Below are 55,181 nucleotides of genomic sequence, written 5' to 3'. Positions count from 1 at the left end.
CTGACGCCAGGTAGACCTCCCAGGGCACCATCACCACCGCATCGCCCCAGCCGGCGGACCCGTTGGTGAAGCCCATGAACTCCGCCGAGGTGGCCGCGGGCCCGGGGGACGGCGAGATGTTGGTGATGACGCCGTTGTCCCATTGGTCTGCACGGACGTCGCGCAGCCACTTGCGGGAGAAGCCTGTGACGTCGAAAAGGTAGGCGGCAGTGGGGACAAACAGCTGCCAGTCCCCGGTCCAGCCGGCTTTCTCGCGCTGAGGGCAGTCGGTGGGGACCTCGCAGGAGTTGCCCAGGAAGCTCCATTCCACGATGTCATGCAGTGCGTTCAGGCGCGCATCGCTGCAGCTGAAGGTGCCAATACGTTCCAGGTCCGTCCGCACCAGGCAGCCGGTGATGTCTCCCGGCTGGAGGCCCGCGGCGAGGCCCTGGACCGAGACGTACCGGAAGCCGTGGGTGGTGTGCCGGGGTTCGAAGACTTCCCCGGGGGCACCCGAGGCGATGACGGTGTCCACCTGGCCTGCGTCCCGGAAGGCTCCCGGCGCCCGGAAGTCGAGGGGGCGCAGATGGTCCCGGTTGACGTCACCGTCCGCTCCGAGCGCTTCGCCGTATTCCAGGGTGACGGTTTCGCCCGGTGCGCCGAGCCTGGTGAGCCGGACCCAGCCGTGGATGTTCTGGCCGAAGTCCACCACCTGGCTGCCGTTGGCCAGCCGCGTGGTGGACGCCGGAACAAGTTCCTGTGCCACCCGGGTGGGCGGCGCAAGGGGTCCGGCCAGTGCGGTGAAACTGCCGGGACGGACGACGGCGGAACACGGCCGGGGTGCGCGGGCAACCGGGGCGCCGTTGCCCGCCTTAGGTGCGCTGCCGCCGTCGGCCTTCCTGAAATCCACGCCCTGGCCCGCCATAAGGTCGGCGCTGAGGATCTCCGTGGCGGACACCAGCCACGAGCTGTCGGTGCCGATGACCTGCCTGCCGGCCCGTGACTCCAGTTCGAGCTGCGCCAGGAAGGCCGTGTGCGTTCCGTACATGTCGGCGTCGCGCGTGTATCCGAACGTGGCGCGGTACCAGCCGTCGGTGAGGACGGCGCGCACGGTGTTGCTGCCTTCACGGATCAGGGTGGTGACGTCGTGGGCCTGGACCTGGAGCGTGGTGTTGTAGCTGGTGGAGCCTGGGGTGAGTTGCTGGTCGCCCACGCGGTGGCCGTTGATGAAGAGCTCATAGATGCCGTGCGCGGTGGCGTAGGCGCGGGCCTTGTGCGGGGCCGCCGGCAGGAAGAAGGTTTTGGTGAGGGCATAGCCGGGCCGGTCTCCTGGCGCCGGAACTTGGGGCTCATCTGGCCCGATCCACTGCGCCGTCCAGTCCTCGGCATGCATCAGCCCCAGCTCCACCGGCATCGGACGGGACCAGCCGCTCGGTGTTTCGGTGCCTTTTTCGTCCCTGTCCCAGGTGCGGACGCGCCACTCGAACCGGTCCCGCGAGCGCAGCGCCGGCCCGCCGTACGGGATGCCGCTGCAGGCGGCCGACTCGACCTTCCCGGTGTCCCAGCCGTTGCTTGCGGTGATGCGGTATGCCGCCTGGCCTGTGGTTCCGCCGGGAGGCGTCCAGCTGAGGCTGGGCTCCCGGATGGTCAGGCCCATCGCTTCTGACAGGTGCTCGGCCCGAAGCCGGGTGGGGGCGGTCATGCGGCAGGGCTCCTGGGGTGCGGGTGCTGGGAGTTCCAGCTTGGTTGGCGTGCTCCTATCCCCCACACAGCATTTTCATTGGTCGAAATAGTATTGTGGGGCAGCTCACCAATGCATCAGCGCTAGGAACCACCGCCATGACTGACATTCCGGACCCGGACACCCCGCCTGCCCGCGGAAAGCGGCCCAAACAGGGCGAACCCGTCATCGACCGCGCGCTGAGCCTGCTCGCCGTCTTCTCCGACCGGCGGCGGGCACTGACGCTTTCGGAACTCGCCCGGTATGCGGACATGCCCGCGCCCACCGCACTGCGGCTGATCGCCCGGCTGGTGGCATGGGGTGCGCTTGAAAGACTCGACGACGGCCGGTATGTCGTGGGGGTCAGGCTGTGGGAAGTGGCGTCGCTGTCGCCCCGCGGTCACGGGGTGCGGGAAATTGCCCTTCCCTACCTGGAAGACCTGTTCGAAGTCACCCGGCACCACGTGCTGCTGGCGGTGCGGGACAACGAGCAGGCGGTGCTGATCGAGCGGCTGTCCGCGAAGGATGCCACGGAGGTGGCGTACCGCGTGGGTGGCCGGGCGCCCCTGCGGTCCACGGCGATCGGGCTGGTGCTGCTGGCGGGCGCGGACCAGCAGTTCCAGGAGACCATCCTGAAGCGGCCGCCGGAAAACGAGCCCGGAGTGCCGGAGTTGCCGGAGGGCCAGCTGCGCAGGACCCTTTCGGATGTGCGGCGCACCGGGATTGCGATGATCCGCCGTACCGTCCCGTCCCGGACCGTCTCCGTGGCGTCCCCCATCTTCGACGCCCAGGGCTCCGTGGTGGCGTCACTGTCCATCGTGGTCCCGGACGGGTCCACTCCCCCGAACGTACTGGCCCCCGCTGTCCGCGCGGCCGCCCGCGCCGTCTCCAGGAACCTGGGGCACCAGGCTGCCGTCAGCGCCGGCACCCGGACGCACTCGCAGGGGTAGCGGCCCTACGCGGCCGAGGCCGGGGTCGCGGGGCAACGTCACACAGGTGGCTCACAGAATCCGCCTACCGGATGCATAGTGCGGTGGCTTCTGATGGGTTCATGACCACTTCGCACAACCGCAATGAGCTCCCCGAAAACGCGCACCAGCCGCACCCGGATCACGACCGCGGCCTTGATCGACCTGTCGACGCTGATGAGCCGCCGCTCCCTCGGCATGTTCCTCGGTGCCGGCGGCGCCGCCGTCGCACTCGCTGCCTGCAGCCCCAACGGATCAACCACGGCTGCGCCGTCAGCCACGGACGCAACCGCCACGGCGGCTTCCACCGAATCCGCATCGGCTTCGGCTACGGCATCGTCCTCCGCCACGTCGACACCCACCATTACCCGGGCCATTGCCGAGTGCGGCGTGGAGATTCCCCAGGAAACCGCCGGACCGTACCCGGGCGACGGCTCCAACGGACCCAACGTCCTGGAAGCCTCCGGCGTGGTGCGGCAGGACATCACCTCCAGCTTCGGCACCGCGTCCGCTAAAGCGGTGGGCGTCCCGTTGACCTTCACCCTCACCCTGCTGGACAACGCCAACGGCTGCACACCGCTGGCGGGCGCGGCGGTCTACGCCTGGCATTGCGACCGCGACGGCAAGTACTCGATGTACGACTCGAGCCTGAAAAACGAAAACTACCTGCGCGGCGTCCAGGAGGCAGACGCCAACGGCCAGGTCACCTTCACGTCCATCTTCCCGGGTGCCTACGCCGGACGGTGGCCGCACATCCACTTCGAAGTGTTCGAATCCATGAACAACGCCACCGCCGCCGGCCAGGTGCTCACCGTCTCGCAGATTGCCCTGACCAAAGCGGCCTGTGACGACGTCTACGCAACTCCTGGTTACGAAAAGAGCATCACCAACATGACCCGGACCACGCTGCAGTCAGACAACGTGTTCGGCGACGACGGCGGCATCTACCAGCTGGCCACCATGACCGGATCCGCGGCGACGGTCTATGCGGCGGCGTCTAACGTGACCATCTAGGCGTACTCGCCCTTGATCACGAAGTACGAGCCGCGGATGGTGCCCGCCAGCTTCGACTTTTGGCGGGCGAACTTGAAGCTGGACGCCAGCTCTTCCGGAACGTCCATGCCGTCCGAGAGCTTGAATCCGACCGCCCGCTTGCCCCCTTCCTCAATGCCGTACATGACGTTGATGGACAGCCCTGACTCGTAGAACACGTAGGCCATTCGCAGCCCGTCCACTTCGAAGGAGGACACCTCAAGGGGTTTGGAGGCAATCACCAGGTTGCGCTCGGCGGACAGGATGTTGTTCACATAGTCCAGCACTTCCGGCGCTTCCCCGGCAGGGACCACCGTGAAGTCGTGGTCGTATTTATTCTTGTAGTAGCGGGCCTCGTTGGCGCGGAGCCCGGCCAACGCCTCCGCTACCGGTGACGATTCCAGACCGGCGGTGGACACGTTCTTGAAATCCACGGTGTACGGCATGAGTCCTCCCTGGGAATGATCTTTTGCCACATCGTTGCAGATCAGCGCCTCCGCTGCACCTCATCGAAGGACGCGGATGCTGTTCCCGTCGATTTCCACGCCAGTGATCCTGACCCTTTCGTTGGGTGTGTCGTTCGGCCCGTGAAAGACCAGATAGTCACGCCCGCCGGATGTGCGGAGGACCATTCCATGCCCGCCATTGCTGGACCACACAGGGTCCGCCTGCTGGATCCAGGGCCCCTTGATGGTTCCGCTTTTCGACTCGGCGATGCCCATTGCATACCCGGCCTCGCCGTGGCTTGACCACAGCATCAGCAAAGACCCTTCCGGCGAACGGACAACAAACGGTCCATCGGTGAACAGGGGATCTGCGGCAAGGTTCAGGTCCTTTGGGGGTTCCACCCCCTCCGGGAACCGCAGCGGCCGGGTCCAGGCCGCCGCGGATGCCTTGAACAGGAGAGCAGGCTCACCGACTGCCGTGCGCAGGTCCGGCGCCAGGCGGACGGCACGCATCTCGCCGTCAGTGATCCCTGGTGCATCAGCGGTTCCCTCCGTCCCCCGGCTGTAGACGAGCCAGCGGGTGGAATCCTCGTCGATATACAGCGTCCCGTCGAGGCACGGTTCGGCCGCCGGCGTCACGGCTCCGTCACTCCAGGGCTGGTAGGGGCCCGTGGCCAGATCCGAGGCAAGAACCGCGACGCCCCGGGGGCGGTTGCCCGTTGACGTCGCAAAGGTGCCGAACATGAAGAACCGTCCGTCAAGGGCGTACACCTCCGGAGCCCAGAACTGCGCGTCCGCCCAAAAATCCGCTGGCGGCCGGAAGGCCGCAAAGGGGCCTTCCCAGTGTTCAAGGTCATTGCTGGTATAGCAGTCAAAGCCGGTGGCGGGGCCACTCCACACGTTCCTGTCGCTGGTTCCGAACAGGACAAACTCCCCCGGAACCGGTTCCAGGATGAAAGGGTCCCGCATCCGGATTTGATCGAGGCGCAGGAGCCGAACCGTCTCCTGTCTGCCCATCAGCGGCTTGCCTCGTAATCGGGCATGGGGGCAACGCGCCCTTCGAAAGAGTGGGTGCCGCCCTCAACGGTGCGCTGCGCACCGTCGGGAAGGACGACGTCGGCCGCCACCCCGTCAGGGACGGTCGCCTCGAGGCGGAACGCACCGCCGTCGAGCGTCCATTCAACCCGGACCTCACCGTGCGGAGTCTTCAGGGAGGTCCTGGCCCAGTCGATTCCTTGGCCCGGCTGCGGGGCGATGAGGACGCGCGCGTAGCCCGGTTCCAGCGGTCGGATGCCGCCGATGGCTTTGTGCATCCAGTCGGCAACGGCGCCCAGGGCGTAGTGGTTGAAGCTGGTCATTTCGCCGGGGTTGATGGTGCCGTCGGGGAGCATGGAGTCCCAGCGTTCCCAGACCGTGGTGGCTCCCATCGTCACGGGGTACAGCCAGGACGGGCAGCCCTTCTCCAGCAGCAGCCGGTAGGCCTCGTCCATGTGGCCGGTGTCCGTCAGCGCGTGCGTGATGAACGGGGTGCCCGCGAATCCGGTGGACACGCGGTAGCCGTTGTCCCGGACCAGCTCGGCCAGGCGGGTCCCGGCGAACTCCCGCAGCTCCGGGGTGGCCAGGATGTCGAAGGCGATAGCCAGCGCGTAGACCGTGGTGCAGTCGCTGCGGATGGTGCCGTCGGCAGCGACGTAGTTCTCGGCGAAGGCGGTACGCACCCGGGCGGCGAGCGCCTCGAAGTGGGCCTCGTCGTCGTGCCTGCCCAGCAGCCCGGCAGCCTGGGCGGTTAGGCGCGCGGTGCGGTACATGCAGGCGGTGGCCACCACGCCGGTGTCTGCCTTGGCCGCCCATGGCTGGTCCGGCGCGGCGTCGGGGTCCAGCCAGTCGCCGAACTGGAAGCCGGAGTCCCACAGGCCGGTGGGCGAGAGCAGCCCCTCCACCCGGCGGGTGTGCGAGGCCATCGACTCGTACTGGTTCCGCAGCACGCTGAGGTCCCCGTAGGCCTCCCAGAGTGCCCATGGCACCCACACGGAGGCTTCACTCCACAGGGCGGACGATTCCGGAGCCGGGAATTCGGGCGGCTGCGGGCAGAATTTCAGGGCATCGGGCACGGTGATGGGCACCAGACCGTTCGCGGCCTTCTGCTCGGCGGCCAGGTCCAGCAGCCAGTCCTGCAGGAACCCTTTGACGTCGTACAGGTAGGCAGCAGTGGGGGCGAAGACCGCGATGTCGCCGGTCCAGCCCAGCCGCTCGTCGCGCTGCGGGCAGTCGGTGGGCAGGTCCAGGAAGTTCCCGCGGAGGCCCCAGACGATGTTGCGGTGCAGCTGGTTGACGAGTTCGTTGGAACATTCGAAGGTGCCGGTGCGCTCGAGGTCGGAGTGGACCACCACGGCTTCCAAGTCACCATCGGTGAGGTCGCCCGGCCAGCCGGTGATCTCGGCGTAGCGGAAGCCGTGGAAGGTCTTGGTGGGTTCAAAGTCGTCTTTCCCGCCGGAGAGGATGAACGTGTCCGTGGCTTTGGCTGACCGCAGGGGCCGGACGCCGAGTTCGCCGTCTTCCAGGACCTCGGCGTGCCGCACGGTAATGGCCTGCCCGGCCTCGCCCCGCACCGTGAAGCGGAGCCAGCCCACCAGGTTCTGGCCGAAGTCCACCAGCGTCCGGCCGGTGGGTGAGGTGCGGATTTCCACGGGATGCACGACGCCGGCACGCACCACGGGCGGGCCCACCGGCTCAGCCAGCCGGCCGCCGTCGAACGCCAGCCCACGCACACCCGTCCAGTCAGCACCGGGTACAAAGCCGGGCTCCGCCCAGCCCTTTTGCAGGCGGCGGGCGTCGATGGTCTGGCCGTCGTAGAGGTCGTTGAAGGTGGTGGCGGAGGGGCCTGCCTGCCAGGAGGTGTCAGAGGCGACCGACTGGACGTGTCCGTCGTCGAACTCGATGTCCAGCTGGCCGAGGAACCCCAGCTCACTGCCGTACAGGTTGGACATCCCGTGCCAGGCCAGCCGTCCGCGGTACCAGCCGTTGCCCAGTTCCACCCCCAGCACGCTGGTTGGCGCCAGCAGGGAGGTGACGTCGTAGCTGCGGTAGCGCAGCCGCCATTCGTAGGAACTCCAGCCGGGGCCCAGGACGTCTGGCCCCACCGGAGTGCCGTTGATGGATGCCTCGTAGACGCCGAGGGCGGTGGCCCGGAGTGTCCCCTTCACCACGCCGCCGTGGCCCTCGTCGAGCGTAAATTCCTTGCGGAGCAGGGGGGCGCCGTCAAAGTCCTGTTGGGGCGTGATCATGGCGGCGTGCCAGGGCGTGGAGGTCATGGAAGGAGGGTTCCGTTCTGGTGGAAGCTGGTCAAAAGCAGGTGGAAGAAGTGCCGGTCAGGCGTAGTGGCAGGCCACATCCGCCGCACCCACACGCCGCAGGGCCGGCCGTTCGGTGGCGCACAGGTCAGTGGCCAGGGGGCAGCGGAGCCGGAAGGGGCATCCGCCGGGCCCGGGGACCGCGGCCGCCCCGGTGCGGACGCCAAGCGATTCGCGGGCTTCGCGGCGTTCGGCCTGTTCCGCCGGCCGGGGCACCGGGGACGCTGCCACGAGGGCCTGGGTGAAGGGGTGCCTGGGGTTCCCGGTGACGGCCGCGGCAGGTCCGCTTTCCATGACCTGCCCGCGGTAGAGCACCACCACGCGCTGGGCCAGGAACTGGACCACGGCGATGTCATGGGCGATGAACAGGTAGCTCAGGCCCCGCTCGTCGCGGAGGTCGGCCAGGAGGTTGAGCACCTGCGCCTGGGTGGAGAGGTCAAGGGCGCTGACGGCTTCGTCGCAGACCACCAGTTGGGGATCGCAGATGAGGGCACGCGCCACTGAAATGCGCTGGCGCTGGCCGCCGGAGAACTGGCTGGGGTAGCGGTCCACGGCGTCCCGCGGCAGGCCCACGCGTTCGAGCATGTCCCCGGCCTTGGCGCGTGCCTCTGCCGCTGAAACCCCTCGCAGGCGCAGCGGTTCGGCCAGGGACGTGCCGATGGTGTTCCGCGGGTTCAGCGATGAGTTGGGGTCCTGGAAGACGGCACGCAGTTCCCCGCCCAGGGCCCGGCGCTCCTTGGCGCTGGCGGAGGTGATGTCCTTGCCCTGGTAGGTGATGGTGCCGCCGGAGACCTTTTGCAGGCCCAGGATTGCCTTGCCAATGGTGGACTTTCCGGATCCGGACTCCCCCACCAGTCCCACAGTCTCCCCGGGTGCGATGCTGAAGCTGACATGGTCGACGGCGGCCGGTGCGGCGGCTGCCTTCCGGCCCCGTCCAAAGCGGACCACCAGGTCCTTGATCTCAAGCATGGGGGTGGCGGCGGAGGAAGCCGCGGAATCTTGGCGCTCGGTCACTGCGGTGCTCATGCCGGGTCCTTTTCAACGATCGGGTTTTGCTTGGGGGTGACCTCCAAAACGCGGGAGGCGGGCACGTCCGTGGCCAGCCAGTCCATGCCTTCGACGGCCAGCTGGTCCGCTTTGACACACCGCACCAGCCCTTCGCCGGCGCCGGAGCGCAGCAGCTGCACGGGTTCCATGCAGGCTGAGCCGGCGAACTGGCAGCGGGCCGCGAACCGGCAGCCGGTGGGCCAGTCCTTGGGCTGCGGCACCTGTCCGCTGATGGTGGCGAGACGTTCCGGCATGTCGTCTGCGTGGTTGGCGTGCGGGTCTGCGGCCAGGAGCGCCAGGGTGTAAGGGTGGCGGGGGTGGTCCAGGACGGCCTGGGTTGTGCCGTTCTCCACCACCTGGCCGGCGTACATGACGGCCACCTGGTCGCAGATGTCCGCCACCACACCAAGGTCGTGGGTCACCATCACCACGGACATGCCTGTGTCCTTCACCAGGGTCCGGAGCAGGGACAGGATTTCGGCCTGCACCGTGACGTCCAGGGCCGTGGTGGGCTCGTCCGCCACCAGCAGCTTCGGCTGCCCGGCCAGTGCCAGGGCAATCGCCACGCGCTGGGCCATGCCGCCGCTGATCTGGTGCGGATAGGTCTTCAGGATCCGCGCCGCGTCCACGATGCCCACCTTTTCCAGCAGGGTCTGCGCCTCCTGGCGGGCCTCGGTCCTGCCCATGCCGCGGAGCCGGCGGATGGTCGCGGTGAGCTGGTACCCCACGGTGAACATCGGGTCCAGGGCGCGCATGGGTTCCTGGCTGATCAGCGCGATCTCCCGGCCGCGCACTGCTTCCATGTCCCTCTCCGCCACCGCTGCCAGGTTTCTTCCGTTCCAGAGGATCTGGCCGCCGGTGACACTTACGCCCGAGGGCAGCAGGCCCAACAAGGACAGCGCGGTCATGGTCTTGCCACAGCCGGACTCCCCCACCAAACCCAGGACGGTGCCGGGCTGGACGTCGAACGAGACATCGGTGACCAGGCGGACGCCGGTGCCTGTACCTGCACTGTCGACGCCGACGGACAGGTTACGGACGCTGAGCGTCTCCTTATCGGCAGAGGCGCCGTCCAATGCGGCCAAGTCCTCCGATCCGGGCGCCTCCGCCGCGATGGCGGCGACGGCCTTGGCGCGCTGCCGGCGTGCCGCGGCGGAGGGCAGGTGCGGTGCGGCCGCGTTGGGGGCCTTGCCCAGGGCATTGCCGATGGCATTGGCGGAGAGGACGGTGAGCGCCAGCACGGCACCGGTGGGCACCATCATCCAGGGGGCGTCATAGACGTGCTGTGAGGCGCCCTGGATCATGCCGCCCCAGCTGGGCTGCGGGATGGGCGGGCCGAAGCCGATGAACGCGAGGCCGGCCTGGATGAGCATGCCCACAGCGAAGATCAGCGCGGACTGGACCACGATGGTGTTCGCCAGGCCGGGCAGGACGTGCCGGAGGCTGATCCGCAGTGGGTTGACGCCGTCCACCTTGGCCGCATCCACGTAGAGCTGGGACTGCAGGGACTTGGCCTGGCCCAGGATCACGCGGTAGATGCCGGCGGACATCAGGATGCCCAGGATGGCCATAACCACGGGGATGTTGGTTCCCACCGCGCCGATGACGGCCAGGATGATCACGGTTCCCGGCAGGGACATCATGATCTCGGTAACCCTGCTGATCACGGCCTCCACGCGTTCGCCGGTGCCGGCAGCAAGCATGGCCAGGATGGTGCCGAGCCCGACGCCGACAATCACCGTGAGCATGGACGTCCCCAGGGTGCCGGCTGCGGCGGCGAAGATCCGGCTGAGGATGTCGCGGCCCAGTTCGTCCGTTCCCAGCCAGTGGGCGGCGATGGGGCCGGAGAGGACTGAGGTGAAATCCTGGTCCTCTGTCTTGAAGGGCAGCCACAGCGGCGCTGTCAGCGACGCGGTGACAAGCGCCGCAAGCCAGGCCAGGCCGGCCACGGCGCCCGGCGAAGTGAACAGCCCGTGCCGGGATACCTTGGTGATGGCCGCCCTGCCGGCGTTGCGCGCGGGGGCTGCTGCCGGCGTCGTACTTCCTGCCTGGTCCGCGTCCGCGGGGGCCGGGGTAACTGTTGGGATCATGAGGCACGCAACTTCGGGTCGAGGAACTTGGTGGCCAGCTCCAGCACCAGGTTGACGGCAACCACCACCACGGTGGCGATCACCACCACGCCCTGCACGGCGGGGGCATCATGGGTGCTGACGGAGGTCTGGACGGCCTGGCCCAGGCCGGGCATGGCGAACAGCTGCTCGGCGATGACCGAACCGCCGAACAGGCCGATGAACTGCAGGGCGATCCCGGCCACGATGGGCAGGCTCGCGTAGCGCAGGGCGTGGACATAGAGGATCTTCCAGGTGGGGGTGGCCGTGGCGCGCAGCGTGCGGATGTGTTCCTGCTGCAGCGCCTCCAGCATGGAAGCCCTGGTCTGGCGGGCTATGAAGGCCGCGCCGCCCACGGCGAGGGTGATCACCGGCAGCGCCAGGGACAGGGCCCAGTCCTGCGGTGAGGCCTCGAACGGCACGTAGCCGGTGGCCGGGAAGATGGAGGACTGGACGGCGAACAGGTACACGAAGAGGACGCCCACCCAGAACGCCGGCAGGGCGACCAGGAGTCCAACGAAGCCGCCGATCACCTGGTCCAGGAGGCCGCCGCGGACCGCTGCGGTGACGCCCAGGGCGATGCCCAGGACCGCGCTGAGGACGGTGGCGCCGGCGGCAAGCGAGGCTGTGACGGGGAGGCGGCCGGCGAGGTCGGCGCTGACGGAGCGGCCATCGATGAGCGAGACGCCCAGGTCGCCCTGGACGGCGGAACCAAGCCACGTGAAGAACTGTGTGAACAGCGGATCGTTCCAGCCCATCCTCTGGTTGACCTCGTCGATGGCTTCCTGGGAGGCGCCTGCGCCGAGGGAGACGGCTCCCGGGCTGCCGGGCATTGCGTGCACCAGCAGGAATGCCAGCACCGCAACCACCAGCACGGTGGCCAGCGCCATCAGCAGGCGCTTAGTGATGAATAGTGCCATGGTGACCTCCATCGGTCAGGCCCTGCCCGGCCGGGCCCTCCTGTTTGGGGAGGGCCCGGCGGGAAGGTGCGGGTATTAGCTGGCCGGCGTGTAGGACGAGAGGAGCGGGTAGGCGTTGGTGCCGGCGAACTTCACCTGGGCCACCTTCTTGGTGTTGTAGCCCTGGTTGGTCAGCGCCTCATACAGCGGGATCATCCAGCCTGACTCCACCAGGCGGGTGTTCAGCTTGGTGGCGGCTGCCTTGACGGCGGCGTCGTCTTTGGCCGCGGCCAGCTCGCCGGTAGCGGCGCTGAGCTTGTCATCGGTGGCCTTTTGCACGTTGGTGAAGCCGTTCAGGATGGCTCCGTACATCACGCCGACGGGGTTGTCCCAGTTCAGGGGAGCGTAGCCAAGGGGTGTGGTGGCGACGGCGGCGAACGCTTCGTCGGTGGAGGCTGCCATCTTGACTTTCATGGTGATGCCGACGGCGGCGAGGTCCTTCTGGACGGCCTGCAGGTCCGTCTGGGTCTGCGCGCTTGCGATGATGGTGAACTCGAAGCCGTTGGGGTATCCGGCCTCGGCCAGCAGGCTCTTGGCCTTGTCCGGGTTGTACGCGAATGTGGTTTCCAGGTCCTTGGTGAAGCCGGCCGAATCCTTGGGCAGGGCGTTCCATGCAGGGATGTCGCCCTTGTGCAGGGCATCCACCAGGGCCTGGCGGTTGATGGCGTACTGAATGGCCTGGCGGACCTTCTCCTGGGCGAACGCCGGTGCGGTCTTGCCGATCTTGTCGAAGGAGATCATGGTGTTGACGGTGCCGCCGATCTGGGAAACGCCAACGCCCTTGGACTTGGCGAAGTCCACCGTGGAGGACGTCAGCATGGCAACGTCGGCCTGGCCGGAGACCAGGGCGTTGGCGCGGGCCTGCGGGTCCTGGACCACGCTGAAGACCACCTTCTTGTAGGCGTACTTGGAGGCGTCCGCGCTCTTGTCGTTCTTCACCAGGACGTACTTGTTGCCCTTCACGGTGGAGGGGTCAAGGGTGTACGGTCCGGAGCCGTCAGGGGTTGCAGCGAGGCTGGACGTGTCCGTGACGCCGTTCCTGCCCACGATCATGCCGGTGGTGGAGGCCAGGTTCTTCTCGAATCCGGGCTGCGGCTTGGCGAAGGTCAGGGCCACCTGGGTGGGGCTGACCACGTCCACGGAGGTGATTTCCTGGGCTCCGCCCTTCGCGACGGCGGAGTAGGCGCTCAGCGCGGGATCGGAGCGGCGGTCCAGGTTGGCCTTGACCAGGGCGGCATCCAGTTTGGAGCCGTCGGTGAACGTGACGTCGTCCTTGAGGTTCAGCGTCAGGACGGTGTTGTCCGCGTTGTAGCTGAAGTCCTTGGCCAGGCCCGGACCTGCGGAACCATCCGGCTGAAGGGTCATCAGGCTGTCGTAGAGGCCTTCGAAGAACTGGCGCTGGGCTGCGGAGACGCGCAGCGGGTCGAACCCGAAGGAGGCTGAGTCGCTGTCGATGGCCAGGGTGAGGCTGCTGGTATCAGCCTTTGCGGCGGCCTGGCTGGACCCGCCGCCGCAGGCGGCCAGGGAACCCATCAGCAGGGCACCGGCCAGAACGGCGGAGCTCGCACGGGCGGTGGAGTTCGGAAGTTTCATGTAGTGCGCCTTTGCATTCTGATGTGATGACGGAGGAACGGTTGTGGGGGCTGGCTGCTCGCCGGCTCCCTTCAAGAATCAGCCGGGACCACAGGCGCCAAACATGACAATGTCATTGATTGAAAAGGTATTGTGGCGGCGGTCACGCCGGGCGGAAGGATGGATGGAAGGCAACGAAGCCTCGGACGCCTGCACGCGTCCATCACGAAAGGAACCCCATGACCAACCCGTTCCCCCGCGACTTCCTTTGGGGCGTGGCCACCGCCGGCCACCAGGTGGAAGGCAACAACGTCAACAGCGATACCTGGTTCCTGGAGCACCTTCCCGGAACGATCTTCGCGGAGCCGTCCGGGGACGCCGTGGACCACTACCACCGCTACCGCGAGGACATCGCACTGATCGCCGGCCTCGGTTTTAACAGCTACCGGTTCTCCGTTGAATGGGCCCGGATCGAACCGGAGGAAGGCCAGTTCTCGGTGGCTGCGCTGGACCACTACAAGCGGGTGCTGGAAGCCTGCCACGAACATGGACTCACCCCGGTGGTCACGTTCCACCACTTCACGTCACCGCTGTGGCTCCTCCGGATCGGCGGCTGGGAGGGCAGCCGGACGCCCGAACTCTTCGCACGCTACTGCGACCGGGTCATGGCCCACCTGGGTGACCTGATCGGCGTCGCCTGCACCCTGAACGAGCCGAACCTCCCTTGGCTGCTGGAGTCATTCGGCATCGGCGGGGAAGCCCCGGAGAACCGCGGTTCGGTGCCCATCTGGGCGGCCGCCGCCCAGCGCCTGGGCGTGGATGCCAGCACTGTTGCCCCGTTCCAGTTCTGCTCCACGGAGGCGGGGTTCCAGGTCAAGGTGGCGGCGCACCGGGCCGCCACCAAGGCCATCAAAGCCCATCGCCCGGACCTCCAGGTGGGGTGGACCCTCGCAAACTCCGATATCCAGGCGCTGCCCGGTGGCGAAGGGATTGCAGACCGGGTGCGCCGGGACGTCAACGAACGCTTCCTCAAAGCCTCCCGGGGTGACGACTTCGTGGGCATCCAGACTTACGGGCGCACCGTGTACGGCCCCGATGGCCATGCCCCCGCACCGGAGGGCGTGCCCACCAACCAGATGGGCGAGGAAATCTATCCCCAGGCGCTGGAGGCCACCATCCGCGAGGCCCACAGGATCGCCGGCATCCCGGTGATCGTCACCGAGAACGGCCTGGCCACCGAGGATGACACGCAGCGGGTGGCGTACCTGCAGACGGCCGTCGACGGGGTTGCTTCCTGCCTTGCGGACGGCATCGATGTCCGCGGGTACATCGCCTGGACCGCGTTCGACAACTTCGAGTGGATCTTCGGCTACGGGCCCAAGTTTGGCCTGATCGCCGTGGACCGCTCCACGCAGGAGCGGACTCCCAAGGAGAGCGCGCGCTGGCTGGGGAACCTGGCCAGGGAGCACGCCGGGGCCGGGGCACCGCAACCCGCTTAAGCGTGGTTCATAGTGGCCCGGACTTCCCTGTGAAGTCCGGGCCATTCCTCTGCCGCAGGCCTTTTGCCCTTGTCTACGGCCGCCGGGCGTGCAGGTGCAGCTTCGCAAAGAAGTCCGCAACAACCAACCGGCTGTCCACACCCGTATAAATCCGGCGGGACGGCCTCGCGGACGTTTCGGTGAACACCGAGGTGACGTCATCCAGCCCGGTGACCACCAGGGGTGCACTGTCTCCAAGGCACCACACCGGCCCGAATTTCACGAAGTCCGGCACCTCAAGACTGTTGAAGTGCTCCCACAGCCACTCGCCGGCCGGGCCGGCAACCCTGAAGGCATGATCGAGTTCCGCGACGGACGCCACCATCTGCCGGTACGTTTCGGCGGGGAACTGCCAGACTGCGAGCTCCTGGTTCGCCAGCACGAAGTCCGCAGCGGCGGGGTCCGTGAAGTAGTTGTACTCGTCGTCGTTCCGGGCGGCTCCGCCTACCCAGGCAAGCGTCAGCAACCGGGCGATGCCCGGCTCCAGCAGGAGCGCGTCCGCAACATTGGTGAGCGGACCGGCGCACACCAGAATCAAGGGCAGGTCATCCGCCGTCATTGCGGTTTCAATGATCGCGCTCGCCGCAGCGGAGCTCCGTGGCTGTCCGGTAAAAGGGCTGTCCGGTCCGGGATGCACCGCCGCCGGTTCGGGGCGCTCGAGCACCCGGAGCAGTTCCCCGGCCAGGCAGGCGCCCCGCTGGGATCTGCCCTCCGGCACCCCGAACATCGGATTCGTCAGGGAACTTGTGACGGCTGCGATCCTGTTTGCCGGGGACAGGGCATGGTGGGCCAGTCCAAGCAGGCCGTCGGGGTCACCGGCCCAGTCGTTGTCGACAATCACGCGGCACCGGGGTTCAATCCGAATCATGTCCATCCTGCAAGCCTTGCAGCGCAGGCAGCATCACACGACGACACTTTCCATTCACCGAAAGGTGGAAGGTCCGTCCTAATCTGCGGCAGGCTCGCGGATGACCAGTACCGGGCAGTGCGCATGGTGGATGGTCTGGTGGGATACAGAGCCGAGCAGCATGCCGGTAAATCCGCCATGGCCCCGGGAGCCGACGACAACCAGGTCGGCATCGCGGGAGGCGTCAATGAGTGCCGCTGCCGGGTTGCCTTCCACGACCCGTCCTGTGATCGTCACGCCCTGGTCCTTGATGCGCTCAAGCTCCGCCTCCAGGATCGCTTGGGCGTCCTTCTGGAAGATCTCGTAGTCCCAGGCGGTGCCCAGGGCATCGCTGACATAAGGAAAGCTCCAGGCGGTCAACGCCTGGACCTCACCCTTGCGCAGCCTGGACTCCTCGATGGCCCAGTCCATTGCCGACCGGGACTGGTCGGAACCGTCCACGCCCACCACGATCCTGAAGCTTCCGTTACCGGCCACGGCTTCCCTTTTCCTGTTGCGGTAGTGCCGGCGGGACTAGGCCTGACCCGCTGATGCACCGTGTGCCGGAACGGCCACCGTGGAGTGCTCAGGTTTGGCGGACTGGTGGGGATTCCCTGCTTCCTTGGCACAGTGCAGGCAGCAGTAGATGCCTGCTTGGCTTTCCACGGGGTGGCCCAGGATCCGGCAACCGCAGTGCTCACATGCGGGAGCCATCATGTGGATGGCGCATTCGAAGCTGTCGAACGTGCCTGTCTGGTTCCCCATATTGACGGTGAACATGCGGCCCTCGCTGCTGCCGCAGACATCACATGCGCCCATGGTCTCTGCCTCCTGTTGTGCTCGCCGGGTGTACTCGCCTGCTCCGGACACTCCAGTTGACTGCTTCCGGGAGTTGCCTGCCTAGGGGCAAAGGTCCCACGGCCTGCCTGGGTCAATTCCCCTTGTGGATTTTCCTGGATCATTTCCCATCCACGGTGCCGCCGGTTCCGAATCCCAACCGTAGGAGTGCAACTAAAGGCAAGGACGTGACGATGGATGCCGTGGACCAGCAGGCCCTGACCGGCGCTCTGATAAAGGAGTACCGGCTGGATCTGGCACAGTTGTGGCTGGAGTTCGTTGGGCTGGGCGGGGACGCCTCTGAACAGCTCATCCGGGACTACTGCGCAGGCGAAGCCGCCCTTTCAACGAAGGAACGCGACGCACTGGCGCAGGCTGTCAACGAACATTGCGCTTCCGAAGGCCTGCCGCTCCGTGCTCCGCTCAGCGGTTCCGCCCTTTCCACCCTGCAGCCGGAACACCGTGACCCGGAACGGAAGGATCCCTACTCGTCGAAGTAGGTGAAGGTGTCCGCGGCGCCGGCGACTGACGCGACGACGGCGGCCGCAACATCCCGGAGTTTCATGTTCCGCGTGCTGGACGCGTCCCGCAGCAGCTTGAAGGCCGCAGCCTGGCTGCACCGGTTCTGCGCCATGATGGCCCCGGTTGCCAGGTCGATCACGGTACGCGTCTGCATGGCGGCGCTCATGCCGTCCCTGGTCTCTTCCAGCTTCAGCATCCGCAGGGCAAGTGTCAGCCCCTTGGAGGCCTGCCGGACAAACGCTTCCGCGGCACCGATGCCATGGCTGCCAAAGACGAGGGGCTGTGAACAGTGGAACGTAATCACGCCTTGGGAATCGCCTTCCAGCAGCGCGGGGATACTCAATACCGAGCGGAAGCCCTGCTCCTGGACAGCGTGGACATACTCCGGCCAGCGGTCTTCGCGCCGGAGGTCGGAAACCAGCACTGTCTTTCCTGCCCGCATGGCCGTGGCGCCGGGACCATCGCCAAGCGTGGCCTCCAGCTGGCAGAGGAGTTGTGCACTGCGGTGGCTGCTGGCACATGCCGCGGGTTTTTTGGGCCGCAGCACCACGATTTCGCAGGAGCACACGTGCCCCTCCCCGCCAAGCCGGGCCGCCGCGTAGGCTGCAAGATCCTGGAGAAATGCCTCAACTTCAGGGTTCTGCAGGAAGGACTCCTGGAGATGCAGGGCAACGTCTGCAAAATCCTCGTCTTCAGGCACGCCGGCATGGAGCACGCGTCTTACCTCCCGGACATTGGTTAAAAGCCACACCTCTGTGGCCGCCCACTGCCGAACGGTGATGCCAGCCTACCTTCGCCCGTGTCGTAACCTGTCAACCATGACGCCCCTCTCCACTCCGGACGGATCCGTCCTGGGCAATTCACTTGAGACTGACGGGACCACCGTCCACCGGTTCCTTGGCATCCCCTACGCGGAGCCGCCGTCGGGAAGCAACCGATTCCGCCCGCCGGTACCGGTATCGCCATGGAGCGGGGTGCTTGATTGCACCGCACCTGGCCCCGCCGCGCCCCAGAATCCCGAGTCCCATGCCCCTCCCGGCACTACGCCGCGCACCTGGAGCGAAGAGGCTTGCCTCAACCTGAACATCTGGACGCCGGCAACGGAAGGCCCGGCCAGGCCCGTAATGGTATGGATCCATGGCGGCGCCTACCTCATGGGCGCCAACAGTGACGCAATGTACGACGGCGCCCGGCTGGCGGCTGCGGCGGGCGTGGTGCTGGTATCCATCAACTACCGCCTGGGCGCGCTGGGTTTCCTGCACCTGGCGGACCTGCTGGGGCCCGGTTACGGCGATTCGTCCAACCTCGCCCTGCTGGACCAGCTTGAGGCCCTGCGCTGGATCCGCCGCAACATCGGCGCTTTCGGCGGCGACCCGCACAACGTGACCATCTTCGGGGAGTCCGCAGGCGCCGCAGCCATCGGCACCCTGCTGGGCATGCCGGCGTCGGAAGGGCTCTTCCGCCGGGCCATCATGCAAAGCGGCACGGCCGAGCGCTGCCGCCGGCCGGAGGACTCGGCGCGGATCAGCGCCACATTCCTTGAGTTGTGTGGTCTGGATGCCTCCTCCGCCAACCAACTGCTGACCCTCCGTGTGGAGCGGCTGCTGGAAGCGCAGGCCGCCCTGGAACAGCGTGCTGCGGCGGAGTCCTTCGCGGTTCCATTGCCATTCCAGCCCACGGTGGGCACGCCGTCGCTTCCGTTGCCACCGCTGGAAAGTATCGGCAACGGGGTCAACTTCGGGGTGGACCTGCTGATCGGCACCAACCTGAACGAGGGCTCATTCGCCGTCGAGATGCGCCCGGACACGGGGTCGGACCCGGGCTACCCGGACCGTGCAGCCGCCGTGCTGTGCGGAGCGGGGGTGCCGCCGGCGCTTGCCCCCGGCTATACGGAGGCGCTCACCAGGGTGCTGGGCAGGGAACCGTCAGGCAAGGAACTCCTGGAAGCCGCCATCGCGGATTCCCTTTACCGCCAGCCCAGCAACCGGCTGCTGGACGCGAGGCAGGCGGCTGCCGCAGGCCGGTTGGCCCACGGAGCGACCGGTGAAGGAGCCGCCGGGAAGGACTTCGCCTACCTGTTCACATGGCGCAGCCCGGCCATGGGCGGGAAACTGGGTGCCTGCCACGCCCTGGACATCCCATTCGTCTTCCGGCACCTGGACGCGCCGGAGGCCGCCTTCCTCACACGGGGCAAGGCACCGGCGTCCCTCAGCTACGCCATGAGCCGGGCCTGGGCGGCCTTCGCCGGAACCGGGTCACCTGGCACGGAACGCCTTCCGTGGCCGGGAGTTGGAGGGCAGCGGCGCACCATGGTGCTCGACGGCGAGTCCCGGCTTGAAGCCGACCCCCGCCATGAGATCAGGGAGTTTTTCGAAGCCGTCAGGCTGCTGCCAGCGCGTTGAGGGTGTCCCGGATGCCGTTCAGCGCCGGATCCCGCAGCGACATGAAGGCGGGCTTCAGGAGGGGCTGGATGATCTTGGCCGGTCCCTTGATGCTGAACTCGGCCGTGTACTTCACCACCGAACCGGTCCCGTTGGGGGTGACGTCGATGGAATCGAAGGAAGTCACGGTTTTGTTCTCGCCGCGCAGCTTGATGTGGTTGTCGGTCAGCTCGATGACCTCGTAGACCAGGGTCTGGCGCTTCCCCCGGAACTCGGACTCGGCATGGTACTTGTGCCCCACGGCCACCGGCCCCGGGGTGGTTTTGTCCATCACGGGCGTGTTGGGGTCCCACTTGGGAGTGTTCTCGAACTCACTCATGAAGGCAAAGGCCTTCTCCGCGGACAGGTTGGTTTCCACACTTCCGGTGACTGTGATCATCACCCCAGTCTAGGAAGGGGGATCACGTAAGCCCAGCCCCCGCGCGGCGGGGGCTGGGGCAAAACCCCTGGGGCAAATCCGCCGCCGCTAGCCGGCGACGCCCACGGAACAGTGCTGCAGCAGGCCGTTCACCACAGTGGCCAGCACGTGACCCTGCGCCAGCTCATCAGGGGCCGTTGACAGTGGATCAACGTCGAAAACGGTGAAATCAGCGCGCTTGCCCACCGTTACCGAGCCCGATACCGTCCGCTCCCCTGCAGCTTCGGCCGCGTGCGAGGTGTAGCCTTCCAGCGCCTGGCGTGCTGTGAGCGCTTGGCCCGGCACAATCGGCTGTTCATCCGGGTGGCCCGACCGCCGCCGAAGTTGCGCGTCTGCGAGGATCGGAAGGGGCGGAAAGGGGGCGACAGGCCAATCGGAGCCAAGCGCGAGCGTTACGCCTGCGGACCGGAGGTCAGCGGACCGCCATCCACGGTCCGCCCGTTCTTTTCCCAACCGCCTTGACCAGTTGTCCGTCTGGTCCGCGCGCGAATAGTGGGTGCAGTGGCTGGGCTGCATGCTGGCGATCAGGCCGGAACCGGCGAACCTTTGGATGAGTCCGTCCGGGACCGTTTCAAGGTGCTCGATCCGGTGCGGAGCCCGGGGCAGGTCCGCCGGAAGATCCTCGAACGCTGCCAGCACTGCCGCCACGCCGGCGTCACCGATGGCATGGGTTGCGGTGGGAATGCCCTGGCTTGCGAAGAACCTGATGGCCCGGTTGTACTCCTCCGGGCTTGGCCAAAAGGGTGCGACGGACTGGCCGTGGCTGTCGGGCTCAAAAAGCCAGGCCGTGCCGTTGTCCACCGTGCCGTCCACGAACAGCTTGATTCCGGCCACTTCCCACCGGGAGCCCCGAGCAGTCCTGACCTGCTCCACCAGCCGCCGCCAGTCGGCCTCCCCGCTTCCCGGCATGCACCATGGCGAAACCCGCACGCGCACCGGCAGGCCCCTGCCGCATCCGGCCAAATCGTTCTCAAGGGCGGCAAGGAGCTCCAGGGTTCCCTCCCCGCAGTCCATGACATGGATGCCTGTCAGGCCTGCCCGGGAGAACGAATCAAAGAGCTCACCCAGCCGGCGCTTCCGTTCCTGGAAAGTCTCCTGGGGCATATGTTTCAGGACCAGGTCCAAAGCCGCGGCTTCGAGCAGGAGACCGGTGGGGTTCCCCCTGCCGTCGCAGACCACTTCGGCTGCCTGGTCGAAGTGCCGTGGCCCGGTGATGCCGGCGGTCTCCAGCGCCGCCGTGCTCGCCAGGGCGGAATGGGCATCGAACAGCCGGATCACGGCCGGGCGGCCGGCCACGACGTCGTCGATCAGCTCCCGGTGCGGCGGCGCTGACCCGAAGGCATTTGGGTCGAGTCCCCAGCCGCGGACCCATTCGCCCGCCGGCGTTGCCGCCGCCTCTGCCCGCAGCAAGGCGCGCACGGCGGCAAGGTCCGTGATGCCGGAGAGGTCGCAGCCGCGTGTCATGTCCAGGCCCATGACGGGGTGGACGTGGCAGTCGACCAACCCCGGGGTAAGGACGGCGTCACCGAAATCGATGACCTCGGCCGGACCCCAGGACTGCGCGTCGCGCCGCGTTCCAACCGCCTGGATGTGCCCGTCCCGGACCGCTACAGCCTGGGGCGCAGGTCCGTTGGGTGTCCCGTCCATGGTGTGGACTGTGCCGGCAAGGATAATCAGGTCAGGATTCATGTCATTCATGTGCTTCGAAGCTTCCAATGCGGTCAAAGGTGGCAGGACGACGGCGGCGCAGCCACCGGGCGGCCAGCAGGCCCCCGGCGAACACCACAGGCGTAACCAGGATCAGGATGGTGTTGGTCAGGGCGTCGGCCGCGGTAAGGAGTTCGATGTTCAGTGCGATGAGGATGACGACGCCGAAGAGCAGGACCGCTGATACGAGGCTGAGCGGGGCGAGGAGTTTGTTGCGGGCAGCAGCAGGGTTCCGGCGGAGGTACAGGAATGCTGCCACGGACACCAGCCCCTGGAGGCCCACGATGCCGAAGATGCCCGGGGTGTTCACCCAGATCAGGAGCTGCTGGTACGGGTCCGCGTTCAGGATGGCGCAGACAGTGATGACCACCGCTGCTAACAGGGTCTGCAGCTGCCCGGCACGGTGCGGTGACCTGAACCGGTGGTGCGTGCGGCCGAGGAACGCCGGCAGGACCCCGTCCCTGGCCAGCATGTAGACATAGCGGTTGATGGCGTTGTGGAACGCCAGTTGTGATGCGTAGACGCTGGTGACGATCAGGACGTACATGGCAGTTTCAGCCCAGGGTCCCACATACTGCCCTATGGTCTGGAAGAACATCCCGCCGGACAGTTCGCCAGCGGCTTCCACCACCTGGTCGTCGCCAAAGGCCTGGATGACGGCCCAGACGATGAAGGCATAGAACACGGACATGAAGCCCACCGCGATGTACATGGCGCGGGGAACTGACTGATCCGGGTTGCGGGCTTCGGAGCGGTACAACACCGTGGATTCAAAGCCCATGAAGGCGGCGAAGCAGATGCCCAGGATTGCCAGGACGCCAGGTCCAAAGGCCTGCCCGGGGCTGAAGGAGCCCAGGCTGATACCGTGTGCGCCACCGCTGCTGAGGATGCCCACGCCCATCACGCCGAGAATGCCCGTTTCCGCGACCAGGAGGACGCCGAGGACTTTGGCGCCCACGTCGATCCCCCGGTATCCCAGGAACCAGACGGCCGCGACGGCGATGAGGGCAATTGCGGGCCACGGAACCTCAAGCCCAAAGAGGACCTGCAGCATGTCATGCGTCTGGACGGCGAAGAGCCCGTAGACGCCGATCTGGAGGCAGTTGTAGGAGATGATCGCAAGGATGGCGGACGCCAGCCCCACGGTCTTTCCCAAAGAAATCGAGATGTAAGTGTAGAAGCCGCCGGAGGCTTTGACGTGGCGCGTCATCGCCATGAAACCGATGGCGAAGAGGGTCAGGACGATGCCCGCCAGGAGGTAACCGGCAGGGGCGCCGATGCCCGCTACTCCGATCGCCACCGGGGCCACGCCCGCCATCACTGCCAGGGGTGCCGCAGCCGAGATCACCAGGAAGGCTATGCCTCCGGTGCCCAGGGCATTGCGCTTGAGTGCGCCATCCACGGACGGCGCAATTGGTTTTGTTTTGGTCTCGGGCACAGCTCTGTCCTTTCCTTGAAGCCCACTTAAACGAAAGGCTTTCGTTTAGTATGGGACCAAGTGGTCCAGAGCACAATAGTTTTGCCGGCACGGGCGGATATGTGTCAGCCCGCTAGGCTGGAGCCGATGTCCAAGAGCTGCAGTGAGGAGAACCGATGGGCCGCCCGCCCCTCCCATTGATTTCCGTGGAGGCCCTTACGACGGCCGCACTTGAACTGGTGGACCAGAGCGGGGATTTCAGCTTTCCCAAACTCGCCAGGAAGATCGGCGTGAGTCAGTCCTCGATCTACAACCACGTCTCGGGACGGGACCAGATCCTGGAACTGCTCAGGCACCGCATCATCACCGAGGAGCCGTATCCGCCGGTGGACCATGAGGACTGGGAAGGTGCCCTGCGGATCCTGATCCGCGCCTACCGGGACGCCTTTGCCCGCCATCCGCGGCTGGCACCCCTGATGGTGCTCCAGTCCATTACCGACCCCGAGGTCATCGGGCTTTACGAGGACCTCGCGCTTGCCTTGGAGGCTGCCGGTTTCCGTGGCCGGGACGTGGTGTCGGCGATTTCCACGATTGACAGCTTTGCGTTGGGCGCGGCCCTGGATCTGGCCGCGCCGGACGTCGTCTGGGATCCGCCGGCGGAGGGCTATCCCACGCTCAAGCGCGCCGTCAGCCATGCCGGCCCTCCGGCGGAGCGCGGCAACCATGCGTTCGACTTCGGGCTCGACGTCATCATCGGAGGGCTCCGCGCGAAGCTGGACGGGTAAGCCCGCCCAGCTTCAGCGCCAGCGCTAGCAGCCCTCAAAGTCGGTGAGGACCTTGACCTTCCCGGCGGAGGCCGACGTCGGATCGAACGTGTAGCCGATCCATTCCTTCGCAAGCCGCCGTGCGAGCTCGATGCCCACCACGCGCTGGCCCATGGTGAGCACCTGGCAGTCGTTGGACAGGATGGAGCGTTCCACGGAGAAGGAGTCGTGGGCAGCGGTGGCGCGGATGCCGTCCACTTTGTTCGCAGCGATCGCCACGCCGATTCCGGTGCCGCAGAAGAGGATGGCCCGGTCAGCGGCACCGTCCCGGATCATCTCGCCGGCTGTGATGCCCACGTAGGGGTAGGGCCTGGTGAAGTCGTCCGGGGCGTCGCTTCGGTTGACGCCGATGTCGAGGACCTCGCTGACCCGGGGGTCGGTGCGCAGGTCCGCCAGGATCTTGTCCTTGTAATCGACGCCGGCCTCGTCCGCGCCGACAATGAGCCGCAGCCCCATGGTGTTTCCTTTCGTTGCCATTACTTCGCTGACGCCTGCACAGTGGCAGCGGTTGCGCGGGTGAAGTGCGGCCCCACCACGGCGAAGACCATCGCCAGGGAGGTTGCACCGGGGTCCGGCGTGCCCAGGCTCTTCTCGGCCAGCGGGCGGGCACGGCCCTTGAGCGGAAGGAGGTCCGCGGTGGCTTCCGCCGCAGCAGCGGACTCCTGCGCGGCCTCCTGCCATGCACGGCCCGTTTCCACGCCCTCGGCCACTGCGCGGCTAAAGGCGGAAGCGAAGGGCAGCAGGGCATCCACCATGGTCTTGTCGCCTGTTTCGGCCTTGCCCAACTGGATGATCCGGTCAGCGAATGCGGTCACGGCTGCCGCAAGGGCACCGGGTTCGGGCGCCGAGGAGTTGCCCAGCGTCTCGCCAAATGCACGCAGCGCCGCTCCCCACAGGACGCCGGAGGTGCCTCCGGCCTTGTCCGCCCAGGCATCACCGGCAGCGGCAAGCACATCCCCGGCGCCGGCCCCGCCGGCCAGGGCATCCGACGCTGCGGCGGCTGCCGCATCCACGCCGCGCACCATTCCACGTCCGTGGTCGCCGTCGCCGGCAATAGCATCCATGCGGCCCAGCCGCTCTTCGGCGTCGTGCAGCGACGAACGGGCGGCGTCAATGGCCGCTACGCAGGCGGCGGCGTACTCGCGGGAGGCGTCCGTGGCGACGAACGAAGCGGCGGCCGCGCCGCCGTCGGACGTTTCCTCGACGCCACGGGTCCCGGACTCCAGGGCCGCGTTGCCACGGCGGTAGGCGGGCGTCTCCGCAGGGGCAACCCACAGCCGCTCAAGTTCCTCATCCAGCCAGGTGACCGTGAGCGAGACGCCGGCCATGTCCAGGCTGGTCACCAACTCGCCCACCTCGGGCATCACCAGCGTGTAGCCGGCCGCGCGGAGCAGCGGCGCCACGGCTCCCCAGAGGACAAAGAGCTCCTCATGCTTCGTGGAGCCGAGGCCGTTGAGGATGACGGCGATGCGCTTGCCGGCGTGAGGTGGCGTTTCAGAGAGCACCCGGGACACCAGTTCCTGCCCGAGGTCCTTCGCCGAAGGCAGGTCCGTGTCGTGCAGGCCGGGCTCGCCGTGGATGCCCAGGCCCAGGCCCATCTGCCCTTCGGGCAGCGTGAACAGCGGTGAGTCGGCGCCCGGGAAGGTGCAGCCGGCAAACGCGCTGCCGATGGTCCGCGTCAGGTCGTTGGCCTTGCGGCCCAGCCGCACCACCTCCGCGAGGTCCGCGCCGTTGTCCGCCGCCGCCCCCATTACCTTGAACACGGTGAAGTCACCGGCGATGCCACGGCGCTTAGCGGATTCCGACGGCGGGGCGCTGGCGATGTCGTCCGTCACCAGGACGTTCTCCACGGGGATGCCCTCGGCGGCCAGGCGTTCGCTGGCCATGCCGAAGTTCATCACGTCGCCGGCGTAGTTGCCGTAGGTGAAGACGACGCCGGCGCCGGACTCGGCGGCTTTGGCCACCGAGTAGGCCTGCTGGGCGGAGGGCGAGGTGAAGATGTTTCCCACCACCGCGCCGTCGGCGAAGCCGGCGCCTACCAGCCCGGCGAAGGCGGGGTAGTGCCCCGAGCCGCCGCCGGCCAGGACGGCGACTTTGGGCTGCGCCGGCCGGTACCGGCGGACAGCGCCACCGGGAACCTGCCGGACCAGGTCGGAGTGGACGTCGCAGAAGCCTGCCAGGGCCTCCTCGGCAAACTCTGAGGGGTCATTGAAGATTTTGGTCATGGGGGTTCTCCGGCATCCGGGGTGGTCTGGGAGCTGTTGCTGCTAGTGGATGTGGCTGCCGCCGTTGATGTCGATGGTGGTGCCGGTGAGGTAGGCGGAGTCCTCGGAGGACAGGAAGGTGATGACGGAGGCCACTTCTTCCGTGGTGGCGTTCCGGCCCAGCGGGATGCCCGCGTTGATGGCGGCTTCCTGCTCCTCGGTGCTGCCCACGCGGATGTTGGTGTCCACGGCACCCGGGGTGATGGCGTTGACGGTGACGCCGGTGGCGCCCAGTTCGCGGGCCAGGGCCTTGGTGAATCCCAGGATGGCTGCCTTGGCGGCGGAGTAGGGGACCTTGCCAAAGACGCCGCCGCCGCGCTGGGCGGAGACGGAGGACATGTTCACGATCCGGCCCCAGCCGTTCTCGATCATCTCCGGCAGGAACGCCTTGGTCACCAGGTAGGTGCCGGTGGCGTTGACGTCCATGACCTTGTGCCACAGCTCAAGGGTGGTTTCCAGGAACGGAACCGGGGAGGTGATGCCGGCAATGTTGGCCAGGGCGCCGACGGGCGGGAGGTTGCCGGCGGCCACCTCTGCGGCGACGGCGGCCTGGGCTGCGCTGACGGAGGCTTCGTTGGCGACGTCGATCTCGTGGCCGAAGGCGGGAACGTTGAATTCATTGCCGATCTCGGCTGCGACCTTGGCGGACTTCTCGCCGTCAAGGTCCAGGATGACGATGCCCCAGCCCTCACGGGCGTAGCGGCGGGCGGTGGTGATGCCGATGCCCCGGTCCGAAGTTGCTCCGGTGAGGACGGCGGTGCGCTGGATGGCGGTCATGGTGGTGCTCCTTGGGTTGTTCAGTTCAGATGAGGTCGGTGATGAAGCTTGCAGCCTTGGCGGCGGCGGCCGGGCGTTCGTCATGGGTGACGTCCCGGGTCTCCAGTTCCAGGGAGAAGTGGCCCGTGTAGCCGTCCGCGGCCAGCCGCTTCAGGCCGCCGGCGAAGTCGGCCTCGCCGTTGCCGATGCTGAGGTTGATGTTCCCCGGCACGGCGTCGCGCAGGTGGACATGGCTGATGCGGCCAGGGTGCCGGTCAAGATACGCCTGGACGTCCTCGCCGGCAGCCGTGATGTGGCTGAAGTCCATGACGATTCCGACGCCGGATCCGGCCAGCCGGTCGGCCAGCAGTCCCGCACGTTCCAGATTCCAGCAGAACCGCAGGAAGTGCAGGGATTCGGTCCAGAGTTCGACGCCGAACTCTGCAGCGCGCCGGCCAGCAGCAGCGAGCTGCGCGGCAATGAGGTCCAGGTCTCCCTCGACGCTCCGGACCGGGTTGTGGTCCAGGGCGCCGCAGGGCAGCACCAGGGCTTTGGCCCCGATGTTGGCCGTGAGGGTGAGCAGGGCGTCCAGGTGGCGCCGCCTGGCGTCCTGCCCATCGGCGTCGAGGACTCCGTTCAGGTCCCCGATGTCGCCGTTCACTGAACGGACCCGCACACCGGAGGCGACGACTTCCTGCGACACCGCCGCCACGGCGGCCCCGTCAAGTTCGTACGGCACGTGGTCGCAGACCCCGGGCAGGGCGCCCAGATCGATCTCCTCGAAACCAAGACCCTTCATGGTGCCCAGGGCAGTGTCCAGGTCCTGGTGCCGGAAGCTGATGGATGAGCACCCAAGTCTGGAATGGAACATCATTGATCCTTTGAATCGTGCCGAGCGGTAGTGATAAACACCACAGTAGAGGCGTTAACTGTCAACAGTCAACTCTGAAAGTCGACTGTTGACAGTGTAGATGATGTGCGTCACACTGGGTCGTACCAATTTGTTAACAGTCGACAGCGGCGGACTTCTTCAGCCGCTTTTCGAAAGGGAACCACCATGAGCAAAGATGCTCTGACCATGCGCGGCCCGGTGCACGGCACCAAGGACGCCCGCCGAGTTGCCATCGGATCCGGCGTTGGGGCCGTCATCGAGACGTATGACTTCATCGGCTTCGGCACCGCTGCCGCACTGTACTTCGGCACCGCGTTCTTCCCCGGCAGCGATCCCGTCACCGGCACGCTTGCCTCCTTCGCCACCTTGGGCGTCGGCTTTGCGGCCCGTCCGCTGGGCGGCATCATCGGCGGCCACCTTGGTGACAAAGTGGGCCGCAAGCCCGTCCTGGTTGCCTCGCTGATCCTGATGGGCCTGGCCACGTTCGCCATCGGCCTGCTCCCCACCTACGCAGCGGTGGGGCTGCTTGCCCCCGCACTGCTCGTCTTCGTCCGCATCGTCCAGGGCCTGGCCTTCGGTGCGGAGTGGGGCGGCGCCATCCTGATGAGCTACGAGCACGCCCCCTGGAAATCAAAGGGCAAGTACACCGGGATCGTCCAGGCCGGCTTCCCCGTGGGCCTGCTGCTGGCCAACCTGACCTTCCTCTTCAGCGTCCAGCTCGGCAACGAACTCGCCTGGCGCATCCCGTTCCTCGCCAGCATCCTGCTGGTGATCGTGGGCCTCATCATCCGTTCCAAGGTTCCCGAGTCCCCGGTCTTCGATGAAGTCAAGGACAGCGGCACCATCGTCAAGGCCCCGATCGTCGAGGTCATCAAGACTGACTGGCGCAACATCGTCAAGGGCATCGGCCTGCGCATCGCAGAGACCGCCGGCTACGCCGTCTCCATCACCTACATGATTTCCTACATCAACAGCCAGCACCTGGCGGACAAGAGCCAGACCCTGATCGCCCTCTGCATCGCGTCGGCCATCGGCATCTTCGCCACCCAGGCCTGGGCAGCACTGACGGACCGCATCGGGCGCCGCCCCCTGTACGTCTGGTCCACCGCCTTTGCCGCACTGTTCGCCATCCCGATGTTCCTGCTGGTCAACACCGGCCTGTTCATTGCCATCATCATCACCATCGTGATCTCGTACGCTGTCTGCCAGAACTCGCTCGCCGGTGCCCAGGGTTCGTGGTTCCCCGAGCTCTTCCAGGCCCGCACCCGCGCCTCCGGCGCCAGCCTGGCCTACCAGATCTCCGCCATGGTCTCCGGCTTCACCCCGTTCATCACCACCCTGCTGTTCGTCAGCTTCGGCTGGATGGGCCCGGCACTGCTCTTCGGCGCCTACGCCCTGATCGGCCTCTGGGCCGCCATCGCCACCCGGGAAACCTGGGGCAAGCGCGAACGGGAGCTCGCCGACGAAGCCACCAAAAGCACCCCCAACACCGTCAACGCCTGAATGACCCGCACGCACCAAACGATCACGGAGCCAGTAATGCCTACAGATACAGTCCAGGACAACGCACTGCAGACCGCAGTGACCCCGGAACGTGTGGACAGGATCAGCGCCGCCGCCTACCGGATCCGGCACCACGCCCTGAACATGGGCGAGGTGCAGGGCCAGGGGTACGTGGGCCAGGCACTGGGCGCCGCGGACATGCTCGCCACCGTCTACGGGGACCAGCTGAAATTCCGCGCGGATGACCCGCACTGGGAGGGCCGGGACCGGTTCCTGCTCTCCACCGGGCACTACGCCATCGGCCACTACGCCGCCCTGGCGGAGGCCGGCATCGTCCCGGTCGAGGAGCTGGAAACCTACGGCTCGGACGACTCGCGGCTGCCCATGTCCGGGATGTCCACCTACACCCCCGGCATGGAAATTTCCGGCGGCTCCCTGGGGCACGGCCTGACCATCGCCGTCGGCATGGCTTTGGGCCTGCGCTACCAGGGCTCAAGCGCCCGGGTGTTCAACTTCCTCTCCGATGGTGAGCTGGACGAGGGCTCCACCTGGGAAGCGGCCATGGGCGCGCACCACCACCAGCTGGGCAACCTCACCGCCATGGTGGACATCAACGCCCTGCAGGCCGACGGCAAGACCGACACCGTGCTCCGGACTGAGCCGGTCACCGAAAAGTGGGAATCGTTCGGCTGGTACACGCAGCGGGTGGACGGGAACGACGTCGGCGCGCTGCTGGCAGCGTTCGACAACGCAGCCGCCCAGGCCGCCGCCGTCGGACGTCCCTCCGTGATCCTGTGCGACACCAAGGTGGGCCGCGGCGTCCCCCTGCTCGAGGACCGCGAAAAGGCGCACTTCATGCGCATCGAAGAAAACGAATGGCAGACCTGCCGCGAGCAGCTCACCGCCGGATATGAAGGAAAGGCTTCAGCATGAGCACCACCACCGAGGCTCCCGATACCGCAGCCGCGGCCAAGCCGAAGCTGAAGACCTCGGCGATGATCGCATCCTTCGCGGACCCGGGACAGAAGACGTCCTCCGCGCCGTTCGGTCACGCCCTGGTCAAGGCCGCGCAGGAGAACGACAGGATCGTGGGCCTGACCGCGGACCTGGGCAAGTACACGGACATGCACATCTTCGCCAAGGCCTTCCCGGAGCGGTTCTTCCAGATGGGCATGGCCGAGCAGCTGCTCTTCGGCGCCGCCGCCGGCCTGGCCGAAACCGGCCTCGTCCCGTTCGCGTCCACCTACTCGGTGTTCGCCGCCCGCCGCGCCTACGACTTCCTCTGCCTGGACGCGGCCGAACCGAACCTGAACGTCAACATCGTGGGCGGCCTGCCCGGCCTGACCACCGGTTACGGCCCAAGCCACCAGGCCACGGAGGACATGGCGATCTTCCGCGGCATGCCCAGCCTGACCATCGTGGACCCCTGCGACTCGATCGACATCGAACAGGCAGTGCCGCAGCTCGCCGCCTCCGAAGGACCCACCTACCTGCGCCTGCTGCGCGGCAACGTGCCCACCGTCCTGGACGAGTACGACTACACGTTCGAACTCGGCAAGGCCAAGGTGCTGCGCGGCGGCAACGACGTCGTCTTCATCTCCTCCGGCCTGATGACCATGCGTGCGTTGCAGGCAGCCAAGGCGCTGGCGGCACACAACGTGGACGTCGCCGTCGTGCACACCCCCACCATCAAGCCGTTCGACGCCGAAACCGTCCTCAAGGAGATCAACACCGACCGGCTCGCCGTCACCCTGGAAAACCACTCCGTGGTGGGCGGACTGTTCGAAACCGTCGCCTCCGCCGTCGTCACCGCGGGCCTGGGCAAGCGGGTGGTGCCCGTGGCGCTCCCCGACCAGTTCCTGGACGCCGGCGCCCTGCCCACCCTGCACGAGCGCTACGGGCTGGCCACAGACCGCATCGTCGCCAAGGTCCTGGCCGAACTCGGCTAAAGGCCAGGCACCAGATGGAAAATGCACGGCACCGGTCCTAAGCCGGTGCCGTGCATTCTGCCGTACTATCGAAACTACTACCGACTGTAAACAGTCGACTTATGACATTGAGGACAGAAGCCATGGCCGGACTGACCGCCCCCTTGCTGGGACTGGAAAAGAAGAGCCTGCGCGAGCAGGCCCTCTCGGCGCTGAGGACCGCCATCACCAGCGGAGAACTGGAACCCGGCCGCCACCTGGTGGAAACCGAGCTGTCCGAGATGCTGCAGATCAGCCGCGGCACCCTTCGCGAAGCCCTCCGCCAACTGGAGCAGGAGGGCCTGCTGTCCGCCGGCCCCCGCGGCAGGCTGTCCGTCCGGCACCTGGACGAAAAGGAAATCCGGGACATTTACTCCGTCCGCGCCGCCCTGGAGTCCCTGGCTGCCCGGACCCTGTGCGAACTGCCGGACCGGCAGCAGGTCACCGAATCACTGCACAAGGCCATTGACGCCATGGAGGCCGCGGCCAGCGGCAGCCTTGAGGCGCGGATCGAATCCGATCTCGAATTCCACCGCACGCTGTGCCGGCTCACCGGCAACGAAACACTGCTCCACTCCTGGGAATCCCTGGAGGGCTCCATCCGGATGTCCATCATGTTCGCCGGCCTGGAAAAAGGCGTCAGCAACATGAGCGTGGACCGGCACAAGGACATCGTCGCCGCCATCGACACCGGGGATGCCACCCTGGCCCGCAAGACCATCCTGGAACACATGGACACCGCGGCAGCCAACCTGGTGGCGTAGCTTTCGGCCTCTTTACCTTCCCGGCTGGGAATCCCACGGCACTCCCAGCCGTTAACCTACTGCGCGGTAAATAACCGCGGCGTTAACGAGGGATGGTATGACCGCAAAGTTTGTGTCAGTTGAGGACGACGCCGGCAAGGTCACCCGGTATGCCCGCCACGACAACGGCGGCGGCCTCATTGCACCTGGAGCCATCGTGGCCGACAGCGCCAGGATCGGCTCCATGAGCTATGTGGAACACGGGGCCAGGGTGGGTGCAGGCTGCCGGATTGGACACGGCAGCTGGATCGACCGGGACGCGACGATCGGTGACCGGACGGTGATCGGCGATGGCGTGCGCATTGGCCGGGGCACGGTGATCGGCAACCGGGTCCACATTGGCAGCCACTCAAGGATTGGTTCCAGCGTCCTGATCGAACACGGCGCCCACCTGGACAGCGACAGCACGGTGCCTGACGGCAGCGAGGTCCTCGCCGGGGCGCACTCACGCCTGGCACCGGCCCGGCACCGGCAGCACCGGAGAGTCAAGGGCGGGATAGCGGCCTAACCCGGGGCTGTAGGTTCGCGGGTTACTGGGTTAATGGGTCACGGGGCGGTGCTCCCGCGCACCACCAGTTCCGCCGGATAGATGACCGGTTCCGATGCCTCTTCGGGGTTTCCGATGGCGCTGACCAGAAGCTTTCCTGCCGCAGCAGCCATCTCCACCATGGGATGGGCCACCGTTGTCAGTCCCAGGCCGTTCGCCGCCTGGATGGAATGGTTATCGAAGCCGACAACCGCCACGTCGACGGGCACACGGCGGCCCGCACTTCGAAGAGTGTCCACGACGCCAAGCGCCATGAGGTCGGACGCAGCGAAGATCCCGTCCACCTCAGGCGCCGTGGACAGCAGGTGCTCCGTAGCCTCCGCACCTCCCGCCGTCGTGAAGTCCCCGTGGATGACGGGCCCGGGCTGGAGGCCGGCTTCCCGCAATCCCTGCAGCCAACCTTCCAGGCGGTCGACGGCGGCTGTCATGTCCGTAGGGCCGGCAACAGTTCCGAGCCTGGTGCGGCCGATGCCGGCCAGGTGCCGCGCTGCCAACCGGCCGCCCTCGAAGTTGTCCAGGTCCACGTAGGGAATCCCGGATGCCGTGTCCCACGGCCTGCCGATGAAGACGGTTGGCAGCCCGGTGGCTCCCAGGGTCTCCACCCAGTCGTCCGCCCGGTGATGGGACACCACGATCGCGCCGTCAACGTGACCGCCGCGCAGGTAGCGGATGGTCCGTGCAGAATCGTCCCCTGCCCGGGACATCAGCAGGACCAGCTGCAGGTCCGTATCGCGCAGTGCCTCGTTGACTCCCGTGATCACCGCAGCAAAATAAGGGTCCATCATGACCCTGGCATCAGGTTCAGGGATCACCAGGGCCACCGAACCCGCACGCCGGGTAACCAGGCTCCGCGCAGCACGGTTGGGCGTGTAGCCCAAAGCGACGATCGCGGCGTCGACGGCCGCTTTGGCTTCGGGACTCACCTTCAATCCGCCGTTGATGGCACGGGAGGCAGTAGAGCGGGACACGCCGGCGGCCGACGCCAGGTCCTCCAGCGTTGGACTTGGCCGCCCCGCCCCTGCCGGGGCCGGGCGGCTGGAGTTTGCGTTCATTACACCGACAATACGACACCTTGACCTGATGCCGGCACGAGGTTGCTGGCCGCCGTCATGGCGTTGCCGGATGCCACCGCCGCGTACCACAAACCGCTCGCTTTCGGGACACGATTCTGGGTTGGATAGTCCACCCGGACCAGGCCGAAGCGCTGATGGTATCCAAAGGACCATTCAAAGTTGTCCAGCAGGGACCATGCGAGATAGCCGCGGACATCCACGCCGTCTTCGATGGCCCCGTGGACGGCCTGGAGATGGGCTGCGAAGAACCCCAGCCGGTCCTGGTCGTCCACGAACCCCGCTTCATTGGGAACATCATTGTAGGCGGCCCCGTTTTCGGTGATGTAGATGGGGATCCCGGCGGGGCCGGTGTAGTCTCCATGCAGCCGGTTGAGCAGGCGCCGCAGCCCCTCCGGCTGGACCTCCCAGCCCATGCCCGTTCTTGGCAGGCCCCTTGGAACCGACCGCGCCCCGTCGGCCGCCACGAAAGGGGAGGACACCGGGCGCGCTGCCTGCCCGGGAACCGACGTCGTCTCCTGACCCGCCTGTTCCCCGGGGTCCGCCGGGTCCTTCGTGAGGGATTCACCGTGATAGTAGTTGACGCCCAGCAGGTCCAGCGGCGTGGAAATAAGATCCAGGTCACCGTCATGCACCAGGTCAGCCATTCCCAGGTGTGCGACGTCTGCCAGGAGATCGTCCGGATACTCGCCGCGGAACAACGGGTCAAGGAAAATCCTGTTGAACTGCCCGTCGATCCGCCTGGCAGCGTCCCGGTCGCCGGCGCTGCCGGGGTCCCTGGGATCGGCGACCGTCAGGTTCAGGGTAATGCCCAGGGACGTTGAAGCGTCTCGGCGCCGGAGTTCCCGGACCGCCAGGCCGTGACCCAGCAAAAGGTGGTGTGCCGCAGCAAGGGCTGAACGGGGCTCCTGACGCCCCGGGGCATGGATGCCGGCAGCGTAGCCAAGGAAAGCCGAGCACCACGGCTCGTTAAGGGTCGTCCAGATGCGGACCCGGTCCCCCAGCACGCTGTGCATCAGGGCCGCGTACTCGGCGAAACGGTATGCGGTGTCCCGGTTGGCCCAGCCGCCTTTCTCTTCAAGTGCCTGTGGCAGGTCCCAGTGGTAGAGGGTCAGCCATGGCGTGATCCCGGCGGCCAGCAGTTCATCCACCAGGCGGGAGTAGAAGGCGATCCCTTCCGGGTTGGGTGTGACGCCGTCGGGCACGCAGCGCGCCCAGGACGTGGAGAACCGGTACGCCTTCATGTGCAGCTTGCCCATGAGCGCCACGTCCTGCTTGTAGAGCCGGTAGTGGTCGCAGGCCACCTCACCGTTGTGGCCGTCCGCGACGGCACCGGGCAGCCGGGCGAACACATCCCAGATGGAGTCCTCTCGGCCGCCGGTGTGTGCTGCGCCTTCGATCTGATAGGCAGCTGTTGCCGCGCCCCAGAGGAAACCCTCCGGAAATTCAAGTCGGGTGGGACTCATCCTTTGACTGCTCCTTGCATAATTCCAGATACGAGTTGCCGGCCTGCAGCGATAAAGAGGAGCAGGAGCGGGATGGTGGCCAGGACTGCGCCGGCCAGGACCACGGAGTAGTCCACGAAGTGGGCCGCCTGGAGCAGCTGCAGGGCCACCGGAAGGGTGGGGTTCGAAGGGTCAAGGACAATGAACGGCCAGAAGAAGTTCGTCCAGGTGGCCACGAAAGTGAACAACGCGAGCATGGCGGCAGCAGGCCTTGCCGCCGGGAATCCGACGTGCCAGAAGGCCTGGATCATGGAAGCACCGTCCATCCTCACAGCTTCAATCAGTTCATCCGGGAGGGCGTCGCGCAGGTACTGGGTCATCCAGAAGACGCCGAATGCGGTAACAACGCCGGGGATGATGACGGCCCAGAGGGATCCGGTCCATCCCAGTTTGGACATCAGGATAAACAGCGGGACTACGCCGAGCTGGGTGGGAACGGCCATGGTTGCGATGACAAACACCAGCAGCGCCTTGCTGCCGCGGAAGCGGAGCTTGGCGAAGGCGAATCCGGCAAGGGTGGAGAACACGACGACGGATGCCGCCGTCACGCAGGAGACCATAAGGCTGTTGCCCATTGCCTTCCAGAACGGAATGCTGGCAAAGACTTTGGCGGCGTTGGCCAGGAAGTTCCCGCCAGGCAGCAGCGGGATGCCGCGGCTCAGTGCGGTGTTGTCGTGGCTGCCCACCAGGAAGGACCAATAGAGCGGAAAGAGGGACGCCAGGAGGACAGCGCCCAGGAAGCCGTAGGTGAGGAAGCCGGGCCGGCGGTCACTTCCGTGGCCCGACCTTTGTTTCCGGGTACCTGGCCCGCGCCGCGCTGCTGCCTTGGCCGCCCCTTTCCCGGCGGACTGTTCGATCATGGGAATGGAGCTCACTTGCGGCCTCCGTTGCTTGCGATGCGTTTGGTGATGAGGAAGTTGAGCAGGGCGATCAGCACGATGATCAGGAAGAGCAGCCAGGCCACGGCAGATGCCCTGCCGAAGTTGCGCTGGCCCCAGCCGAGTTCCCAGATGTACATGGTCAGCGTCTGCCACTGCCTGTCCGCTCCGCCCAGGCCGGACTGGTCGAAAACCCGCGGTTCGTCGAAAATCTGAAGGCCACCGATGGTGGATGTGATCACCACGAAGATCACCGTTGGCCGCAGCATGGGAACGGTCACGGAAAAGAACTGCCGCAGCCTGCCCGCGCCGTCGATTGTTGCCGCCTCGAACACATCCCGGGGAATGGCCTGCATTGCTGCGAGGAAGATCAGCGCGTTGTAGCCGGTCCAGCGGAAGTTCACCATGGTGGCAATAGCCAGGTGGCTCGCAACGGACTCTGAATGCCACCGGACCGGGTCCAGCCCTGCCGCCGTCAACATCCCGTTAACCAGCCCAAACTGGTCCGCAAAGAGGTTGTTGAAGATCAGGCCTACTGCCACCGGCGCCACGACGAAGGGGACCAGGACCCCCATCCGCCAGAACGTCCTCGCCCTCAGGTTCGCGTCCAGCACCGCCGCTATCACCAGGGCGATAACAACCTGGGGAACGGAGGACAGGATGAAGATGCTGAAGGTGTTGCCCACGGCGTTCCAGAAGTAGGGCTGGGCCACGATGAAGGCGTAGTTTTCCAGGCCCGTGAACTTCCCCTGGCCGCCGATGAGGTTCCAGTTGTGCAGGGAAACCCATGCCGTGTACACCAGCGGGAACAGACCGGTGACGGCGAACAGGATAAAGAACGGCGAGATGTAGAGGTAGGGGGACAGCTTTACGTCCCACCTGGAGACCTGCTGCGAGAAGGCCAGGCGCCGGACACTCTTCGCGCCCGCCGGACGCGGGGACTGTCCCCCGGCGCTTTGGGGCTTGACCCGGTCGGTGACAGTCATGCCTAGAGGGCTTTCACCGCGGCGGCGAACTTCTCCCAGGAGGAGGCGGCGTCGTCGGATTTGTCCACATCCACCCGGGTGAGGGCCTGCTGCATGGCGTCGTTGATGGCAAAGAACTTGGTTCCCTTGAAAGGCGTCACGTCAACGGCTTTGGCGCGTTCGGCGAAGATCCGGCCGGTGGGCGCACCGTTGAAGAACCCGTTCGTCTGGTCCAACAGTTCACTGCTTTCCAGGGCCTTCTTCTGGCTGGGGAAGGTGCCCTTGGCAGTGAATGCCTTGATCTGCTGTTCGGGTGCGGTCAGCCAGCCTGCCAGCTTCTTCGCCTCGGCCTGGTGCGCGCCCTGGGTGGGGACCGTCAGGTAGGACCCACCCCAGTTTCCGCCGCCGCCGGGGAAGACGTTGGCCACGTCCCAGCCGGCGACCCCCGCCGCGTTGCCCTCGATGACACCGAGCATCCAGCCCGGGCAAAGGGTGGTGGCGAAGGCGCCGGTCTGGAAACCGGACGCCCAGTCATCGCTCCACTGCTTGAGATGAGCTGACAGCCCGTCCTCGGTGGAGGCTTTGAGGACCTGGTTGTAGGTGTCCCTGACCTTCTGGTTCTCCGTGGCGATGACGGTGCCGTCTTCCTCCTCGTAGACCTTGTCAAGCTGGTTGCTCATGCCCTGGTAGATAGCCCCGGCGGAGTCGAACCAGGCGGACTCCGGCCTGGCGGCCTTGAATGCCTTCCCGGCTTGGAAGTAGCTGTCCCACGTGGTGCCCAGCAGTTTGGCAACTTCCTCACGCTGGGTGGGCAGGCCGGCCTTTTTGAACTGCTCAGCGTTGTAGCAGACGGCCTCAGGGCCGGAGTCGGTCCCGTAGCCAAGAAGCTTGCCGTCGGCGGTTGTGGCGGCCTCGGCCTTCCAGTCCAGCCAGCGACCTTCAACAGCGGGGTCGCTCAGGTCCGCGAAGCGGTCCGGATACTGCAGGAGTTCCGGGAGCCAATCCACCTCTACGGCCTCGATATCGGACAAGCCTGAGCCGGCAGCCAGGCGCGTCGTGAGGTTGTCCCGTGCTTCATTCGTGGTTGCCGCCTTCTTGTGCACAATGGTCACGTTCGGATTCAGGGCTTTGTATTCCTCAAAGAGCGCCTCATAGCCGAATTCGTTGAACGTGCCGACCGTGAGCGTTACGGGCTCGGATCCCGTTGCACCGTTGACTCCTGCCTTCTCGGGCGATGAGGAACCGCACGCGGTCAACGACAGGGCAAGGCACGCGGCGGCAGCCGAAAGCACGGAGAACTTGCTGGGGTTTTTCACAGGGGAAGACTCCTTCGTCAGAAATGCCCCATTGGTCCGATGGACGGTGGGGCTGGGGAGCGGTGGGGACGGGTCGGAGGCCGATCCGTGGTGGGAGCGCTCTCACCAAATGGTGTCCCATCTCACAGATGGTTGTCAAGGCGAGGTAGGAGCGCTCCCATATGCCCTTGTCGACACCCCGTTGCGGTGTTAGGCTTCCCCGACGAGAGCGCTCCCACGGCCGCGTCTTTTCGCCGCCCACATCCGTCTCGACGAATCCCACCGACGAACAGGACCAGCAATGCCGCTAGCCCACCTGCCCCAACCGCCGCGCGCCGAAAGGCCCAACGGCCCCCAACCGCGGCGCATGCAAAGCCCCCTCAGACACGTCACCGGCACGGCGGTCCTCCTGGCCGGCCTGATAGGCAGCGGAGGAGGAATGGCCGTCGCGTCGCCCGCCGCACCACAGGCATGGGCCCCGACCCAGGCAGCCGCGCCCCAGGCCCCCCTGCCGGCCGCGATCCCGGCTCCTCCACAGGCGACGCAACACCCCTTCGGACCCAATGTGTACGTCTTCGACCCCAGCATGCCGGTGGCCCGGATCCAGGCAACGGTGGACTCCATCGCGGCGCAGCAGGTGGACGACGAAATGGGGACCAAACGCTATTCCCTGTTGTTCAAACCCGGCACCTATGGAACCCCGGAGCAGCCGCTGATTGTCCAGGTGGGCTACTCCACGGAGGTTGCGGGGCTGGGTGCTGCACCCGCCGACGTCACCATCAACGGGCACGTGGACGTCTACAACCGCTGCCTGTCCGCGGACAACTGCATCGCGCTGAACAACTTCTGGCGTTCGCTGTCCAACCTCACCATCAACGTCACCGGACTTGAAGGCTGCCGCAGCTCGGCGAACTTCTGGGCGGCTTCGCAGGCCTCACCCATGCGGCGGATCAACATCACCGGCGGCAACCTTTCCCTCATGGACTACTGCACGGCAGGGCCGCAGTACGCCAGTGGCGGCTTCATCGCGGATTCAAAGACGGGCGCCGTCATCAACGGCTCACAGCAGCAGTACCTGGTCCGCAACAGCAGCATCGGCAGCTGGTCCAACGGAGTGTGGAACCAGGTGTTCTCGGGCGTAAACGGGGCGCCTCCGCAGTCCTTCCCGAACCCGCCGTACACCACCCTGGCCGCCACGCCGATCAGCCGCGAGAAGCCGTACCTGACGTTGGATCAGGCCGGCCAGTACAACGTGTTCCTGCCCGCCGTCCGCCGGGACTCTGCCGGGACCACGTGGGAAAACGGTCCCACAAAGGGCCGCAGCATCCCCTTGGCCGACTTCTATGTCGCGAAGCCCGGCGATTCAGTGCAGGCTATCAACTCCCAGCTGGCCAGGGGAAAGCACCTCCTCCTGACCCCGGGGGTGTACGACGTTGACCAAAGCATCGAGGTCAAGCGGGCAGGAACCGTCGTTCTCGGGCTGGGCATGGCAACCCTCACCGCCGTCAACGGAGCGGTCCCCTTGACGGTGGCCGATGTCCCTGGTGTCGACGTCGCCGCCGTCACCATAGATGCCGGAGAGATGGAGTCACCTGCCCTGATGCGCGTCGGCAAGGCCCGCCAGGGCGCAGGGAGCGGGCCGGCCAACTCCGCCGCCCTCAGTGATCCGGTCAACCCCACCACGCTCCATGACGTGTTCTTCCGCATCGGCGGCCCGCATGTTGGCAAGGCTTCGGTCAGCCTGGAAGTCAACAGCGACAACGTCCTCCTGGACCACATCTGGGCCTGGCGCGCCGACCATGGGAACGGCGTCGGCTGGACCACCAACACCGGCGCGAACGGCGTGATCGTCAACGGCAACAACGTCACCGCCACGGGCCTGTTCGTGGAGCACTACCAGCAGTACAACGTCATCTGGAACGGCGACGGCGGCAAGACCGTCTTCTTCCAGAATGAGCTCCCCTACGACGCGCCCAACCAGGCAGCGTGGCAGCACGACGGCGTCCTGGGCTGGGCAGGTTACAAGGTGGCAGATTCCGTCAAAACCCACGAGCTGTGGGGCGGCGGCAGCTACGTGTACAACAACGTGGATCCAAGCATCCACGCCACCCGTGGCTTTGAGGTTCCGGTAACGCCGGGTGTGAGGCTGCACAGCCTTTTGACGGTGAACCTCGGCGCGGGAACGCTGGACCACGTGGTCAATGACACCGGCGCACCGGTGTCAACCGACGCCGTCGGAGTTCCCAGCTACGTAGCCGACTTCGGCTAAAGAACCCCCTCAGGACCACCGCAGGGCGCGGTGCGGCAGTCAAGGCCGCACCGCGCCCTGCTACGTGTTTCGAAGTGCCTTCCCTCGCAGCCCGGCCCCGCCCCACACGGCCAGGAGCAGCGCCACCAGCAGCAGGCCGGCGTCGCCCAGGTCGACGGACGCCAGCCACGCGGTCAGCGGATCCTTAGGGGCAAAGGCCGCGTGGAAGAACCCGGCCAAGGTAATCACCGAGATGAACAGCGCCGAGACCGCGGAAATGCCCGTTACCAGCGCGTTGAAGCCGAGCTTCCGCCGGGGATCATCCAACGCGGAGCGGTACATCCGCATCATGGCCATGCCGTTCAGCGAGTCGCACAGGGTCATCGCGGCAGCGAAGGCAAGCGGCAGCGCAAGCAAGGCGAAGGGCGGCACCCCGGCCAGCGAGGCCGCCGTCGCCATCATCAGCAGCCCGATGGTGGTGGCAGTATCAAAGCCCAGGCCGAACAGGAAGCCGATCACATAGATGCTCCCCGGCCGGCGCACCCGGGACAGCGGACGGGCGAGCAGCCGCGCCACCAGCCCCTGCGGCGCCAGGTCCCGGTGGCCAATGGTGGCGCCATCACGGGCGCGCCGGTAGGCAGAAAGTGAGCGGGTGAACGCGGAGCCGTTGAACAGTCCCATGGCCAGCAGGAACAGGCCGGACACACCACTGCCAATCAGGCCCAGGACCAGGTTTCCGGCCGTACCGTCCTGCATCAGTCCGCCCACCACGGACGCGCCGGCGATCACCAGCACGCCTGCCAGGGTCACCACTGAGCTGTGGCCCAGGCTGAAGGCGAAGCCCACGCTCACCGGGTCCTGCCCCTGGGCAACGAACCTGCGGGTGGAGTTGTCGATCGCTGCGAGGTGGTCCCAGTCGTAGCTGTGCTTCACGCCTGCGAGGTAAGCGGTGAGCACCAGCCCCGAGGACAGCGGCCGGCTTCCTGCGCCGAAGGTCCCGGCTAGCAAAAGGACGACGGCGGCGGCATGGAGCGCGGCTACCGCACCGAAAGTGAACAGCACCCGGGTCCGGAGCGGCAGCAGGTCCCGGTCACGGTAGAGGATGCCGATGCTGGTCATCAGTGCTTCCTCAGGTTTAGCGGGGCCTGGCCGTACCAGAGTCCGCGGAGCAGGTCCGTGCAGGAACGGAGCAGCAGGTTCAGTTCGTCGGTGCTGTGGGAGAGGCTCCGCAGCACCAGTCCGGTTGTGCCTGCCACGGTGCGGGTCAGGGAGATGCCGGTCAGCGATTCCCGGCCGGCGGTGAGGCCGTGGAGTTGGTCGGCGAGCGCCTGGTCCACCCGTGCGTCCACCACCACCAGCGACGCCAGGTGGCTGTATCCCTCCATGAAGCCGAGTCCGGTGACGTCGTGGAGTGGCGGCCGGATCAGCAGGTTGTCCAGTGCCAGCAGCTGCGGGTCACCATCAGCGGCCTCAATATGGATGTCGTTGCGCAGCCGGACTTCCTGGTACCGGAAGGCGGCTCCGTCGGGCGACCAGCCGGGGGTTACTACCTCGGCCATGACCAGGCTCGACGACGGCCGCAGGGTCACGGAGGTCCGCTGCCGGTAACTGGCCTGGCGGTAGGCGATGAGCTGGTCGGGCATGAGTTCCAGCCGCGCCCCCTCCCCCAGCCGCACAGTCATCCGCTGCTCTGCAAAGGACCCGGGAGTCCGGTAAACCTTCGTGGCGGACTGGGTGGTCAGGAGAAGGTCGGCCCCATCCTGGACCTCAACATCAACAAGGAAGAGGTCAGCGCCAAGATACGCCCCGCCAGGATTCACGACGACATAACAAACCTGCCCGGAGTCATCGAGATAGTGAGGGCGGAGTACCCGAAGGGCCCCCTCATGGAACTGATGTGAGGCAAGGGACCGGCGGCCCCGCAAAGTGACGCCCAGCTCAAGCCGCCCCATAGGTGACTGTCCGTGGCCGGATCCGGCGGCTTCGCCGGATTTGGGCAAGTCCACGACTGCCATGTCTATTGCGCCAGGTCGAGCATCAGGACGTCGTGCCGGATCCAGTCGATGACCTTGTCCAGGCCCTCGTCAGTTTTCAGGTTGGTGAAGCAGAACGGTTTGTTGCCTCGGAATTCCTTGGAATCCCGCTCCATGACGGCCAGGTCAGCCCCGACGTGCGGCGCGAGGTCGGTTTTGTTGATGATGAAGAGGTCGGACTTGATCATGCCCTGGCCGGCTTTGCGCGGGATCTTTTCGCCCTGGGCCACGTCGATGATGTAGATGGAGAAGTCCACGAGTTCGGGGCTGAAGGTGGCGGAAAGGTTGTCGCCGCCGGATTCGACGAAGATGACCTGAAGGTCGGGGTGGCGGGCTTTGAGTTCCTCGATGGCGGCGGTGTTCATGGAGGTGTCCTCGCGGATGGCGGTGTGGGGGCAGCCGCCGGTTTCGACGCCGATGATCCGGTCCACGGGGAGGATGCCGTTGGCGGCGAGGATCTTGGCGTCCTCGATGGTGTAGATGTCGTTGGTGATGGCGGCCATGGAGATCCCGCCGCTCATGTGCCGGGTGAGCCGCTCCACGAGCTGGGTCTTGCCGGCTCCCACGGGGCCGCCGATGCCGATCTTGATGGGTTCAGACATATGTCCTCCTTTGACTCAAAAGCACAGTATTTACAGGCACTGTCAGCTCATGAACATCCGGGCACGTTGGCGTTCGTGCCGCATTTGCGAGATTTCCAGCCCCGGACTGACGGCGCCGAAGTCGTCCAGCGTCAGGCGGGCGATGCTGTCGATGGCGGCAGCAACGTCGTCGTGCGCTTTCCGCAGCACCCGCTGCCCGGCGTTCTGCCCCAGGGGGATGGCGCGGACGGCATTCTGCGTCAGGGAGGTGGCGGTGGCAAAGAGGTAGGCGGCGAGCGCCTCCTGGAGCGGCACGCCCAGGGAGCGGGCGACGACGGCGAACGCCAGCGGCTGGTGCCCGGCGGCCCGGCCCGTGGTCACCAGGTCCCGGTACAGTTCCAGCGCAGGCGACGGAAACACCTCCGCCCCGATCTCCAGCAACCGAAGCCCCATTTTGATGCCCGCCTCCCGCACCTGCCGGGGCAACAGGGACGCAGAGAGCAAAGTATCCAGCTCCCCCACATCAACACCCCCGTAGAGAAAGCGGATGGCGAGCCCGTCAGAGTATGTCAGCTGCTGCCCGATGAACGCGCCGAGCCAGATACCGAAGGACTCTTCATCAGATACGAGCTCCCGCTCGATGTATGTCTCGAACCCAAGGGAGTGCGCAAACGCCCCGGTAGGCAAAGCGGAATCGACAAGCTGCTGAAGCGCCAGCTGATAGTTAGTGGCTGTGCTCAGCATGGCGGAAAGGTACAGGCATGACGCGTTCCTGGCGGGTGTAGGGGACGGCATTGTGGCGGAGGTAGTCCTCGACGGTGTGGTCGTAGGCGCACACCATGACGTCCGCCCCGTATTCGGAAGCGGCGTCGAAGAACTGGGCCTGGAGGTGGCGGTTGCCGAGGGAGTGCGCGGTGACGCCCATTTCGGAGATGGTGCGGGGTGCGATGACCAGGACGTCGGTGGGCAGCACGGACACCACGATCATGTTGGCCTCTTCCACGTGGAGGATGTCGCCGTCGCGGAGGTCCCCGGAGCCGGAGGGGAGGCGGATGCCGATTTCCTTTCCGTGGTCGGTGGTGGCGCGCTGGATGCGTTTGACCAGCTGGGAGCTGGGAAGCACCACCTTTTCCCGGTGCAGCCCGGCGTAGGTTTCGGGGTCCGGAAGGTCGTGCAGGTTGCCGAGGACTTTGTCGATGATCACGTGGGGGCTCCGGTGGGGTCTAGAACAGGAAATAACGCTGGGCCATGGGCAGGACGTCCGCGGGTTCGCAGGTGACGTCCTCGCCGTCGACGGTTACCTGGTACGTTTCCGGGTCCACCTGGATGTCGGGGGTGGCGTCGTTGTACTTGAGGTCGGCCTTGGTGAGGGTCCGGATGCCGGAGACGGCCCGGATGACCTTTTCCAGCCCCAGTTCCTGGGGTACCCCGGCGTCGATCGCGGCCTGGGACAGGAAGGTGATGGAGGACTGCTGCATGGCTTTGCCGAACGTGGCGAACATGGGCCGCATGGTGCGGGGCTGGGGAGTGGGGATGGAGGCGTTCGCGTCCCCCATCAGTGCGTAGGCGATCTGCCCGCCCTTGAGCACCAGCTCCGGTTTGACGCCGAAGAACGCGGGATCCCAGAGGACCAGGTCCGCAAACTTGCCAACCTCCAGCGACCCCACGGAGTCGGCGATGCCCTGGGCGATGGCGGGGTTGATGGTGTATTTCGCCACGTAGCGCTTGAGCCGGAAGTTGTCGCTGCCCGCGCTGCCATGGATTCCGGCGGCGGAATCTTCCAACACCCCGCGCTGCTTCTTCATCTTGTCCGCCACCTGCCACGTGCGGGTGATCACCTCGCCCACCCGGCCCATCGCCTGGGAGTCGGAGGAGGTGATGGAGAAGATGCCCAGGTCCTGCAGGACGTCCTCGGCGGCAATGGTTTCGGCCCGGATCCGGGAATCGGCGAAGGCCACGTCCTCGGGGATGTCCGGGTTGAGGTGGTGGCACACCATGAGCATGTCCAGGTGCTCTTCGATGGTGTTCCGCGTATAGGGCAGCGTGGGGTTGGTGGAGGCCGGCAGGACATTGGGCATGCCGGCAATCTTGATGATGTCCGGGGCGTGGCCGCCGCCGGCACCCTCCGTGTGGAACGTGTGGATGACGCGGCCGTCGATGGCGCGGATGGTGTCCTCCACGAATCCGCACTCATTCAACGTGTCGGTGTGGATGGCCACCTGGACGTCGTACTCGTCCGCCACCTTCAGGGAGGTGTCGATGGAGGAGGTGGTGGACCCCCAGTCCTCGTGGACTTTCAGCCCGATGGCACCGGCGCGGATCTGCTCGGCCAAAGGTTCGACGGCGGACGCGTGGCCTTTCCCGAACAGCCCGATGTTGATGGGCAGCCCCTCAGCCGCCTGCAGCATCCGCTGGATGTGCCACTTTCCGGGTGTGACGGTGGTGGCCTTGGTGCCTTCGGCAGGGCCGGTGCCGCCGCCGATCATGGTGGTCACCCCGCTGGCCAGGGCCGTGGGCACCTGGTCCGGGGAGATGAAGTGGATGTGGGTGTCGATTCCGCCGGCAGTGAGGATCTTCCGTTCGCCGGCGATGATTTCGGTGCCGGCCCCGATGACGATGTCCACGCCGTCGGTGATCTGCGGGTTCCCGGCTTTGCCGATGCGGAAGATATGCCCGTCCTTCAGTGCCACGTCCGCTTTGTAGATGCCGGTGTAGTCCAGGACCACCGCGTTGGTGATGACGGTGTCGGGAATGTCCTCGTCGCGGGTGGCCTGGCCGTTCTGGCCCATGCCGTCGCGGATTACCTTGCCGCCACCGAACACTACTTCCTCACCGTAGACGGTGAGGTCCTGTTCGATCTCGAGGAACAGGTCGGTGTCCGCCAGGCGGATCCTGTCACCGGCGGTGGGCCCGTACAGGTCCGCATACTGCCGTCGCGGGATCTCGAAGCTCACTGGACGTCCCCTTCCTGGCGGGTGCCGCCGTCGAGCTTTCCGTTGACCGCGTTGCTGAGCCCGAACACCTCACGGCGCCCGGCCAGTTCGATCAGCCGCACGCTCCGGGAGTCCCCCGGCTCAAACCGCGCAGCCGTTCCCGCAGGAATGTCCAGGCGCCGGCCGTAGGCGGCGTCCCGGTCGAAGGACAAGGCAGCGTTGGCCTCAGCGAAGTGGAAGTGGGAACCCACCTGGACGGGCCGGTCGCCGGTGTTGGTCACGGCCACCTCGATCGCGTCCCTGCCCGCGTTCGCGGTCACGGGCTCCGGCCGGAGAACGTACTCGCCTGGGATCATTGCGGCTCTCCTTAGCGGATGGGGTTGTGGACGGTGACGAGCTTGGTGCCGTCGGGGAAGGTGGCCTCGATCTGCACGTCGTGGATCATTTCCGGCACGCCCTCCATGACGTCCTCGCGGCTGAGGAGGGTGGTGCCGTAGCTCATGAGATCGGCAACGGTCCTGCCGTCCCTGGCGCCCTCGATCAGTTCATAGCTGATGATGGCCACGGCCTCCGGGTAATTAAGTTTCAGGCCGCGGGACTGCCGGCGCCGGGCCAGGTCCGCGGCCACCACGATCATGAGCTTTTCCTGCTCACGCGGCATCAGATGCATGGATTTCCCTTCGACGGCCAACGGCGTGGGCTCCAGCGTAGACCCGGCACGTTTCCGCCAGGTTTCAGCAGCATCAGGCCGGTCTATCCGGAGCCTGTTTGCTGACCGGTGGGGCCTACTTGCTGAGCCCGGAAAGGATCTCCCCGCTGGACTGGACGGGCTGGCGGTAGGTAGCGGAAAGGATGCGGAGCATGTCGGCGGCGTCCTGGTCGGCTTCGGAGGCCATGGCGTCCCTGGCATACGTCACGCGGATGTTGTGCGCGAATGCATCGGCGGCGGTCTGGGCAATGCAGTTGTGGGTTGAGACGCCCGCGAGCACCACCTGGTCGGCTCCCCAGTTCCGCAGCCGGGCCAGCAGGTTGGTGCCCACGAAGGCGCTGTCGCGGGTCTTGTTCAGCTGGGGCAGGTCTTCGGTGATGAGCCCCGGCACGGACTGGGCCTGTTCACTGCCGCGGAAGATGAACCCCTGGTCGTCGTCGAGCATGCTGAGGGTCCAGGTGGATTTGTCCCGCTCGTGTTCGGTGCCCACCAGCAGCGCCTTGTGGCCGGCGGCCTTGAACCCTTCCAGCAGCCGGTTGCACTCGCTGACCACCCGTTCCCGCTGGGCTGCCAGTTCGGGGGTTTCGAAGAAAGCGTTCTGCATGTCGATGACCAGGAGGGCAATCATGGCGGCACCTTTCCGTCTCTTGAACCGGTGGCATAGGCGTACCCGCTTGCGGAGCAGGCGAAACCTGGCCGCCCGGAACTACGGCGCGGACTCGCGGATCTTTAGTTCGAACCCGGCCTCCACGTGCACGCCCGCCCCGGATGTCTCGCGCCCGGCGATCCGGTCCAGCAGCAGGCCGATGGACCGTTCCGCGATCTCGTCCATGCCCGGCGAGACGGTGGTCAGGGACGGGGACGCGAACCGGGCTTCGTCGATGTCGTCAAAGCCTGCCACGGCCACGTCCTGGGGCACCTTAACCCCGCGGATCAGGAGTTCGTGCAATGCGCCGAGTGCCAGCACGTCGTTCAGCCCGAAGACGGCGTCGAACTCCACGCCGGATGCCAGGAGGCCGGCCACGGCGGCGGCGCCGGTGTCGCGGCGCCACTCCGCAGGCACCACCAGGGCAGGGTCGAACGCGATGCCGGCTGCCTCCAGCGCCTTCCGGTATCCGTTCAGGCGCAGGCCCCCGCTGCCGGAGGTCTCCCCGGCGTTCGCCCCGATCACGGCAATGCGGCGGCGGCCGCCGGCCAGCAGGTGCGCCGTGAGCGCCGCCGCGGCTTCCCCGTTCTTCATCGTGACCAGGTCGAAGCGGGGATCCATGATGTGCTCGCCGAGCATCACCAGCGGCTTGCTGCCGGCACGCGCGGAAATGGCCTCCGCGTCAACCATCAGCGGCGTGAACAGCAGGCCGTCGGTGAGCTGCCGGAACGTCCCCTGCAGGGCGCCCAGTTCAGCGGCCGCTTCCGCGTCGGACTGCTCCACCAGCACCCGGTAACCCCGGCGGGAAGCGGCCTTCATCAGCCTGGACGCCAGCTCGGCGTAGTACGGGGCGGAGAGGTCGGACAGGACCAGCCCCAGCATGGAAGTCTTGCCGGACCGGAGGCTGCGCGCCGTGAGGTTGGCTTCGTAGCCCAGCTCCGCAATGGCATCCTGCACCCGCTGCTTGGTGGCCGGACGGATGAATTCGTAGTCGTTCAGGACGTTGGAAACGGTCTTGAGGGAAACGCCCGCCGCCCGTGCGACGTCGTTCATGGTGACTGCCATTAACGTTCTTTTCCTGCTTTCGCCGCTGCTTTGGCGGCCTGCTTGCTGGCGCGCACTTTTGCCAGGGATTCCGGGTCCACGATGTCTGCCACTGACAGGTAGCTGCCGTCCTCACCATAGTGTCCCGCGGCTTCACGCCATCCCGGCGCATTCAGGCCGCGCTGCTTGCCCAGGAGGGCCAGGAAGATTTTCGCCTTCTGCTCGCCGAATCCGGGCAGGGCCTTGAGGCGGCGCAGCACCTCGGCCCCGTCCGGTGACCCTTTGGTCCAGATGGCCGCGGCGTCCCCGTCCCACTCGCTCTGGACGGCCTCGGCCAACGCCTGCACCCGGGCGGCCATGGAACCGGGGAAGCGGTGTACGGCGGGCCGTTCCTTGAACATCTCCACAAACGCCTGGGGGTCCTGCGCGGCGATGGCCTCCGGCTTAAGCGACCCGATCCGGCTGCGGATCTTCTCGGGCCCGGCAAAGGCCGATTCCATCGTCACCTGCTGGTCCAGCAGCATGCCGGTCAGCAGGGCGAAGTCGTCCTCGCTCAACAACTTGTCCGCGGCGGGATCGCCCGTGATGTGCAGTTCCATGCCGTCCATCCTCCCACCTGCGGCCCGCCGTCGTCATAAGGGCGCCCGTGCCCTCCCGCCCCCGGGAGGGGTCAGCTGTCTACGGACAGCCGGATCATGGACCAGGACACGGCGGGGAGTTCGGCGGTGAGCCTCCCGCCGTCCACCTTCACGGTGCCGTTTTCCGATGGCAGGACGGAGGTGGAATCGTCGGCGCTGGCCTGCCAGTACGGGTCCTTGTTGGCGTAGGTCACCGCCTCCAGCAACCGGACATCGCCCAGCCCGGCCACGGCTGCGTCAAGCGTCAGTGCCTGGCCGGCGGACCGGTTGACGGCGAACACCACGGCTTCGCCCTTGTCCGCGTCATACGTGGCGACAGCGGACAGGGCGGCGACGTCAGTTGTCGTGCCGCCGCTGACCAGTGGGGATTCGACGGCGAGTTGCAGGACGGTGCCGGAGGCGTGCCGTGAGGTCAGGGCGAAGGGGTGGAAGGTGGTCTGCTTCCAGGCGCGGCCGCCCGGCTCGGTCATGATGGGGGCGATGACGTTCACCAGCTGCGCCAGGCTGGCGGAGTGGACGCGGTCCGTGTTGCGGAGCAGCGTGACCAGCAGGTCCCCCACGACGACGGCGTCCGCCACCGTGTAGGTGTCCTCCAGCAGGACGGGGGCCACGGGCCAGTCCTTGCCGGTGGGCACCTTGGACTCGTCGCGGCTCATGTGCCAGACGTTCCACTCGTCGAAGGAGATGTTCACCTGCTTGGAAGATTTCTTGACCGACTTCACATGGTCGATGTGGCTGACGAGGTCGCGGATGAAGGCCTCCATCTTGTGTCCCGCGGCGAGGTGTTCCTGCAGGTCGCCGAAGTCCTCGAAGTACTGGTGCGCCGAGATCAGGTCCACCAGCTCGTAGGTCTCCGTCAAAACCACGCGTTCCCACTCACCGAAAGTCGGCATGGTGGGCCCTGAACTGCCGCAGGCCACCAACTCCACGTCCGGCTGCATCATGCGCATGGCACGGGCAGTGTCGGCGGCCAGGCGGCCGTATTCCAGCGCGTTCTTGTGGCCGATCTGCCAGGGGCCATCCATTTCGTTGCCCAGGCACCACATCCTGATGCCATAGCCGTCCCGGGCACCGTTCGCCTGGCGCTGGCCGGCCAGCGCCGTGCCGGCGTCGATGTTGCAATACTCCAGGAGGTCCAGCGCCTCCTGGACCCCGCGGGTGCCCAGGTTCACCGCCATCATGGGTTCAACGCCGGCCTTGGCGGACCACGTGGCGAACTCGTCCACGCCCACCGTGTTGGGATCGGTGGAGTGCCAGGCCAGGTCCAGGCGCACTGGCCGCTGGTCAACCGGGCCCACCCCGTCCTCCCAGCGGTAGCCGGACACAAAGTTGCCGCCGGGGTAGCGGACGGTGGATACCCCCAGTTCGCGGGTGAGCGCGAGGACGTCCCTCCGGAACCCGTCGTCGTCGGCATCCGGGTGGTCCGGTTCAAAAATGCCGGTGTAGACGCACCGGCCAAGGTGCTCAACAAAGGCACCGAACGTACGACGGCGGACCGGCCCCACGGTGAACGACGGGTCGACGGTGATTTTTGCTGCGGCGGGTTCTGGCTGGGTCACGAAGGCATCCTCGGCTTGGTTTCTACAACGTTATAGAAACTATTGTTGGGGGGCCCGCCTCGGGAGTCAAGTGCTCCGTTGACCGGGCGGCAGCGCGGCCTCACCCCTGGGTCGCCAAGCGACCCGCTTCCCACCTGCGGCAACACGCCTGAGGGGTTTCCGCAGGGCGCGCCCAAGTACTCCCTAATCGGAAAAACAGGTACTGGTTACGCATCCACTGGGGGCTGGACGGCCATTAGGTTTTTCACAGAGACAAGACCTGTTCTGCTTTCCGGTACTTGGCTCACTAGGGGGTGTGAGACTGGCAATGCATGCACGACAGGTAAACCCAGGCTTCCCGGTTCATAGGACCCGGGTACTAAGCGGGGCCGGCGACGAGGAGTCCTTTGAGACCAAGGGCTCTCCCCCAGCCGTCGCCGGCCCTCTTTCCGCAGCGAACGCCCGCAGGACGCGCGTGCCCCATCCGGAGCCGCGCGGCCGTGAACGCGGTGCACCCCGAAACCCCGCCCTCGTGCTGGACCTGGTCAACGACGCCCAGACCCTCTCCGATTCCCTTAGGCTGCTGGTGGCCGCCTCGGCTGACCATGTGGCCGCCACCGCCGGGATTGACGTGGGCTGCGGCCTGGTGCTGCACCAGCCCAAGCGGACTCCTGCCATAACGGGCACCACCGGTGAAGTAGTGCGGATGCTGGACTGGGAACGGGAAATGGACGAGGGGCCGGTAACTGACGTCATGTCAGGCGGGCACCCCGTCGCGGTGCTCCAGCGGAACGGGGATTTCCGGTGGCAGCACTATTCGTCGCAGTTGCAGTTATCAGGGTTCGGCAGTGCCCTTGCCGTACGGCTCCGCCTGGAAGCGGACCCCGCGGAAGATGACCAAACGATCGGCACCAGTGGCCCCGGCCGGACCGCCGCCGCACTTGCCTTCTTCGCGCACGACTCGAAGGCCTTCCCGCTGCAGGCCATCGCCGAGGCACGCACCTTTGCCGCCCTGGCAGCCAAGAGCCTGCAGATGGCCATCAACCTGCACTCCGCCCGCTCGCTGGCCACCGACCTCCGTTCGGCCCTGGACAGCCGCACCTCCATCAACGTTGCCTGCGGCGTGATCATGGCCCAGAACAGGTGCTCGTACCAGGAGGCCTTCTCCATCCTTGCCAAGGCTTCCAGCCACCGGAACATCAAGCTGCGCAAGGTGGCGGAGGAACTGCTGGAGCGGTTGCCGGAAGGTGCCCCGCACTCACACTTCGGCGGCTGACCGCGTCAGGATGACAGGGTGCCCCTGGCGATGCTCACGCTGGAGTGCGCAGGATTGCCGTCCATCGGTTCGTCGGAAACATCCACCACCGGGTACTGGGAGAGGTCCAGGCCGGTGGGCACCTGGAACGTTCCGGATGTGGAGTTCATGACGCCCAGGCTGACCAGCCGGGAAAGGTCCGGCGCAATCAGCCACACCTCCTGGTAACCCTTGGCTTCATCCTTGTCCAGGCTGATTTCCAGGTTGCGGGAACCGTCGGGCGCCGTCACCACCTTGGCCGATCCTGCGGCGGAGTGCTGCGCCAGCGGCGCCAGCTGGGCAGAGGCCAGCTGCTGGGGCTGGGGCGGACGGGTCAAGGTCAACACCGCACCAACCACCACCAGGACGGCTGCGGCTGCAGCTGCCACCCACGTACCGGGGCGCTGCCACCAGGCACCTTTGGTCCGCCGGCGGACAGGGATAACGTTCGACGGCGGCGCGTCCACAGGTGCGGCCGCCGGACCCACGCTGTTTCCCTTGGCGGCGTCCGCCGCCAGCGGATCCTCCCGCACGGACCCCGAAAGGCCCAGTTCCCGGTGGATTCCAGCCCATACCTGTGGCCCGGGCACGGCCAGGCGGCTGGTGTCCGGTGCGGTCTTCACCGCGTCCACCGTGCGGCGCAGGGCGGCAAAATCGGCGGCGCACTCGGGGCAGGCAGCCAGGTGCTCCCGGGCACCCGGGTCCTCCCAGCCGTCGTAAAGTGCCAGGAGGCTCAACTGTTCCGGATCAAGATGCGGCATGGTCTACCTCCAATCTGCTTCGCAGGTGCGACAGGCTCCGGCGGATGTGGCTCTTGACCGTACCAAGGGGAAGGCCCAGTTTGCGTGAAATCTGCTCGTGGGTCAGGTCCTCGTAAAAGGCGAGCTTCATGATGGACCCCTGGGGCTCGCCCAGCCTCTCCAGTTCGCCGTCCAGGAGCAGCCTGTCCGCCAGCATTTCCGCCGCCTCTGTTCCCGTTCCGGCGTCTTCTCCCATACCGGCTCCGGCCGCGGCGAAGGCCTTGCGTGCTTCCCGGGCTGCCGCCGAATGGGCATCGGTGATGGCGTTCCGGGTGATTCCCACGATCCACGCCGGCAGCCTGGCCACTTGCGGGTTGAAGGTACTCCGCGAACGCCAGGCCCGGATGAAGACCTCCTGGGTCACGTCGTCCGCCGCTGCCCTGTCCGGCAGGGAACGCAGGGCAAGGGTGTGCACCAGGGGCGCGAACTCACGGTAGGCCGCTGCCAGGGCGTGCTCATCCCCGGCCAGGAAGGAGTCGGTCAGTGCGTCATCCCATCCGCGGAAAGCGTGCCCGGGAAGCGTCACAGGCAACTCCTTCCCGGCGTCGGCGCACGAGTTACATGGCTGGCCACCGGTGATGCAGAAACCAGGTTCATGCAGGAACTGCGGTGACAATGACATTGTCGCTGTAGTCCATCCGCTCGTCCAGCCATCGGCCGCCGCAGGTGACCAGCTTGAGTTCGTGCGGGCCGGACCGGCGGAACAGGGCGCCGCCGTCGAACTTGTCCTTTGCCATCAGTTCCACTCCCACCACCCGGTAGGCGAGCGGCGCGGCCCCATCCCGGCCCACGCGGATGAGGATTCCCGGCGAGAGGGACTTCAATGCCGAGAACGGTGCCCGGTCGGACGTGGTGTCGATATGGCCGGCGATGACGGCGGTTCCCTCGGCTGCTCCCGGGGCCGGACCGAATTTGTACCAGGCCGCCCGGTCGAAGGCGTCAGGGATTTCCATCGCTCCCCCGCCGGAAACTCCCCCGGGCACCACCGGCATGTCGATGGCAGTGCCCGCCACGGTCAGTGATGTTGGTGCCGGCGCCACCGCCGCGGCGGTTGGAGCCGCGGGCCGGACCGGGATGGCCCCGGTGGGAGGTACAGCGGAGCCGGCAGGGGCCGGCGCCCCCGGCGAGGGCGCCGGCTCGTGAGAGCCGGTTGCCGCGGCAACCGTGGAGGGGGCCGGCTGCCCGGCAGAACCGGTGGGACCCGCAGAACCAGTGTGACCGGGGGAACCAGTGGGACCGGCAGGACCGCAGCCGGACAAAACCAACGCGGCAGCCACCATCGCTGCCGCCGCGCCGCCTGCCGGATGGCGACGGCGGTACCCGGGTGCCGGCGTCGTGCCTGCCATCATGCCTGCCGCCTCCCTTCCATGTATGCCGGCCATTGGCGGGGCCGGTGCAGGGGCCCGTCCGTAGCCGGCCGGGCCCCTGCGGTGTGGTCCTTCAGCGGGCGTCTGGCCCGGTTACAGTTCCGCCCGCCGTGCGCGGACCGCGCGGGCTGCGCCCACCGCCCCCGCGAGGAGGGCCAGCGCTGCCAGGCCAAACCCGGCGGTGGCAACGGCAGGGCCCGCTCCACCGGCATCCGCGGACCCGTCAAGGGCACCCGGCACAGAGGCCGGTGCGGAATGCAGGCCCTCGATGGTCTGGACTGCAAGCTTCAGGTTCTGGTCGGCCAGGCTGCCCCAGGCGTAGACGATGGTGTGGGTACCTTCAGCCACCGCCACGTCGGCCGGGCCGATCACCGGGGTGGTGGTGCCTGCGGCAGCCACCGCGGCCGGGACGGTGCCGGGATCCAGGGTCAGGGTCTTTTCGTTCGGGTTGGCCAGGTTGGTGACAACGGCGGTGCCGCCTGCCAGGACATCGACGGCGGGGGCTGCGGCTGCGTGCCGGACCGTCAGTTTGCCCTTCCCGGCGGGAATTTGGGACACGTCGTTGGTGAACAGGCTGGCGGTGGGCTTGCCATCGGCGCCGAGGTGGGCTGCGGCCGTGTAGTTTCCGTTGGCGGCAAGGGTGACGCTCACCGGACCAATGGCCGGCGCGGAGGCGTTGGCGGCATCGGCTGCCGTGATGGCGATTTCGTAGGTGCCGGCCGGAAGGGCCAGTGGCCCTGCAAGGGTTCCGGGGGCAAAGTCATCCAGGGTGCGGTCACCGTTGACCCAAACGTCCACGGTCAGTCCGGGAACGCCATGCAGCACGGACAGCTGGGCATCGCCGTCTGCTGCGTGGGCGGGACCGGCCAGAGCGATTGCGGCTGCAATGGCTGCTGCACCGGCACCTGCGGTGAAGATTTTGTTGCGCATGTCCATCTCCTTGAACGGCCCGGCTGACGGGCGTTTTTTGCTGACACTCCTACTACCGGCGCAGCCCCGAATTTGGATGCAGAATCATGGAGATTTTTTTGGCACTTGGTGCCGTCCGCCTAGGCGCGCGCTGGAGCGGCGGTGCTGGCACGCAGGACCAGCTCCGGCGGGACCACAGTGGAGCTCACCGCGGCACCCGACTCG

General features: G+C 66.7%; 53 protein-coding genes and 1 pseudogene (2 of these 54 running past the window's edge). 13 read left to right on the top strand and 41 right to left on the bottom strand.

The features are described 5' to 3' along the window. Positions 1–1,681, bottom strand: partial view of an alpha-L-rhamnosidase gene (locus tag ACEN9K_RS02745; protein WP_495635140.1) — the 5' portion only. It extends 1,052 nt beyond the left edge of the window; only the first 1,681 of its 2,733 coding nucleotides appear in the window; its start codon is at positions 1,679–1,681; its stop codon lies off the left edge, out of view. Between the two features lie 137 nt (positions 1,682–1,818). Here ACEN9K_RS02745 and ACEN9K_RS02740 point away from each other — a divergent pair, with 137 nt between their 5' ends. Both ACEN9K_RS02740 and ACEN9K_RS02735 read left to right on the top strand, forming a co-directional pair. Continuing rightward, complete coding sequence (locus ACEN9K_RS02740) at positions 1,819–2,649, top strand: IclR family transcriptional regulator (protein WP_056388280.1); 831 nt, start codon at positions 1,819–1,821, stop codon at positions 2,647–2,649. 101 nt (positions 2,650–2,750) lie between these two features. Beyond that, positions 2,751–3,681 (top strand): annotated as a pseudogene (locus ACEN9K_RS02735) (intradiol ring-cleavage dioxygenase). Here ACEN9K_RS02735 and ACEN9K_RS02730 read toward each other — a convergent pair. The 7 genes from ACEN9K_RS02730 to ACEN9K_RS02700 all read right to left on the bottom strand — a co-directional run bounded on the left by ACEN9K_RS02730 (position 3,678) and on the right by ACEN9K_RS02700 (position 13,202). Next, the gene (locus ACEN9K_RS02730) at positions 3,678–4,145 is read right to left on the bottom strand and encodes a DUF8821 family protein (RefSeq protein WP_018770868.1); all 468 of its coding nucleotides are present in this window, start codon (positions 4,143–4,145) and stop codon (positions 3,678–3,680) included. The pseudogene ACEN9K_RS02735 and the gene ACEN9K_RS02730 sit on opposite strands and share 4 nt — an antisense overlap. Before the next feature lie 60 nt (positions 4,146–4,205). Then, the gene (locus tag ACEN9K_RS02725) at positions 4,206–5,162 is read right to left on the bottom strand and encodes a glycoside hydrolase family 43 protein (protein ID WP_051081419.1); all 957 of its coding nucleotides are present in this window, start codon (positions 5,160–5,162) and stop codon (positions 4,206–4,208) included. Next, positions 5,162–7,456, bottom strand: a complete 2,295-nt coding sequence (locus ACEN9K_RS02720) for a family 78 glycoside hydrolase catalytic domain (protein ID WP_018770870.1) — start codon at positions 7,454–7,456, stop codon at positions 5,162–5,164. Before ACEN9K_RS02720 ends, ACEN9K_RS02725 begins: the two co-directional genes overlap by 1 nt. Before the next feature lie 57 nt (positions 7,457–7,513). Beyond that, the gene (locus tag ACEN9K_RS02715) at positions 7,514–8,521 is read right to left on the bottom strand and encodes an oligopeptide/dipeptide ABC transporter ATP-binding protein (RefSeq protein WP_018770871.1); all 1,008 of its coding nucleotides are present in this window, start codon (positions 8,519–8,521) and stop codon (positions 7,514–7,516) included. Next, positions 8,518–10,632: a dipeptide/oligopeptide/nickel ABC transporter permease/ATP-binding protein gene (locus ACEN9K_RS02710; protein WP_018770872.1), complete on the bottom strand. Its 2,115-nt coding sequence runs from the start codon at positions 10,630–10,632 to the stop codon at positions 8,518–8,520. Before ACEN9K_RS02710 ends, ACEN9K_RS02715 begins: the two co-directional genes overlap by 4 nt. After that, complete coding sequence (locus tag ACEN9K_RS02705) at positions 10,629–11,582, bottom strand: ABC transporter permease (RefSeq protein ID WP_018770873.1); 954 nt, start codon at positions 11,580–11,582, stop codon at positions 10,629–10,631. Before ACEN9K_RS02705 ends, ACEN9K_RS02710 begins: the two co-directional genes overlap by 4 nt. A gap of 63 nt (positions 11,583–11,645) precedes the next feature. Further along, on the bottom strand, positions 11,646–13,202 hold the full coding sequence (locus tag ACEN9K_RS02700) for an ABC transporter substrate-binding protein (protein ID WP_018770874.1): 1,557 nt from the start codon (positions 13,200–13,202) through the stop codon (positions 11,646–11,648). A 218-nt stretch (positions 13,203–13,420) separates the two neighbouring features. Between ACEN9K_RS02700 and ACEN9K_RS02695 the strand changes: the two genes are divergently transcribed. Then, positions 13,421–14,680: a glycoside hydrolase family 1 protein gene (locus ACEN9K_RS02695; RefSeq protein WP_018770875.1), complete on the top strand. Its 1,260-nt coding sequence runs from the start codon at positions 13,421–13,423 to the stop codon at positions 14,678–14,680. Positions 14,681–14,753: 73 nt separating this feature from the next. Here the strand turns inward: ACEN9K_RS02695 and ACEN9K_RS02690 are convergent, their stop codons facing one another. The 3 genes from ACEN9K_RS02690 to ACEN9K_RS02680 form a co-directional block, all read right to left on the bottom strand. Further along, a complete protein-coding gene (locus ACEN9K_RS02690; RefSeq protein ID WP_223993448.1) occupies positions 14,754–15,587 on the bottom strand; it encodes a nucleoside hydrolase in 834 nt (277 codons plus the stop codon). A 78-nt stretch (positions 15,588–15,665) separates the two neighbouring features. Beyond that, on the bottom strand, positions 15,666–16,103 hold the full coding sequence (locus ACEN9K_RS02685; RefSeq protein ID WP_018770877.1) for a universal stress protein: 438 nt from the start codon (positions 16,101–16,103) through the stop codon (positions 15,666–15,668). 36 nt (positions 16,104–16,139) lie between these two features. Then, positions 16,140–16,424: a metallothionein gene (locus ACEN9K_RS02680; RefSeq protein ID WP_018770878.1), complete on the bottom strand. Its 285-nt coding sequence runs from the start codon at positions 16,422–16,424 to the stop codon at positions 16,140–16,142. 212 nt (positions 16,425–16,636) lie between these two features. Between ACEN9K_RS02680 and ACEN9K_RS02675 the strand changes: the two genes are divergently transcribed. Beyond that, entirely contained in the window at positions 16,637–16,942 is a 306-nt protein-coding gene (locus tag ACEN9K_RS02675; RefSeq protein WP_018770879.1) for a hypothetical protein, read from the top strand. Here ACEN9K_RS02675 and ACEN9K_RS02670 read toward each other — a convergent pair. After that, on the bottom strand, positions 16,927–17,664 hold the full coding sequence (locus ACEN9K_RS02670; protein ID WP_223993445.1) for a GAF and ANTAR domain-containing protein: 738 nt from the start codon (positions 17,662–17,664) through the stop codon (positions 16,927–16,929). The genes ACEN9K_RS02675 and ACEN9K_RS02670 overlap by 16 nt on opposite strands. Before the next feature lie 118 nt (positions 17,665–17,782). Between ACEN9K_RS02670 and ACEN9K_RS02665 the strand changes: the two genes are divergently transcribed. Then, positions 17,783–19,366: a carboxylesterase/lipase family protein gene (locus ACEN9K_RS02665; RefSeq protein ID WP_495635139.1), complete on the top strand. Its 1,584-nt coding sequence runs from the start codon at positions 17,783–17,785 to the stop codon at positions 19,364–19,366. On the opposite strand, the gene ACEN9K_RS02660 is transcribed toward ACEN9K_RS02665, so the two are convergent. The 3 genes from ACEN9K_RS02660 to ACEN9K_RS02650 form a co-directional block, all read right to left on the bottom strand. Beyond that, complete coding sequence (locus ACEN9K_RS02660; RefSeq protein ID WP_018770882.1) at positions 19,344–19,784, bottom strand: SRPBCC family protein; 441 nt, start codon at positions 19,782–19,784, stop codon at positions 19,344–19,346. The genes ACEN9K_RS02665 and ACEN9K_RS02660 overlap by 23 nt on opposite strands. 87 nt (positions 19,785–19,871) lie before the next feature. Then, on the bottom strand, positions 19,872–21,512 hold the full coding sequence (locus tag ACEN9K_RS02655) for an amidohydrolase (protein WP_043425262.1): 1,641 nt from the start codon (positions 21,510–21,512) through the stop codon (positions 19,872–19,874). Between the two features lies 1 nt (position 21,513). Further along, positions 21,514–22,968, bottom strand: coding sequence for an APC family permease (locus ACEN9K_RS02650; RefSeq protein ID WP_495635138.1), 1,455 nt, complete (start codon positions 22,966–22,968; stop codon positions 21,514–21,516). A 155-nt stretch (positions 22,969–23,123) separates the two neighbouring features. Between ACEN9K_RS02650 and ACEN9K_RS02645 the strand changes: the two genes are divergently transcribed. Further along, the gene (locus tag ACEN9K_RS02645) at positions 23,124–23,732 is read left to right on the top strand and encodes a TetR/AcrR family transcriptional regulator (RefSeq protein ID WP_018770885.1); all 609 of its coding nucleotides are present in this window, start codon (positions 23,124–23,126) and stop codon (positions 23,730–23,732) included. 24 nt (positions 23,733–23,756) lie between these two features. Here ACEN9K_RS02645 and ACEN9K_RS02640 read toward each other — a convergent pair whose 3' ends face one another. Genes ACEN9K_RS02640 through ACEN9K_RS02625 form a run of 4 tightly spaced genes read right to left on the bottom strand, consistent with a single transcriptional unit; the run spans position 23,757 to position 27,662 of the window. Next, positions 23,757–24,248, bottom strand: a complete 492-nt coding sequence (locus ACEN9K_RS02640) for an RpiB/LacA/LacB family sugar-phosphate isomerase (RefSeq protein WP_026266011.1) — start codon at positions 24,246–24,248, stop codon at positions 23,757–23,759. Then, on the bottom strand, positions 24,248–25,996 hold the full coding sequence (locus ACEN9K_RS02635) for a dihydroxyacetone kinase family protein (protein ID WP_268002455.1): 1,749 nt from the start codon (positions 25,994–25,996) through the stop codon (positions 24,248–24,250). The genes ACEN9K_RS02640 and ACEN9K_RS02635 overlap by 1 nt, the downstream gene beginning before the upstream one ends. A gap of 42 nt (positions 25,997–26,038) precedes the next feature. After that, a complete protein-coding gene (locus ACEN9K_RS02630; protein WP_018770888.1) occupies positions 26,039–26,812 on the bottom strand; it encodes an SDR family NAD(P)-dependent oxidoreductase in 774 nt (257 codons plus the stop codon). A gap of 25 nt (positions 26,813–26,837) precedes the next feature. Then, positions 26,838–27,662, bottom strand: a complete 825-nt coding sequence (locus ACEN9K_RS02625; RefSeq protein WP_495635137.1) for a sugar phosphate isomerase/epimerase family protein — start codon at positions 27,660–27,662, stop codon at positions 26,838–26,840. Between the two features lie 186 nt (positions 27,663–27,848). Between ACEN9K_RS02625 and ACEN9K_RS02620 the strand changes: the two genes are divergently transcribed. The 5 genes from ACEN9K_RS02620 (at position 27,849) to ACEN9K_RS02600 (ending at position 32,464) form a co-directional block, all read left to right on the top strand. Further along, positions 27,849–29,186: an MFS transporter gene (locus ACEN9K_RS02620; RefSeq protein ID WP_018770890.1), complete on the top strand. Its 1,338-nt coding sequence runs from the start codon at positions 27,849–27,851 to the stop codon at positions 29,184–29,186. Positions 29,187–29,222: 36 nt separating this feature from the next. Next, positions 29,223–30,119: a transketolase gene (locus ACEN9K_RS02615; RefSeq protein ID WP_495635136.1), complete on the top strand. Its 897-nt coding sequence runs from the start codon at positions 29,223–29,225 to the stop codon at positions 30,117–30,119. Continuing rightward, positions 30,116–31,135, top strand: a complete 1,020-nt coding sequence (locus tag ACEN9K_RS02610) for a transketolase family protein (RefSeq protein ID WP_495635135.1) — start codon at positions 30,116–30,118, stop codon at positions 31,133–31,135. The genes ACEN9K_RS02615 and ACEN9K_RS02610 overlap by 4 nt, the downstream gene beginning before the upstream one ends. A 122-nt stretch (positions 31,136–31,257) precedes the next feature. Then, positions 31,258–31,917 (top strand): GntR family transcriptional regulator, encoded by a 660-nt coding sequence (locus tag ACEN9K_RS02605; RefSeq protein WP_018770893.1) that lies wholly within the window; start codon positions 31,258–31,260, stop codon positions 31,915–31,917. 97 nt (positions 31,918–32,014) lie between these two features. After that, positions 32,015–32,464, top strand: coding sequence for a DapH/DapD/GlmU-related protein (locus tag ACEN9K_RS02600; RefSeq protein WP_018770894.1), 450 nt, complete (start codon positions 32,015–32,017; stop codon positions 32,462–32,464). A 38-nt stretch (positions 32,465–32,502) separates the two neighbouring features. On the opposite strand, the gene ACEN9K_RS02595 is transcribed toward ACEN9K_RS02600, so the two are convergent. Genes ACEN9K_RS02595 through ACEN9K_RS02575 form a run of 5 tightly spaced genes read right to left on the bottom strand, consistent with a single transcriptional unit; the run spans position 32,503 to position 38,237 of the window. Beyond that, positions 32,503–33,555 carry a LacI family DNA-binding transcriptional regulator gene (locus tag ACEN9K_RS02595; RefSeq protein ID WP_495635134.1) on the bottom strand — a complete coding sequence of 351 codons (1,053 nt, stop codon included), beginning with the start codon at positions 33,553–33,555 and terminating at the stop codon, positions 32,503–32,505. Further along, positions 33,555–35,039: a glycoside hydrolase family 1 protein gene (locus ACEN9K_RS02590; protein ID WP_495635133.1), complete on the bottom strand. Its 1,485-nt coding sequence runs from the start codon at positions 35,037–35,039 to the stop codon at positions 33,555–33,557. The genes ACEN9K_RS02595 and ACEN9K_RS02590 overlap by 1 nt, the downstream gene beginning before the upstream one ends. Continuing rightward, a complete protein-coding gene (locus ACEN9K_RS02585; protein ID WP_018770897.1) occupies positions 35,036–35,953 on the bottom strand; it encodes a carbohydrate ABC transporter permease in 918 nt (305 codons plus the stop codon). The genes ACEN9K_RS02590 and ACEN9K_RS02585 overlap by 4 nt, the downstream gene beginning before the upstream one ends. After that, complete coding sequence (locus tag ACEN9K_RS02580) at positions 35,950–36,942, bottom strand: carbohydrate ABC transporter permease (protein ID WP_056388319.1); 993 nt, start codon at positions 36,940–36,942, stop codon at positions 35,950–35,952. Before ACEN9K_RS02580 ends, ACEN9K_RS02585 begins: the two co-directional genes overlap by 4 nt. Before the next feature lie 2 nt (positions 36,943–36,944). Continuing rightward, the gene (locus tag ACEN9K_RS02575; protein WP_018770899.1) at positions 36,945–38,237 is read right to left on the bottom strand and encodes an ABC transporter substrate-binding protein; all 1,293 of its coding nucleotides are present in this window, start codon (positions 38,235–38,237) and stop codon (positions 36,945–36,947) included. Positions 38,238–38,583: 346 nt separating this feature from the next. Between ACEN9K_RS02575 and ACEN9K_RS02570 the strand changes: the two genes are divergently transcribed. Beyond that, on the top strand, positions 38,584–40,485 hold the full coding sequence (locus ACEN9K_RS02570) for a pectate lyase-like domain-containing protein (protein ID WP_495635132.1): 1,902 nt from the start codon (positions 38,584–38,586) through the stop codon (positions 40,483–40,485). 60 nt (positions 40,486–40,545) lie between these two features. Here ACEN9K_RS02570 and ACEN9K_RS02565 read toward each other — a convergent pair whose 3' ends face one another. The 12 genes from ACEN9K_RS02565 to arfA all read right to left on the bottom strand — a co-directional run bounded on the left by ACEN9K_RS02565 (position 40,546) and on the right by arfA (position 50,607). Further along, positions 40,546–41,583 carry a HoxN/HupN/NixA family nickel/cobalt transporter gene (locus ACEN9K_RS02565; RefSeq protein ID WP_495635131.1) on the bottom strand — a complete coding sequence of 346 codons (1,038 nt, stop codon included), beginning with the start codon at positions 41,581–41,583 and terminating at the stop codon, positions 40,546–40,548. Next, a complete protein-coding gene (locus ACEN9K_RS02560) occupies positions 41,583–42,416 on the bottom strand; it encodes an urease accessory protein UreD (protein WP_235509724.1) in 834 nt (277 codons plus the stop codon). The genes ACEN9K_RS02565 and ACEN9K_RS02560 overlap by 1 nt, the downstream gene beginning before the upstream one ends. A gap of 65 nt (positions 42,417–42,481) precedes the next feature. After that, positions 42,482–43,099, bottom strand: coding sequence for an urease accessory protein UreG (ureG, locus tag ACEN9K_RS02555; RefSeq protein ID WP_488315225.1), 618 nt, complete (start codon positions 43,097–43,099; stop codon positions 42,482–42,484). Positions 43,100–43,141: 42 nt separating this feature from the next. Then, positions 43,142–43,822 (bottom strand): urease accessory protein UreF, encoded by a 681-nt coding sequence (locus ACEN9K_RS02550; RefSeq protein WP_018770904.1) that lies wholly within the window; start codon positions 43,820–43,822, stop codon positions 43,142–43,144. After that, entirely contained in the window at positions 43,803–44,282 is a 480-nt protein-coding gene (gene ureE, locus ACEN9K_RS02545) for an urease accessory protein UreE (protein WP_018770905.1), read from the bottom strand. Before ureE ends, ACEN9K_RS02550 begins: the two co-directional genes overlap by 20 nt. A gap of 19 nt (positions 44,283–44,301) precedes the next feature. Then, positions 44,302–46,032, bottom strand: a complete 1,731-nt coding sequence (gene ureC, locus ACEN9K_RS02540) for an urease subunit alpha (RefSeq protein ID WP_495635130.1) — start codon at positions 46,030–46,032, stop codon at positions 44,302–44,304. Continuing rightward, positions 46,029–46,367 (bottom strand): urease subunit beta, encoded by a 339-nt coding sequence (locus ACEN9K_RS02535; protein ID WP_018770907.1) that lies wholly within the window; start codon positions 46,365–46,367, stop codon positions 46,029–46,031. The genes ureC and ACEN9K_RS02535 overlap by 4 nt, the downstream gene beginning before the upstream one ends. A gap of 11 nt (positions 46,368–46,378) precedes the next feature. Next, positions 46,379–46,681: an urease subunit gamma gene (locus ACEN9K_RS02530; protein WP_026266013.1), complete on the bottom strand. Its 303-nt coding sequence runs from the start codon at positions 46,679–46,681 to the stop codon at positions 46,379–46,381. Positions 46,682–46,796: 115 nt separating this feature from the next. After that, on the bottom strand, positions 46,797–47,348 hold the full coding sequence (locus tag ACEN9K_RS02525; protein WP_018770909.1) for a cysteine hydrolase family protein: 552 nt from the start codon (positions 47,346–47,348) through the stop codon (positions 46,797–46,799). Positions 47,349–47,426: 78 nt separating this feature from the next. Beyond that, positions 47,427–48,431: a LacI family DNA-binding transcriptional regulator gene (locus ACEN9K_RS02520; protein ID WP_018770910.1), complete on the bottom strand. Its 1,005-nt coding sequence runs from the start codon at positions 48,429–48,431 to the stop codon at positions 47,427–47,429. Then, the gene (locus ACEN9K_RS02515) at positions 48,431–49,018 is read right to left on the bottom strand and encodes an HhH-GPD-type base excision DNA repair protein (RefSeq protein WP_018770911.1); all 588 of its coding nucleotides are present in this window, start codon (positions 49,016–49,018) and stop codon (positions 48,431–48,433) included. The genes ACEN9K_RS02520 and ACEN9K_RS02515 overlap by 1 nt, the downstream gene beginning before the upstream one ends. Positions 49,019–49,080: 62 nt before the next feature. Beyond that, the gene (gene arfA / locus ACEN9K_RS02510; RefSeq protein WP_018770912.1) at positions 49,081–50,607 is read right to left on the bottom strand and encodes an arabinosylfuranosidase ArfA; all 1,527 of its coding nucleotides are present in this window, start codon (positions 50,605–50,607) and stop codon (positions 49,081–49,083) included. Between the two features lie 454 nt (positions 50,608–51,061). Here arfA and ACEN9K_RS02505 point away from each other — a divergent pair, with 454 nt between their 5' ends. Beyond that, positions 51,062–51,862: an ANTAR domain-containing protein gene (locus ACEN9K_RS02505; protein WP_495635129.1), complete on the top strand. Its 801-nt coding sequence runs from the start codon at positions 51,062–51,064 to the stop codon at positions 51,860–51,862. A 5-nt stretch (positions 51,863–51,867) separates the two neighbouring features. Here ACEN9K_RS02505 and ACEN9K_RS02500 read toward each other — a convergent pair whose 3' ends face one another. The 5 genes from ACEN9K_RS02500 to ACEN9K_RS02480 form a co-directional block, all read right to left on the bottom strand. Beyond that, positions 51,868–52,641 carry an anti-sigma factor domain-containing protein gene (locus tag ACEN9K_RS02500; RefSeq protein ID WP_495635128.1) on the bottom strand — a complete coding sequence of 258 codons (774 nt, stop codon included), beginning with the start codon at positions 52,639–52,641 and terminating at the stop codon, positions 51,868–51,870. Beyond that, positions 52,628–53,206 (bottom strand): RNA polymerase sigma factor, encoded by a 579-nt coding sequence (locus ACEN9K_RS02495; protein WP_018770915.1) that lies wholly within the window; start codon positions 53,204–53,206, stop codon positions 52,628–52,630. The genes ACEN9K_RS02500 and ACEN9K_RS02495 overlap by 14 nt, the downstream gene beginning before the upstream one ends. Before the next feature lie 67 nt (positions 53,207–53,273). Then, the gene (locus tag ACEN9K_RS02490) at positions 53,274–54,029 is read right to left on the bottom strand and encodes a class F sortase (protein WP_495635127.1); all 756 of its coding nucleotides are present in this window, start codon (positions 54,027–54,029) and stop codon (positions 53,274–53,276) included. 111 nt (positions 54,030–54,140) lie between these two features. Then, positions 54,141–54,977, bottom strand: coding sequence for a DUF4397 domain-containing protein (locus tag ACEN9K_RS02485; protein WP_056388339.1), 837 nt, complete (start codon positions 54,975–54,977; stop codon positions 54,141–54,143). Between the two features lie 119 nt (positions 54,978–55,096). Beyond that, positions 55,097–55,181, bottom strand: the end of a protein-coding gene (locus ACEN9K_RS02480; protein ID WP_018770918.1) for a LacI family DNA-binding transcriptional regulator. Its footprint extends 935 nt past the window's final position; only the last 85 of its 1,020 coding nucleotides appear in the window; its start codon lies off the right edge, out of view — the gene reads right to left on this strand; its stop codon occupies positions 55,097–55,099.

This window comes from Pseudarthrobacter sp. Pseusp20 (assembly GCF_059492155.1).
This window is presented reverse-complemented; position numbering and strand designations above follow the sequence as displayed.

What these genes read in the sequence shown, in the direction of transcription:
- ACEN9K_RS02740 (WP_056388280.1), top strand. Translation starts at nt 1,819, where the DNA reads ATGACTGACATTCCGGACCCGGACACCCCGCCTGCCCGCGGAAAGCGG.
- ACEN9K_RS02730 (WP_018770868.1), bottom strand. Translation starts at nt 4,145, where the DNA reads ATGCCGTACACCGTGGATTTCAAGAACGTGTCCACCGCCGGTCTGGAA.
- ACEN9K_RS02725 (WP_051081419.1), bottom strand. Translation starts at nt 5,162, where the DNA reads ATGGGCAGACAGGAGACGGTTCGGCTCCTGCGCCTCGATCAAATCCGG.
- ACEN9K_RS02720 (WP_018770870.1), bottom strand. Translation starts at nt 7,456, where the DNA reads ATGACCTCCACGCCCTGGCACGCCGCCATGATCACGCCCCAACAGGAC.
- ACEN9K_RS02715 (WP_018770871.1), bottom strand. Translation starts at nt 8,521, where the DNA reads ATGAGCACCGCAGTGACCGAGCGCCAAGATTCCGCGGCTTCCTCCGCC.
- ACEN9K_RS02710 (WP_018770872.1), bottom strand. Translation starts at nt 10,632, where the DNA reads ATGATCCCAACAGTTACCCCGGCCCCCGCGGACGCGGACCAGGCAGGA.
- ACEN9K_RS02705 (WP_018770873.1), bottom strand. Translation starts at nt 11,582, where the DNA reads ATGGAGGTCACCATGGCACTATTCATCACTAAGCGCCTGCTGATGGCG.
- ACEN9K_RS02700 (WP_018770874.1), bottom strand. Translation starts at nt 13,202, where the DNA reads ATGAAACTTCCGAACTCCACCGCCCGTGCGAGCTCCGCCGTTCTGGCC.
- ACEN9K_RS02695 (WP_018770875.1), top strand. Translation starts at nt 13,421, where the DNA reads ATGACCAACCCGTTCCCCCGCGACTTCCTTTGGGGCGTGGCCACCGCC.
- ACEN9K_RS02690 (WP_223993448.1), bottom strand. Translation starts at nt 15,587, where the DNA reads ATGATTCGGATTGAACCCCGGTGCCGCGTGATTGTCGACAACGACTGG.
- ACEN9K_RS02680 (WP_018770878.1), bottom strand. Translation starts at nt 16,424, where the DNA reads ATGGGCGCATGTGATGTCTGCGGCAGCAGCGAGGGCCGCATGTTCACC.
- ACEN9K_RS02675 (WP_018770879.1), top strand. Translation starts at nt 16,637, where the DNA reads ATGGATGCCGTGGACCAGCAGGCCCTGACCGGCGCTCTGATAAAGGAG.
- ACEN9K_RS02665 (WP_495635139.1), top strand. Translation starts at nt 17,783, where the DNA reads ATGACGCCCCTCTCCACTCCGGACGGATCCGTCCTGGGCAATTCACTT.
- ACEN9K_RS02660 (WP_018770882.1), bottom strand. Translation starts at nt 19,784, where the DNA reads ATGATCACAGTCACCGGAAGTGTGGAAACCAACCTGTCCGCGGAGAAG.
- ACEN9K_RS02655 (WP_043425262.1), bottom strand. Translation starts at nt 21,512, where the DNA reads ATGAATCCTGACCTGATTATCCTTGCCGGCACAGTCCACACCATGGAC.
- ACEN9K_RS02645 (WP_018770885.1), top strand. Translation starts at nt 23,124, where the DNA reads ATGGGCCGCCCGCCCCTCCCATTGATTTCCGTGGAGGCCCTTACGACG.
- ACEN9K_RS02640 (WP_026266011.1), bottom strand. Translation starts at nt 24,248, where the DNA reads ATGGCAACGAAAGGAAACACCATGGGGCTGCGGCTCATTGTCGGCGCG.
- ACEN9K_RS02635 (WP_268002455.1), bottom strand. Translation starts at nt 25,996, where the DNA reads ATGACCAAAATCTTCAATGACCCCTCAGAGTTTGCCGAGGAGGCCCTG.
- ACEN9K_RS02630 (WP_018770888.1), bottom strand. Translation starts at nt 26,812, where the DNA reads ATGACCGCCATCCAGCGCACCGCCGTCCTCACCGGAGCAACTTCGGAC.
- ACEN9K_RS02625 (WP_495635137.1), bottom strand. Translation starts at nt 27,662, where the DNA reads ATGTTCCATTCCAGACTTGGGTGCTCATCCATCAGCTTCCGGCACCAG.
- ACEN9K_RS02620 (WP_018770890.1), top strand. Translation starts at nt 27,849, where the DNA reads ATGAGCAAAGATGCTCTGACCATGCGCGGCCCGGTGCACGGCACCAAG.
- ACEN9K_RS02615 (WP_495635136.1), top strand. Translation starts at nt 29,223, where the DNA reads ATGCCTACAGATACAGTCCAGGACAACGCACTGCAGACCGCAGTGACC.
- ACEN9K_RS02610 (WP_495635135.1), top strand. Translation starts at nt 30,116, where the DNA reads ATGAGCACCACCACCGAGGCTCCCGATACCGCAGCCGCGGCCAAGCCG.
- ACEN9K_RS02605 (WP_018770893.1), top strand. Translation starts at nt 31,258, where the DNA reads ATGGCCGGACTGACCGCCCCCTTGCTGGGACTGGAAAAGAAGAGCCTG.
- ACEN9K_RS02600 (WP_018770894.1), top strand. Translation starts at nt 32,015, where the DNA reads ATGACCGCAAAGTTTGTGTCAGTTGAGGACGACGCCGGCAAGGTCACC.
- ACEN9K_RS02595 (WP_495635134.1), bottom strand. Translation starts at nt 33,555, where the DNA reads ATGAACGCAAACTCCAGCCGCCCGGCCCCGGCAGGGGCGGGGCGGCCA.
- ACEN9K_RS02590 (WP_495635133.1), bottom strand. Translation starts at nt 35,039, where the DNA reads ATGAGTCCCACCCGACTTGAATTTCCGGAGGGTTTCCTCTGGGGCGCG.
- ACEN9K_RS02580 (WP_056388319.1), bottom strand. Translation starts at nt 36,942, where the DNA reads ATGACTGTCACCGACCGGGTCAAGCCCCAAAGCGCCGGGGGACAGTCC.
- ACEN9K_RS02570 (WP_495635132.1), top strand. Translation starts at nt 38,584, where the DNA reads ATGCAAAGCCCCCTCAGACACGTCACCGGCACGGCGGTCCTCCTGGCC.
- ACEN9K_RS02565 (WP_495635131.1), bottom strand. Translation starts at nt 41,583, where the DNA reads ATGACCAGCATCGGCATCCTCTACCGTGACCGGGACCTGCTGCCGCTC.
- ACEN9K_RS02560 (WP_235509724.1), bottom strand. Translation starts at nt 42,416, where the DNA reads ATGGGGCGGCTTGAGCTGGGCGTCACTTTGCGGGGCCGCCGGTCCCTT.
- ureG (WP_488315225.1), bottom strand. Translation starts at nt 43,099, where the DNA reads ATGTCTGAACCCATCAAGATCGGCATCGGCGGCCCCGTGGGAGCCGGC.
- ACEN9K_RS02550 (WP_018770904.1), bottom strand. Translation starts at nt 43,822, where the DNA reads ATGCTGAGCACAGCCACTAACTATCAGCTGGCGCTTCAGCAGCTTGTC.
- ACEN9K_RS02535 (WP_018770907.1), bottom strand. Translation starts at nt 46,367, where the DNA reads ATGATCCCAGGCGAGTACGTTCTCCGGCCGGAGCCCGTGACCGCGAAC.
- ACEN9K_RS02530 (WP_026266013.1), bottom strand. Translation starts at nt 46,681, where the DNA reads ATGCATCTGATGCCGCGTGAGCAGGAAAAGCTCATGATCGTGGTGGCC.
- ACEN9K_RS02525 (WP_018770909.1), bottom strand. Translation starts at nt 47,348, where the DNA reads ATGATTGCCCTCCTGGTCATCGACATGCAGAACGCTTTCTTCGAAACC.
- ACEN9K_RS02520 (WP_018770910.1), bottom strand. Translation starts at nt 48,431, where the DNA reads ATGGCAGTCACCATGAACGACGTCGCACGGGCGGCGGGCGTTTCCCTC.
- ACEN9K_RS02515 (WP_018770911.1), bottom strand. Translation starts at nt 49,018, where the DNA reads ATGGACGGCATGGAACTGCACATCACGGGCGATCCCGCCGCGGACAAG.
- ACEN9K_RS02500 (WP_495635128.1), bottom strand. Translation starts at nt 52,641, where the DNA reads ATGCCGCATCTTGATCCGGAACAGTTGAGCCTCCTGGCACTTTACGAC.
- ACEN9K_RS02490 (WP_495635127.1), bottom strand. Translation starts at nt 54,029, where the DNA reads ATGATGGCAGGCACGACGCCGGCACCCGGGTACCGCCGTCGCCATCCG.
- ACEN9K_RS02485 (WP_056388339.1), bottom strand. Translation starts at nt 54,977, where the DNA reads ATGCGCAACAAAATCTTCACCGCAGGTGCCGGTGCAGCAGCCATTGCA.